The sequence below is a fragment of the Streptomyces sp. NPDC058620 genome, assembly GCF_042717135.1.
Classification (GTDB): Bacteria; Actinomycetota; Actinomycetes; order Streptomycetales; family Streptomycetaceae; genus Streptomyces.
This window is the reverse complement of record NZ_JBHXQO010000001.1, coordinates 462,620-519,626: the sequence shown is the minus strand read 5'-3', so window position 1 is coordinate 519,626 and position 57,007 is coordinate 462,620. Positions and strand designations below refer to the sequence as shown.

The 57,007-nt window shown below is 69.4% G+C and carries 50 protein-coding genes and 4 pseudogenes (1 of these 54 only partly in view); 18 read left to right on the top strand and 36 right to left on the bottom strand.

Going from position 1 to position 57,007, the window contains the following annotated elements; all coding sequences use genetic code 11:
- Positions 1–50 precede the first annotated feature (50 nt).
- The 3 genes from ACFWSK_RS02250 (at position 51) to ACFWSK_RS02240 (ending at position 2,997) form a co-directional block, all read left to right on the top strand.
- The gene (locus tag ACFWSK_RS02250) at positions 51–311 is read left to right on the top strand and encodes a hypothetical protein (RefSeq protein WP_383780736.1); all 261 of its coding nucleotides are present in this window, start codon (positions 51–53) and stop codon (positions 309–311) included.
- Positions 312–385: 74 nt separating this feature from the next.
- Positions 386–1,135, top strand: coding sequence for a TetR/AcrR family transcriptional regulator (locus ACFWSK_RS02245; RefSeq protein ID WP_383780733.1), 750 nt, complete (start codon positions 386–388; stop codon positions 1,133–1,135).
- A 356-nt stretch (positions 1,136–1,491) separates the two neighbouring features.
- Positions 1,492–2,997, top strand: a complete 1,506-nt coding sequence (locus ACFWSK_RS02240) for an FAD-dependent monooxygenase (RefSeq protein WP_383780731.1) — start codon at positions 1,492–1,494, stop codon at positions 2,995–2,997.
- 101 nt (positions 2,998–3,098) lie between these two features.
- Here the strand turns inward: ACFWSK_RS02240 and ACFWSK_RS02235 are convergent.
- Positions 3,099–3,428, bottom strand: a pseudogene (locus ACFWSK_RS02235) (SDR family NAD(P)-dependent oxidoreductase); the annotation flags it as partial.
- Between the two features lie 338 nt (positions 3,429–3,766).
- Between ACFWSK_RS02235 and ACFWSK_RS02230 the strand changes: the two are divergent.
- A complete protein-coding gene (locus tag ACFWSK_RS02230) occupies positions 3,767–4,345 on the top strand; it encodes a Dps family protein (RefSeq protein ID WP_383780728.1) in 579 nt (192 codons plus the stop codon).
- Positions 4,346–4,506: 161 nt separating this feature from the next.
- On the opposite strand, the gene ACFWSK_RS02225 is transcribed toward ACFWSK_RS02230, so the two are convergent.
- From ACFWSK_RS02225 to ACFWSK_RS02210, 4 genes and pseudogenes are all read right to left on the bottom strand, one after another.
- Entirely contained in the window at positions 4,507–6,273 is a 1,767-nt protein-coding gene (locus ACFWSK_RS02225) for a ThuA domain-containing protein (RefSeq protein ID WP_383780725.1), read from the bottom strand.
- A complete protein-coding gene (locus ACFWSK_RS02220) occupies positions 6,270–9,086 on the bottom strand; it encodes a PQQ-dependent sugar dehydrogenase (protein WP_383780723.1) in 2,817 nt (938 codons plus the stop codon). Before ACFWSK_RS02220 ends, ACFWSK_RS02225 begins: the two co-directional genes overlap by 4 nt.
- Positions 9,087–9,325: 239 nt before the next feature.
- A pseudogene (locus ACFWSK_RS02215) lies at positions 9,326–9,806 on the bottom strand (LysE family translocator); the annotation flags it as partial.
- Between the two features lie 55 nt (positions 9,807–9,861).
- Positions 9,862–10,878, bottom strand: a complete 1,017-nt coding sequence (locus tag ACFWSK_RS02210) for a LacI family DNA-binding transcriptional regulator (RefSeq protein WP_383780720.1) — start codon at positions 10,876–10,878, stop codon at positions 9,862–9,864.
- A gap of 329 nt (positions 10,879–11,207) precedes the next feature.
- Between ACFWSK_RS02210 and ACFWSK_RS02205 the strand changes: the two genes are divergently transcribed.
- The 6 genes and pseudogenes from ACFWSK_RS02205 to ACFWSK_RS02180 form a co-directional block, all read left to right on the top strand.
- Complete coding sequence (locus tag ACFWSK_RS02205) at positions 11,208–12,521, top strand: ABC transporter substrate-binding protein (protein WP_383780718.1); 1,314 nt, start codon at positions 11,208–11,210, stop codon at positions 12,519–12,521.
- Between the two features lie 159 nt (positions 12,522–12,680).
- Entirely contained in the window at positions 12,681–13,724 is a 1,044-nt protein-coding gene (locus tag ACFWSK_RS02200; protein WP_383780715.1) for a carbohydrate ABC transporter permease, read from the top strand.
- Positions 13,721–14,650 carry a carbohydrate ABC transporter permease gene (locus tag ACFWSK_RS02195; protein WP_383780712.1) on the top strand — a complete coding sequence of 310 codons (930 nt, stop codon included), beginning with the start codon at positions 13,721–13,723 and terminating at the stop codon, positions 14,648–14,650. The genes ACFWSK_RS02200 and ACFWSK_RS02195 overlap by 4 nt, the downstream gene beginning before the upstream one ends.
- Before the next feature lie 69 nt (positions 14,651–14,719).
- Entirely contained in the window at positions 14,720–16,183 is a 1,464-nt protein-coding gene (locus ACFWSK_RS02190) for a GH1 family beta-glucosidase (protein WP_383780709.1), read from the top strand.
- 179 nt (positions 16,184–16,362) lie between these two features.
- On the top strand, positions 16,363–16,815 hold the full coding sequence (locus tag ACFWSK_RS02185) for a DUF6098 family protein (protein ID WP_383780707.1): 453 nt from the start codon (positions 16,363–16,365) through the stop codon (positions 16,813–16,815).
- A 46-nt stretch (positions 16,816–16,861) separates the two neighbouring features.
- A pseudogene (locus tag ACFWSK_RS02180) lies at positions 16,862–17,467 on the top strand (CocE/NonD family hydrolase C-terminal non-catalytic domain-containing protein); the annotation flags it as partial.
- A 16-nt stretch (positions 17,468–17,483) separates the two neighbouring features.
- Here ACFWSK_RS02180 and ACFWSK_RS02175 read toward each other — a convergent pair.
- The 3 genes from ACFWSK_RS02175 to ACFWSK_RS02165 form a co-directional block, all read right to left on the bottom strand.
- Positions 17,484–18,644 (bottom strand): CaiB/BaiF CoA transferase family protein, encoded by a 1,161-nt coding sequence (locus ACFWSK_RS02175; RefSeq protein WP_383780705.1) that lies wholly within the window; start codon positions 18,642–18,644, stop codon positions 17,484–17,486.
- 45 nt (positions 18,645–18,689) lie between these two features.
- Positions 18,690–19,886, bottom strand: coding sequence for an acyl-CoA dehydrogenase family protein (locus ACFWSK_RS02170; RefSeq protein ID WP_383780701.1), 1,197 nt, complete (start codon positions 19,884–19,886; stop codon positions 18,690–18,692).
- A gap of 85 nt (positions 19,887–19,971) precedes the next feature.
- Positions 19,972–21,537, bottom strand: coding sequence for an AMP-binding protein (locus ACFWSK_RS02165; protein ID WP_383780698.1), 1,566 nt, complete (start codon positions 21,535–21,537; stop codon positions 19,972–19,974).
- A 144-nt stretch (positions 21,538–21,681) separates the two neighbouring features.
- Between ACFWSK_RS02165 and ACFWSK_RS02160 the strand changes: the two genes are divergently transcribed.
- Positions 21,682–22,287: a TetR/AcrR family transcriptional regulator gene (locus ACFWSK_RS02160; protein ID WP_383780696.1), complete on the top strand. Its 606-nt coding sequence runs from the start codon at positions 21,682–21,684 to the stop codon at positions 22,285–22,287.
- Between the two features lie 109 nt (positions 22,288–22,396).
- Here the strand turns inward: ACFWSK_RS02160 and ACFWSK_RS02155 are convergent, their stop codons facing one another.
- Positions 22,397–23,656 carry an MFS transporter gene (locus tag ACFWSK_RS02155; protein WP_383780692.1) on the bottom strand — a complete coding sequence of 420 codons (1,260 nt, stop codon included), beginning with the start codon at positions 23,654–23,656 and terminating at the stop codon, positions 22,397–22,399.
- 478 nt (positions 23,657–24,134) lie between these two features.
- Here ACFWSK_RS02155 and ACFWSK_RS02150 point away from each other — a divergent pair, with 478 nt between their 5' ends.
- A complete protein-coding gene (locus ACFWSK_RS02150; RefSeq protein ID WP_383780690.1) occupies positions 24,135–24,284 on the top strand; it encodes a hypothetical protein in 150 nt (49 codons plus the stop codon).
- Between the two features lie 113 nt (positions 24,285–24,397).
- Here ACFWSK_RS02150 and ACFWSK_RS02145 read toward each other — a convergent pair whose 3' ends face one another.
- The 10 genes from ACFWSK_RS02145 to ACFWSK_RS02100 all read right to left on the bottom strand — a co-directional run bounded on the left by ACFWSK_RS02145 (position 24,398) and on the right by ACFWSK_RS02100 (position 29,341).
- Positions 24,398–24,835 (bottom strand): hypothetical protein, encoded by a 438-nt coding sequence (locus tag ACFWSK_RS02145; protein ID WP_383780688.1) that lies wholly within the window; start codon positions 24,833–24,835, stop codon positions 24,398–24,400.
- Positions 24,836–24,904: 69 nt separating this feature from the next.
- Positions 24,905–25,219, bottom strand: a complete 315-nt coding sequence (locus ACFWSK_RS02140) for a gas vesicle protein K (RefSeq protein ID WP_383780807.1) — start codon at positions 25,217–25,219, stop codon at positions 24,905–24,907.
- A gap of 20 nt (positions 25,220–25,239) precedes the next feature.
- Entirely contained in the window at positions 25,240–25,548 is a 309-nt protein-coding gene (locus ACFWSK_RS02135; protein WP_383780686.1) for a gas vesicle protein, read from the bottom strand.
- The gene (locus ACFWSK_RS02130; protein WP_383780683.1) at positions 25,545–26,438 is read right to left on the bottom strand and encodes a GvpL/GvpF family gas vesicle protein; all 894 of its coding nucleotides are present in this window, start codon (positions 26,436–26,438) and stop codon (positions 25,545–25,547) included. The genes ACFWSK_RS02135 and ACFWSK_RS02130 overlap by 4 nt, the downstream gene beginning before the upstream one ends.
- Positions 26,435–26,872: a gas vesicle protein gene (locus tag ACFWSK_RS02125; protein ID WP_383780680.1), complete on the bottom strand. Its 438-nt coding sequence runs from the start codon at positions 26,870–26,872 to the stop codon at positions 26,435–26,437. Before ACFWSK_RS02125 ends, ACFWSK_RS02130 begins: the two co-directional genes overlap by 4 nt.
- 39 nt (positions 26,873–26,911) lie before the next feature.
- A complete protein-coding gene (locus ACFWSK_RS02120; RefSeq protein WP_383780677.1) occupies positions 26,912–27,481 on the bottom strand; it encodes a hypothetical protein in 570 nt (189 codons plus the stop codon).
- Between the two features lie 41 nt (positions 27,482–27,522).
- Positions 27,523–27,780: a gas vesicle protein GvpG gene (locus ACFWSK_RS02115; protein ID WP_383780674.1), complete on the bottom strand. Its 258-nt coding sequence runs from the start codon at positions 27,778–27,780 to the stop codon at positions 27,523–27,525.
- Between the two features lie 25 nt (positions 27,781–27,805).
- On the bottom strand, positions 27,806–28,519 hold the full coding sequence (locus ACFWSK_RS02110; protein ID WP_383780671.1) for a GvpL/GvpF family gas vesicle protein: 714 nt from the start codon (positions 28,517–28,519) through the stop codon (positions 27,806–27,808).
- Positions 28,520–28,522: 3 nt separating this feature from the next.
- Positions 28,523–28,963 carry a gas vesicle structural protein GvpA gene (locus tag ACFWSK_RS02105; RefSeq protein WP_383780668.1) on the bottom strand — a complete coding sequence of 147 codons (441 nt, stop codon included), beginning with the start codon at positions 28,961–28,963 and terminating at the stop codon, positions 28,523–28,525.
- Between the two features lie 78 nt (positions 28,964–29,041).
- The gene (locus ACFWSK_RS02100) at positions 29,042–29,341 is read right to left on the bottom strand and encodes a gas vesicle protein (RefSeq protein WP_383780666.1); all 300 of its coding nucleotides are present in this window, start codon (positions 29,339–29,341) and stop codon (positions 29,042–29,044) included.
- Between the two features lie 210 nt (positions 29,342–29,551).
- Here ACFWSK_RS02100 and ACFWSK_RS02095 point away from each other — a divergent pair, with 210 nt between their 5' ends.
- Positions 29,552–30,028: a hypothetical protein gene (locus tag ACFWSK_RS02095; protein WP_383780663.1), complete on the top strand. Its 477-nt coding sequence runs from the start codon at positions 29,552–29,554 to the stop codon at positions 30,026–30,028.
- Here the strand turns inward: ACFWSK_RS02095 and ACFWSK_RS02090 are convergent.
- Positions 29,988–30,404 carry a Fur family transcriptional regulator gene (locus tag ACFWSK_RS02090; protein WP_383780660.1) on the bottom strand — a complete coding sequence of 139 codons (417 nt, stop codon included), beginning with the start codon at positions 30,402–30,404 and terminating at the stop codon, positions 29,988–29,990. The genes ACFWSK_RS02095 and ACFWSK_RS02090 overlap by 41 nt on opposite strands.
- A 302-nt stretch (positions 30,405–30,706) precedes the next feature.
- On the opposite strand from ACFWSK_RS02090, the gene katG reads away from it, so the two are divergent.
- A complete protein-coding gene (gene katG / locus ACFWSK_RS02085; protein ID WP_383780656.1) occupies positions 30,707–32,938 on the top strand; it encodes a catalase/peroxidase HPI in 2,232 nt (743 codons plus the stop codon).
- Between the two features lie 192 nt (positions 32,939–33,130).
- Positions 33,131–33,736, top strand: a complete 606-nt coding sequence (locus ACFWSK_RS02080; RefSeq protein WP_383780654.1) for an SMI1/KNR4 family protein — start codon at positions 33,131–33,133, stop codon at positions 33,734–33,736.
- A 34-nt stretch (positions 33,737–33,770) separates the two neighbouring features.
- Here ACFWSK_RS02080 and ACFWSK_RS02075 read toward each other — a convergent pair whose 3' ends face one another.
- From ACFWSK_RS02075 to ACFWSK_RS02010, 14 genes and pseudogenes are all read right to left on the bottom strand, one after another.
- A complete protein-coding gene (locus ACFWSK_RS02075) occupies positions 33,771–34,802 on the bottom strand; it encodes a TolB family protein (protein ID WP_383780651.1) in 1,032 nt (343 codons plus the stop codon).
- Complete coding sequence (locus ACFWSK_RS02070; protein WP_383780649.1) at positions 34,799–36,106, bottom strand: MFS transporter; 1,308 nt, start codon at positions 36,104–36,106, stop codon at positions 34,799–34,801. The genes ACFWSK_RS02075 and ACFWSK_RS02070 overlap by 4 nt, the downstream gene beginning before the upstream one ends.
- Positions 36,107–36,230: 124 nt before the next feature.
- Positions 36,231–37,457: a discoidin domain-containing protein gene (locus ACFWSK_RS02065; RefSeq protein ID WP_383780804.1), complete on the bottom strand. Its 1,227-nt coding sequence runs from the start codon at positions 37,455–37,457 to the stop codon at positions 36,231–36,233.
- Between the two features lie 54 nt (positions 37,458–37,511).
- Positions 37,512–38,372 (bottom strand): annotated as a pseudogene (locus tag ACFWSK_RS02060) (chitosanase); the annotation flags it as partial.
- Positions 38,373–38,747: 375 nt separating this feature from the next.
- Positions 38,748–39,821 (bottom strand): LacI family DNA-binding transcriptional regulator, encoded by a 1,074-nt coding sequence (locus ACFWSK_RS02055; RefSeq protein ID WP_383780646.1) that lies wholly within the window; start codon positions 39,819–39,821, stop codon positions 38,748–38,750.
- 88 nt (positions 39,822–39,909) lie between these two features.
- A complete protein-coding gene (locus ACFWSK_RS02050) occupies positions 39,910–42,297 on the bottom strand; it encodes a beta-galactosidase (protein WP_383780642.1) in 2,388 nt (795 codons plus the stop codon).
- Complete coding sequence (locus tag ACFWSK_RS02045; protein ID WP_383780639.1) at positions 42,297–44,054, bottom strand: glycoside hydrolase family 35 protein; 1,758 nt, start codon at positions 44,052–44,054, stop codon at positions 42,297–42,299. The genes ACFWSK_RS02050 and ACFWSK_RS02045 overlap by 1 nt, the downstream gene beginning before the upstream one ends.
- Entirely contained in the window at positions 44,051–45,286 is a 1,236-nt protein-coding gene (locus ACFWSK_RS02040; protein WP_383780636.1) for an MFS transporter, read from the bottom strand. The genes ACFWSK_RS02045 and ACFWSK_RS02040 overlap by 4 nt, the downstream gene beginning before the upstream one ends.
- A complete protein-coding gene (locus ACFWSK_RS02035) occupies positions 45,283–46,767 on the bottom strand; it encodes a GMC family oxidoreductase N-terminal domain-containing protein (protein ID WP_383780633.1) in 1,485 nt (494 codons plus the stop codon). Before ACFWSK_RS02035 ends, ACFWSK_RS02040 begins: the two co-directional genes overlap by 4 nt.
- Positions 46,764–47,135, bottom strand: coding sequence for a hypothetical protein (locus tag ACFWSK_RS02030; RefSeq protein WP_383780630.1), 372 nt, complete (start codon positions 47,133–47,135; stop codon positions 46,764–46,766). Before ACFWSK_RS02030 ends, ACFWSK_RS02035 begins: the two co-directional genes overlap by 4 nt.
- Positions 47,132–48,550: an aspartate aminotransferase family protein gene (locus ACFWSK_RS02025; RefSeq protein ID WP_383780627.1), complete on the bottom strand. Its 1,419-nt coding sequence runs from the start codon at positions 48,548–48,550 to the stop codon at positions 47,132–47,134. The genes ACFWSK_RS02030 and ACFWSK_RS02025 overlap by 4 nt, the downstream gene beginning before the upstream one ends.
- A complete protein-coding gene (locus ACFWSK_RS02020) occupies positions 48,543–49,916 on the bottom strand; it encodes an NAD(P)/FAD-dependent oxidoreductase (protein ID WP_383780624.1) in 1,374 nt (457 codons plus the stop codon). Before ACFWSK_RS02020 ends, ACFWSK_RS02025 begins: the two co-directional genes overlap by 8 nt.
- Entirely contained in the window at positions 49,913–50,875 is a 963-nt protein-coding gene (locus ACFWSK_RS02015) for a glycosyltransferase family 2 protein (protein WP_383780621.1), read from the bottom strand. Before ACFWSK_RS02015 ends, ACFWSK_RS02020 begins: the two co-directional genes overlap by 4 nt.
- Before the next feature lie 240 nt (positions 50,876–51,115).
- The gene (locus tag ACFWSK_RS02010; protein WP_383780618.1) at positions 51,116–51,823 is read right to left on the bottom strand and encodes a carbon-nitrogen hydrolase family protein; all 708 of its coding nucleotides are present in this window, start codon (positions 51,821–51,823) and stop codon (positions 51,116–51,118) included.
- Positions 51,824–52,349: 526 nt separating this feature from the next.
- Here ACFWSK_RS02010 and ACFWSK_RS02005 point away from each other — a divergent pair.
- Entirely contained in the window at positions 52,350–53,084 is a 735-nt protein-coding gene (locus ACFWSK_RS02005; RefSeq protein WP_383780615.1) for a hypothetical protein, read from the top strand.
- Between the two features lie 230 nt (positions 53,085–53,314).
- On the opposite strand, the gene ACFWSK_RS02000 is transcribed toward ACFWSK_RS02005, so the two are convergent.
- The gene (locus ACFWSK_RS02000) at positions 53,315–54,346 is read right to left on the bottom strand and encodes a saccharopine dehydrogenase NADP-binding domain-containing protein (protein ID WP_383780612.1); all 1,032 of its coding nucleotides are present in this window, start codon (positions 54,344–54,346) and stop codon (positions 53,315–53,317) included.
- Between the two features lie 99 nt (positions 54,347–54,445).
- Between ACFWSK_RS02000 and ACFWSK_RS01995 the strand changes: the two genes are divergently transcribed.
- Positions 54,446–55,393: a GlxA family transcriptional regulator gene (locus ACFWSK_RS01995; protein WP_383780609.1), complete on the top strand. Its 948-nt coding sequence runs from the start codon at positions 54,446–54,448 to the stop codon at positions 55,391–55,393.
- 19 nt (positions 55,394–55,412) lie between these two features.
- Here the strand turns inward: ACFWSK_RS01995 and ACFWSK_RS01990 are convergent, their stop codons facing one another.
- Positions 55,413–55,865, bottom strand: a complete 453-nt coding sequence (locus tag ACFWSK_RS01990; protein WP_383780607.1) for a hypothetical protein — start codon at positions 55,863–55,865, stop codon at positions 55,413–55,415.
- A gap of 209 nt (positions 55,866–56,074) precedes the next feature.
- Between ACFWSK_RS01990 and ACFWSK_RS01985 the strand changes: the two genes are divergently transcribed.
- Positions 56,075–57,007, top strand: the 5' portion of a protein-coding gene (locus ACFWSK_RS01985) for a hypothetical protein (protein WP_383780605.1). Its footprint extends 186 nt past the window's final position; 933 of the gene's 1,119 nt are visible here — the first part of the coding sequence; the start codon lies at positions 56,075–56,077; its stop codon lies off the right edge, out of view.

Sequence of the window (57,007 nt, the reverse complement as noted above, 5' to 3'; positions counted from 1 at the left end):
TGGCCACCGCCGCTGCCGATGCGACCCATCTGGTCCGCAAGGTCCACGCGTTGCGCTGCGTCGCATTGAGCGAACTCTGGCCAGCGGACCTGCGCACGCTGATCTCGCAGGGGGTGGCACTCGCGTACGTCCTGCCCCTCGCGGTTCGCTTGCCGCTTGAGCAGCCGCTGCTGGACGCGTTACTTCTACGGCGACTTCTCGGGCTGACTGATCCTGCCATCCGGTGCCGATGGCTGCGTCCTCCTTGCCGCCTCGGCACTCTCGGGCAGGGCGGTGCCTGGCCGCACTACGCCAGGGTGGCAGACGGATAATGTGGGGCCGAAAGAGTTGGTGTCGAGCGCCCCGATGCGTGCGGGGATCGACCGCTGAAGGGAACGACCGCGTCATGGCTTCGGAGATTCCGCCGGTCCCGGGTAGTCCTGCCTGGTGGGCGAGCCGGGAACCGGCGCCCGCATACCGGCGCGGGCGCCCTCCGATGGACGTCGACCGGATCATCGGGACCGCCCTGAAGCTCATCGACGAAGTCGGGATCCAGGCCCTGACCCTGCGCATGCTCGCCAACGCTCTGGACTCCGGCACGGCAACGCTCTACCGCCACTTCAACGGCAAGGACGAACTCCTCGCCCTCGTCGCCGACAGAATTCTGGGCGAGGTCGGCGTCCCGCCCGGGGAGTTGGACGGCCTGACCTGGCAGGAAGCCGTGATCGCCGCAGCGGAGACGCTCTACGACACCCTGCGCCGACACCCCCATGCGCTGCCCTTGCTGGCTGCCCAGGTCCCCGTGGGCCCCAACTGCCTCCGCGCCAGGGAACGGCTCATCAGCCTGCTCCTGAGCCACGGGTTCCCTGTCGGGCCGGCCGCCCGCACCTTCACCGCCATCGGCCACTACGTGGTCGGCTTCGCCATCCAGCAGCACGGCCCCGGAACACCAGTCCCCGAAGACCAGGCGCAGCTGCTGGACTACTACCAGTCCCTGGACCCCGCGACCTACCCGGCCACGACGGCCGCAGCCGACGAGCTGACATCCGTACCGTTGCACGAGGAATTCCGGTTCGGCCTGGACCTGCTTGTCGGCGGTCTGGAACAGGCCAGACGCAAAGACTCTCAGGCACCGGAAGATTCCAGCGGGCCCTGACTCCGGCAGATCACTGTTCCACGCGCGCCGTGGATCACGGCCACCGGGCGGCCGCAGAACACAGCCTGGCATCGGGTGACTCCCGACCTCCTGATCGCGGCCGCCTCGGCGCCGCCCCTACCTGAGGGCAGCAACAGCTCCGGCGCCAGGCGCATGGACCGCACGCCACACGCAGCCCTCGACCGAACCCGACTCCGGTGCCGCACGCGGCTTGTCCCATCCAACCTTTATGGTTACGCTGTAATCAAAATATTACGGCTACAGCGTACCCAATATGCGGGAGTCGACCGCATGCACACCATGACCGCGCGGCTGCTCGCCACCTCCTTCGAAAAGATCAGTTGAGGCCCATCACCATGCCCGAACACCGCGACATCGACGTACTCATCGCCGGGGCCGGCCCTACGGGCTCCACCCTGGCGGCCGACCTGCTGCGGCGCGGACTGCGTGTCCGCCTCATCGACAAGGCTCCGCACGCCTTCAAGGGCTCCCGCGCCAAGGGTGTGCAGCCACGCACGCAGGAGGTCTTCGAAGACCTCGACGTGCTGCACGAGGCTCACGCGGAGGGCGGCCCGTACCCACTGGCAGGCATCCACTTCGGACCGCTCACCGCGCCGTGGAAGATGCAGCAGCGCAACCGGCCGACTCCGGACGTGCCGTACCCGAACATCCTGCTGCTGCCGCAGCACCGCACCGACGCAATCCTGCACCGTCTGCTCAACCGCCTCGGACTGCCCATCGAGTACGACACCGCACTGGAGGACTTCGAACAGGACGCCGATGGCGTCACGGCGACGCTCGCGTCGGGCGAGAAGGTGCGCAGCAAGTACCTTGTCGGTGCCGACGGCGGCGCCAGCGCAGTCCGCAAGGCCACAGGTCTCGGCTTCGTGGGAGAGACTGACGCCTCCGACCGTACGCTCATCATCGACGGCACGATCGACGGTCTGCCCCGCGACCGGTGGCACATCTGGCCGCGCGCCTCCGCAGGAGCATGTCCCCTGCCGCATTCCGACCAGTTCCAGGTGATGATCAGGCTGAGTCCGGACGACACACCGGACCTCGACGAAGCCGCGCCGGCCGGCCGGTTCCACCGGCTGACCGGCCTGCGGCTGCGTGACATCACCTGGACCTCGGTGTTCCGGCCCAACGTCCGGCTCGTGGAGCACTATCGCGCGGGTCGGGCCCTTCTGGCCGGTGACGCCGCCCATGTGCACACTCCGGCCGGCGCGCAAGGACTCAACACCGGCGTGCAGGACGCGTACAACCTCGGCTGGAAACTCGCCCAGGTCATGGCCGGCGCACCGGACAGCCTCCTGGACACCTACGAGGCCGAGCGGCAGCCGATCGCCGCACGCGTGCTCGGCAAGTCCAGCGAACTGTACGCACACCTCAGCCGGCACCGTGTCTCCGGACTCAAGCGCGGAGACGAGGAACGTCAGCTCAGCCTTTCCTACCACTGCGGACCGCTCGCCCCCGGCCACTCACCAACCACCAAAACGCTGCGCGTGGGCGACCGGGCGCCGGACGCGCCGTGCTCCGGACGGGGGGTCCGGCGCCTCTTCGATGTCTACAAAGGACCACACTTCACGCTCCTGGCCTTCGGCGCCGACGCCATCGAGTCGCTGCCCGAGCTCACGTGGCCCGCCTCGGGAGCCGAACTGCGCCGTTACGCCGTCCGCAGCGGGCGCCACACCGAACACGCCGACGTCCTCACCGACACCACGGGCCAGATGAACAGCATCTACGGCATCACCGGTGAGACGCTCGTCCTCGTCCGGCCCGACGGATACGTCGCAAGCATCGTCACATCGGACTGGACAACTGCCTTCACGGCCGCGGCCAACGCGTTCACGCCGAGGTGACCCGGCACGCCCCCGCGCCAGGGCGCGCGATGGTCAACAACATGAGCCGAGAACTCACCGGAGAGCGTGGTCGTGGTGGTCGGGCCAAGGACCAGGGGTTACGGGAGGACGATGGCGGAGTCGCCGGCGATGTTCAGGACACGCCCCCAGGAACGTTCCACCATGCCCGGCAGGTAGCTGCGGATCATTCGGACCGCGGACAGGACGTTCACGTCGAAGTACCGCCGCCACTCGTCATCGCTGAAATCGAGAGCTCCGCCAGGAACCGGGCCTCGGGGAGCTGCTCGCTCAGGCGCTCCACCGGAGCCCTCCGTACGGCCGTTGACGGCCACGCGCGCCCCCGCCCGGGCCAGTCCCGTCGCGATGGCTGCACCGATGCCCAGGGTCGATCCGGTCACCAGGGCGGTCCTGCCGGTGAGGTCGATCAGCACCGTCACGGTCCTTCCTGAGGAATCGCGCCCGAGGAGAGGCTCGCATCCTCGCAAGATCCGCGTCGTCACCGGTGGACGCCGAGGGTGTCGGCGCGACGACGACGTGCTTCCATCCCTCAATAGGGTGAACAGGCAGGGACTCGTCCCCCGCCCATGCGCCTGCTGCGGCAACCCGGCTGTTCCGCATGCTCCGGGCCCCGGATCGCTCATGCGAACGACACGTCACGGACGTCCGCTCCGGTGAAAGACCACTCCCGCTCGGCTCTCTCGGAAGGTGGAATCCTCCTGCGGCTGGTTGCCTGTAGGCATCAGCCACTGAGTCGGCAAGGAGCACACCTGTGTCATCACAGCGTCCGCAGCCTTCGTACACCGTGCCCGGCTTGACCCCTGAGGTCAGCAGTGAGGTCATCGCCACCCTCCAGATGCGCCTGCATTCCCTGAACGATCTGGCGCTGACTCTCAAGCACATTCACTGGAACGTGATCGGTCCGCACTTCATCGCCGTGCACGAGATGCTCGACCCGCAGGTCGATCAGGTACGCGCCATGGCGGACGACCTCGCCGAGCGCATCTCCACCCTGGGCGGCGAGCCGCACGGCACGCCGGGCGCCGTGGTCGCCGACCGCACGTGGAACGACTACTCGATCGGCAGGGCCGAAGCGATCGAGCACCTCGGTGCCCTCAACCTCGTATATACCGAGCTCATCAAGGACCACCGATCCGCGATGGCGGAAACCGAGGAGTCCGACCCGGTGACCCAGGACATGCTCATCGAGCAGTTGCGCGGGCTGGAACTCTTCCAGTGGTTCGTGCGTGCGCACCTCGAGTCCAGCGGTGGCGAACTCAGCACCGCCGGGGCCTCGACCGAGACGCGCGCCGCTTCCCAGGCCGCCGATCAGGCACGCACTCAGCCCTGATCAGCGGGAGGTGGCGGCGGGGCCGGCTGTACGCAGCGGATGAGCACGCGGGGAAGACGGCGGCGGGTACTCGGCGTAGTACCACGCCGCCGTCGACCGGCCCCTCAGGGGCCGGGCCGTCGTCGGCGCCCTCCGCGCCGACGACGGGGTCGGAAGAGCCGTCAGGCAGGCAGGCTCCACTTCTGGTTGGCGCCGGTGTGGCAGGTCCACAGATGGAGCTTGGTGCCGTCGGCCGATGACACACCCGACGCGTCGAGACACTTGCCCGACTGCGGGTTCCTCAACGTCCCGTCCGCCTGCGGCACCCACCTCTGCGCACCACTGCCGTTGCACGTCCACAACTGCACCCTCGTGCCATCAGCCGTACCACCACCACTGATGTCCATGCACTTGCCGAACGCACGCAGAGTGTCGTCACCAGGCACCGTCCACCTCTGCGCGGCAACACCCGCACACCCCCACAACTGGATCTGCGTACCATCAGCCGTCGCCCCTCCCGCGACATCCACACACTTCCCGCCGATCCCCTTGATCTCGCCGACGCGTGTGCCCGTGCCGCCGCCCAGTTCCTTGATGCGGACGTTGCGGAAGGAGACGTCGTCCCCGGTGCCGTGGTTCTGGAGGCCGATGTGCCCCTGCTGGAGACTGCGGGCGGGGTCGGTGTTGGTGAAGTCGTTGATCTTGCGGCCGTTGAGGAACAGTTGCAGGCGCTCCCCTTCGACGCGCAGTTCGTAGGTGTTCCACTCCCCCGGCGGGTTCAGGGCCGCGTCGCGTACGGCAAGGTCGGCGGAGCCGAAGCCGTAGACCGCACCGGTCGTGCGGTCGGCGGCGTCGGTCGCGTCGATCTGGATCTCGTACCCGTTGTTCACAGCCGACCAGGGGTCGTCGGAGGCGGGGAAGCCGATGAAGACACCGGAGTTGTCGTCGCCGGCCATCCGCCAGTCGAGTTTGAGGGAGTACGCCTTGTACTCCCTCGCCTGGTACCAGTAGAGGCCGAGACCGCCCTGGCTGGTGAGGGTGGCGTCGGAGTTGCTGAAGGAGCCCGGTCCTGCCTGCTTCCAGCCGGTGGTGGAGCCCGTGTTGCCGAAGAGCGTGGTGTACCCGGTCTCGGGCCGGCAGTCAGCCTCGGTCGTCCCGGCCGCCCACCGGATGCCGCCGAGCAGGTGGCGGCGGAATCCGGCCTCGGTGTACGAGCCCTCGGTGTGCCCGCCGCCCGTGTAGAAGGCCCGCCCGCCCTGGTAGTCCTTGCACCAGGCGATGGGGTGGTCACCGGCCATGGTGCCGCCGCTGTAGCTGCTCTCGTCGAGCGAGGCGAGTACATGGGCGTCGGTGCGGGGGTTGGTCCGGTAGTTGTACCACTCGTCGGTGCGCTGCCAGGCGGTCGGCAGGTGAGCGGTGGCGTCGTGGGCCCGGTCCTCGACCTTGACCGTGGCCTGCTGGATCTGGGGGTGCGAGTGGAACAGGGCGCCGGCGAGCCCCCCGTACCAGGTCCAGTCGTACTCGGTGTCCGCGGCCGCGTGGACCCCGACGTACCCGCCGCCGCCTTGTATGTAGCCCTCGAAGGCGGTCTGCTGGGCCGCGTTGAGGACGTCGCCCGTGGTGGAGAGGAAGACGACGGCCTCGTAGGGCGCGAGGCCCGCCGGGGTGAAGGCGGCGGCGTCCTCGGTGGCGGTGACGGTGAAGTTGTTGGCGGCGCCCAGCTCGCGCAGGGCGCTCACCCCCTCGTCGATGGAGGAGTGCCGGAAGCCGGCCGTCCTCGAGAAGACGAGGATGTCGTACGCGGGGTCCGCGGCCTCGGCGACCGCGCGGGACGCGGGCTTCGGCTCGGCTGCGGACGACGCGGTGGCGGGCAGGGCGGCAGCGCAGAGCAGGCCGCCGGCGGTCCAGGTCAGGGCTCTGGTGAGCCTGCTGGTGCGGGCAGGGGTCATGGCAGGTCCCACTTCTGGTTGGCGCCGGTGTGGCAGGTCCACAGATGGAGCTTGGTGCCGTCGGCCGATGACACACCCGACGCGTCGAGACACTTGCCCGACTGCGGGTTCCTCAACGTCCCGTCCGCCTGCGGCACCCACCTCTGCGCACCACTGCCGTTGCACGTCCACAACTGCACCCTCGTGCCATCAGCCGTACCACCACCACTGATGTCCATGCACTTGCCGAACGCACGCAGAGTGTCGTCACCAGGCACCGTCCACCTCTGCGCGGCAACACCCGCACACCCCCACAACTGGATCTGCGTACCATCAGCCGTCGCGCCACCGGCGACATCCACACACTTCCCGCCGATCCCCTTGACCTCGCCCGTCCGCGTGACGGCGCCGGACGTCGTGAAGGAGAACTCGTCGAGGTCGAACAGTGATCCGCTGCCGCCCTTGAACACCAGATGCAGGGTGGTGGTGGCCGAGGGACGGTTGGTCAGATCGGCGCTCACGTCCTGGAAGGTCTCCCAGCCGCCGGTGACGGGGACGGCCGTCGAGCCGAGCAGCGTGCCGGTCGGGGAGCCGGCCCGTACCTCCAGGGTGCCGCCCACGCCTGCGGAGGAGATCCGGGCGGTCAGCTTGGTGGCGTTGTCGAGCAGGTACGGCTTGAAGGAGATCCAGTCGCCGTTCTCTATGTGCCCGACGGTCTTCCCGCCGTGGGCCCCCGCGTGGTCGACGACCTGCACGCCGCCCGATCCCCCGTAGTGCTCGGCCTGGCGGTGGCTCGGCTGGCTGATGTGCTGGGCGTGGGTGGTCAGTGCGGGCTGGCCGTTCGCGCCGTTGTCGGTGTACTCCGCGTCCCAGACTCCGAAGATGTTGGCGTTGGGGTCGTGCTCGCCGTCCGCGATGGTCTGTACGGTGCCGGAGCAGCCGGTCGCGGAGGTCTGCGGGTGGCCGTGGCTGTCGTGGCCGACGACGAAGGTCACCTTGACCTTCGTGCAGTCGATCGTGCCGTCTTCGGGATCGGTCACGGTGACCTTGAAGGGCACTGCCGCCCCCGGGTCGATGATCCGGCCGTCCGCGGGCAGGTCCAGCCTGACGGTCGGCGCGGTGTTGCCGACGGTGATCGTCACCGAGGCCGTACCGGACGTGCCGGTGCCGTCGGAGACGGTGACTTCGGCGGTGTAGCGGCCGTTGGCCGTGTAGGTGTGCGCCGGGTTGGCGGCGGTCGATGTCGAGCCGTCACCGAATTTCCAGGCGTAGCTGAGCGGGTCACCGTCGGGGTCGGAGCTGCCGGCCGAGGAGAACTGCACGGCGAGGGGCGCCTTGCCGGATGTGCGGTCGGCGGCTGCCTGCGCGATGGGGGCGCGGCCTCCGGTGACGGCTTCGATGCGGTAGAGCGCGCTGTTGGCGTCGCCGCTGAAGTAGCCGGTGCCGTAGTCCAGGACGTAGAGGGCGCCGTCGGGGCCGAAGGTCATGTCCATCACCTGGGTCCCCTGCCAGGGAAAGGCGTTGATGGATTGCACCGCGCCGTCGGCGCCCTGGGCGATCCGCTTGATCCACTTGCGGCCGAACTCGCCCGCGAAGAAGTTCCCGTCGTAGCTCTGGGGGAACTTCACCGCCGAGGTGGACGAGGCGTTGTAGCGGTAGACGGGGCCGCCCATGGGCGACTCGGAACCGCTGCCGAACTCGGGCACGGATCCGCCGTCGTACGGGATCCAGGCAGGCTGGGCCGGGGGCAGGTCGGTGAGTCCTGTGTTGCGCGGCGAGGTGTTCTTCGGTGCGGCACAGCTGAAGGCCGCACCGGACGCCTTGGTGGCGAAGTCGTAGTCGATGTAGGCGTCGTTCTTGCCGGTGCAGTAGGGCCAGCCGTAGTTCCCGGCCTTGGTGATCCGGTTGAACTCGACCTGTCCCGCGGGCCCGCGGGTGGCGCTGGCGGTGCCTGCGTCGGGACCGTAGTCGCCGAGGTAGACGATGCCGGTGGGCTTGTCGACGCTCATCCGGTAGGGGTTGCGGAAGCCCATCGCGTAGATCTCGGGGCGGGTCTTCGCGGTGCCGGGGGCGAACAGGTTCCCCGAGGGCACGGAGTAGCCGCCGTCCGCGTTGACCTTGATGCGCAGGACCTTGCCGCGCAGGTCGTTGGTGTTGGCGGAGGACCGCTGGGCGTCGTAGGCGGGGTTGCGGTTCGGACGCTCGTCGATGGGCGTGTAGTTGTCGGAGGCGAACGGGTTGGTGTCGTCGCCGGTCGAGAGGTACAGATTGCCCGCCGCGTCGAAGTCGATGTCGCCGCCGACGTGGCAGCACAGCCCGCGACTGGCGGGGACGTCGAGGACCTTCTTCTCGGTGGCGGTGTCCAGGGTGCCGTCCGCCCTGAGAACGAACCGGGACAGCCGGTTCACCCCGTCGTACGGAGCGAAGTCGGCGGCCGTTCCCTCGGCGGGAGCGTCGCCGCCGGGGGTGGTGAGCTTGGGCGCGTAGTAGAGGTACACGAAGCGGTTGGAGCTGAAGCCTGGATCGACCCCGATGCCCTGCAGCCCTTCCTCGTCGTGGCTGTAGACGTCCAGTTTGCCCGCGACCTTCGTCGTGCCCGCGGCGTCGGTGAGCCGCAGCGTGCCGTCCCGTGAGGTGTGCAGGACGGACCGGTCGGGCAGTACGGCGAGGGTCATCGGTTCGCCGGTTTCGGCCACCCCCTTGGCGAGGGTGACCTGCTGGAACTCGTCGGCGACCGCTGCTTCCGCCGGTCTCTGCTGTGTGGTGAGGGCGCCCGCGGCGGCGAGCAGGGTGCAGGCGAGCGCCGCGAGGGGCCGGGTGATTCTCCTGTGCACGCGCATCCTCCGTATGAGTACGGGGTGGGGGGTCTGGCACAGGCGCGCGCCGTCGCGCCGGTGGACGTCGCGCCCCTGGGAGGAGGGACGGGGCGGTCGGTCCGTGTTGTCCGGTACAGGTCAGGAAGGTAATGGCTTTTTCACCCGGCAGAAAGCCCTTTGACACGAGAGACGTCAACTTTCTCCAGTGATCGGACAAAGCGGCCGCCCGGGCTACGAGGGCGCTTCCGTCCCGGTCCAAGCAGCAGTCCCATGGTGAAGTGGCTCGCACCGTCGGGGATGAACTGGGGCTGGACGGCGACGTAGAAGGCGCCCATCTTCGGGTTGAGGAGGTTGGTGAGCGTTCCCTGCCGCCAGCCGCCGCCCTCGGAGTCCGTACAGGCGAGCAGGACGGAGTCGTTCGCGTCCGAAGCGGGAAGCCCGCGGAAGGTGTCCCGGAGCATGCGGACGCCCATCCAGACCAGGTAGCCGGCACCGACCCAGCGCAATGTCACATAGGCCAGGTGGGAGGCGGTGAGGAGTGCCGTCACTCCGAGGGACGAGGGATGCGAGTACGCCCCACAGCAGGGTGCCGGTCTGGATTCCGAGGACGACGCCCCAGGCCCTCCTGCGTCGGCCGAGGGCCGAGGTGCGCAGGATCAGTGCGGTGTCGAGACCGGGGGTCAGGGTGAGAAGCCCTACGACCAGGGCGAAGGACCAGAGGGCAGTGCTGGTTGCCATGGACGGCCGGCGTACGCGATCTGATCTGCTCCTGCGCTCGCGCACCCCCTTCCGGTCAGGATGACTCGCGGACCACCAGCTCGGTCGGCAACAGCACACACCGCCGGGGCGTCCCGGGAGTGGCGATCTCCTCGAGGAGCATCTGGGCGATCGTGCTGCCGAGCTGCTCGACCGGCTGGCGGACGCTGGTGAGTGGGGGATTGGTGTGCCGTGCGATCAGCGAGTCGTCGAAGCCGACCACCGCGATGTCGTCAGGCACCCGCTTGCCCCGGGCCCGGAGTTCCAGCAGCACTCCGGCCGCCATCACATCAGATGCCACGAACACCGCATCCAGGTCCGGGACTTGGGTGAGCAGCTCGCCCATGGCCCGTCGCCCGCCCTCCTCGGTGAAGTCGGCCACGGCCACGAGCTCCTCCCCCGGCGGACGGCCCGCCTCGGTCAGAGCCTCACGCCACCCCTGGAGGCGGACACGACCGACCTCCATGTCGAGCGGCCCGGTGATCGTCGCGATCCGTTCCCGGCCGCGATCGAGCAGGTGCCGGACCGCAGCCCCGGCCCCGCCGAGGTTGTCGGAGTGGGCGTGACTGAGTGGTTCGGCATCCGAGCGCCGCCCCGCCAGCACGGTGGGCAGGCCGAGAGCCTCCAGCAGGTCCGGCAGCGGATCGTCCCGGTGGACCGAGACGAGGAGCACTCCGTCGACCCGTCGGGCGGCCACGGTCTCGGTCAGGTGGTCGAGTTCGCTCTTGTCCCTGACCAGCACGAGTTGCAACTGCGTCTGGGTCGCTGCCAGTCCGGTGCTCACTCCCCGGATCACGGCGGAGAAGTACGGCTCCGCGCCCAGCCGGCTCTCCGACTCGGGGATCACCAGGGCGATCGAGTTGGTGCGGCGGGTGACGAGCCCGCGCGCCACCGAACTGGGCACGAAGTTGAGCTCGGCGATGGCCGCTTCGACGGCGGCCTTCGCCTTGTCGCTCACCAGGGGCGAGCCATTGAGGACCCGGGACACCGTCGTACGCCCCACACCCGCTCGTGCGGCGACGGTCTTGATGGTCGGCGGCCGACCGGTGCTCATGTGCCCCTCCCCCGTTGTCCCACGATCCCGGCACGTTCGTTCCGCGCCGTCCGGCACGGGCCGGGCGCCCGAACCGGCGCTCGTCAGCGCATTCTGCCAGACGGCGCCCGACGTCCTGTCGACACATCAGTTGAACACAATGACGTCATTTGAAACAGGTTCGATTCAACTTCTTGACACGCGGCAGCGAGTTGACCAGTCTTCACCGGACATCGGTGGGATCGATCCCACCCCGATTGGAATCGTTCCCACTTCACGTTTCGAGCCGCTGCGTGGACCGGACGAACGGGTATCGCCGTGCGCCGGAGCCGCCGCTGGGAGGACCCCTCATGCGCATATCCCGAACGCTGTCACGGTCAAGAGCGACTGTCGCGGTCTCGGCCCTCGCCGCCCTCGGCCTGGTCGCCGGCTGCTCGGAAGGCGGTACGTCCTCCACCGGAGGCGGGAAGAAGGACGGCAAGGTCACCATCACGATGGGCCTGTTCGGCGTCATGGGCTTCAAGGAGACCGGGCTCCTCGAACAGTACGAGCGCGAGAACCCGGGAGTGACGATCAAGGCGGAGGTCGCCGGTGACGAACAGACCTACTACACCGCACTCCAGACCCACCTCGCGGGCGGCAGCGGCCTCAAGGACATCCAGGGCATAGAGGTGGGCCGGGCCAAGGAGATCGTGGACACCCAGGCCGACAAGTTCGCGGACTTCGCCGGCGTCGAGGGCACCGGCCACTTCCAGCCCTGGAAGCTCAACCAGGTCACCACCCCGGACGGCAAGGTCCTCGGCCTCGGCACGGACATCGGCCCGATGGCGGTCTGCTACCGCAAGGACATGTTCGAGCAGGCGGGACTCCCCACGGACCGGGAGAAGGTCGCGGGCCTGTGGGCCGGCGACTGGAGCAAGTACGTCGAGACGGGGCAGAAGTTCAAGGCGGGCTCGAAGGACAGCGAGCTCGCCTTCATGGACAGCTCCACGGGGCTGTTCAACGCCATGATCTACGGCTCGTCCGAGCAGTTCTACGACAAGGACGGGGAGCTCATCTACGCCAAGAACCCCGTGGTGAAGGACGCGTGGGACCTGGCGGCCGAGGCCGGAAGTTCCGGGATGACGGCCAAACTGCGCCAGTTCCAGCCCGGCTGGGACCCCGGCCTGGCCAACTCCACCTTCGCCACCACGGTGTGCCCGGCGTGGATGCTCGCCCACATCAGTGAGAAGGCGGGACCGGCCAACAAGGGCAAGTGGGACGTCGCGAAGGCGCCGAAGGGCGCCAACTGGGGCGGCTCCTTCCTCGGCGTCCTGGAGAAGAGCCCCGTCAAGGCCGAGGCGCAGAAGCTCGTTGCGTGGCTGACCGCACCCGCCCAGCAGGCAGCCCTGTTCAAGGGGATCGGCAACTTCCCCTCCTCGAAGGAGGCGCTGACGCAGACAGAGGTGTCGGGGGCGAAGTCGCCGTACTTCAGCGAGGCGCCGATCGGTGAGATCTTCGGCGCAGCCGCCAACGAGATCCCGGCGGAGCAGGTCCTCGGCCGCAAGGACGGCACGATCAAGGACACCTTCTCGCAGGGTCTGCACCTGATCGAGTCCAAGGGCAGGAAGCCGTCCGAGGCATGGGACACGACGGACGAGCGCATCCGCAAGGCGGTCGGCTGACGGTCGCCCCGGCCGGGCCCCGGCTCACAAGCTCCTGGGCCCGGCCGCCGGTCGGCGTTCAGCGGTCGGCAGTCGGGTCCAGGCGTGGCGACAGCCCCGTCCGTGCCAGCCCTCGCCGTGTCCCATCCCTCGCAGCTCCTCCTCAGGAAGGAGGCCACAGTGGTCACCTCCACCACCCCGGCCGCCGGCCCCGGCGGGCCGGAAGCCGGCGCCCCGCCCGGCCCCGGCCGTACCCCTGGCGGCAAGGACCGCCCCCAGCAGCGACGACGTAACCTGTTGCACCGGCTCGACCTCCGGGGCGCACCCTACGGTTTCGTCGCCCCGTTCTTCCTCGTCTTCGGCGCTTTCAGCTTCTACCCGCTGATCTACACCTCGTGGATCTCGCTGCACAAGGTCGAACTGGCCACCATGGACCTCATGGAGTGGCGCGGTTTCGGCAACTACACCGCCCTGTGGGCCGACGACCGCTTCTGGAACGCGCTCGGCAACACCATCACCATCGGTGTCATCTCCACGGTGCCCCAGTTGCTGATGGCGCTCGGCATCGCCCATCTGCTCAACTACTCGCTGCGCGGCTCGACTTTCTTCCGCGTCGCCGCTCTGACGCCGTACGCCACATCCGTCGGTGCGGCCGCGCTGGTGTTCACCATGCTGTTCGAGCGCGATTTCGGGATGATCAACTGGTTCCTCGGGATGTTCGGCGTGGAGAACATCGACTGGGAGGGCGACAAGTGGCCTGCCCAGATCGCCATTTCCACCATCGTCATCTGGCGGTGGACCGGCTACAACGCCCTCCTGTACCTGGCGGCGATGCAGGCCATACCGCGCGACCGCTACGAGGCGGCGGCGATCGACGGGGCCTCGCGCTGGCAGCAGTTCCTCTCGGTGACCGTGCCCGGGATCCGCGCCACGATCGTGTTCACCATCGTGCTGTCGACGATCGGCGCCACGCAGCTCTTCGGTGAGCCGCTGATCTTCGGGCAGGGGCCGAACGGGATCTCCGGCGGAGCCGACAACCAGTACCAGACCCTCGGGCTGCTGATGTACGAGGAAGGCTGGAAGAACTACCAGATGGGACGGGCCTCGACCATCGCCTGGGCCATGTTCCTGATTCTCGTCCTGGCCTTCGTCCTCCAGCGCCTCATCAAGGGCGCGACCAGCCGGTCCCGTACCGCACAGGGAACCAGGAGCGGAAAGCGATGACCACCGACAGCCTGCGGGGCGCGCCTCCGCACCCCCCGAAGAGCAAGCCGTCCGTCGCCCCGTTCCGCAGCGGCTCGCGGCTCCCGTCCCTGAGGATGAAAGCGGGCCGCCAGCACCACGCGGGCCCGGTGGCGTACGTCCTGCTCGGGCTCGTGGCGCTGATGTCCCTCTTCCCGCTGTACTGGACGATGGTCGCGGCCTCGACCGACAACACGCGGGTGACGCAGACACCGCCGCCGTTCCTGCCGGGTCCGAACCTGTTCACCAATCTGAGCCGGGCCTGGACGGAAGCGGCCCTCGGCAAGGCGATGATCAACAGCCTGATCGTGGCGGGCAGCATCGCCGTGGCGACGGTCCTCTTCGCGACCCTGGCCGGGTTCGCCTTCGCCAAACTGCGGTTCACGGGCCGCAACGCGCTGCTGACCCTTGTCATCGGCACCATGATGATCCCGCCGCAGCTCGGCGTGGTGCCGCTCTTCATGATGATGAGCGACCTGGGCTGGGGGCAGCGGCTGCCGGCCGTCATCTTCCCCACCCTGGTCAGCGCCGTCGGTGTGTTCTTCATGCGGCAGTACCTCATGGAGGCGATGCCGGACGAGCTCATCGAGGCCGCGCGGGTGGACGGCGCGCACTCCCTGCGGATCTTCTGGAGCATCGTGCTCCCTGTCGCCCGGCCCGCGATGGCCGTTCTCTTCATGATCACTTTCGTCCACGCGTGGAACGACTTCTTCTGGCCGTTCATCGCGCTGAACATGGACAACCCGACCGTGCCGGTCGCCCTCACCCAGCTCAGCGCCGGTTACGTGCGCGACCAGTCGCTCATCATGGCGGGCGCCCTGCTCGGCACCCTCCCGCTGCTCGTGATGTTCGTCGTGTTCGGACGCCAGATCGTGGGCGGCATCATGCAGGGCGCCGTCAAGGGCTGAGTCGGCCCCCTCTTTCTTCCTTCCCCTCTCTCCTCTTCCTCCTCCCCTTTCCGCACCGTAAGGATTCACGTGGTCACCGCAACCTCACACGTCACGCACGCCGCTTCCCGGCCCGCCCCGCCCTCCCTCGTCTTCCCGCCGGACTTCCTGTGGGGAACGGCGACCGCCGCGTACCAGATCGAGGGGGCCGCGGCCACCGACGGCCGGACGCCGTCCATCTGGGACACCTACTCCCGTACCCCCGGCAAGGTCCGCAACGGCGACACCGGGGACATCGCGACGGACCACTACCACCGCTGGCCCGAGGACGTGCAGATCATGTCCGATCTGGGCGTGGGCGCCTACCGGTTCTCCGTCTCGTGGCCCCGCGTACAGCCCACCGGTCGCGGACCCGCGGTCCAGAAGGGGCTCGACTTCTACCGCCGTCTGACGGACGGTCTGCTGGAGAAGAACATCCAGCCGGTCGCGACCCTGTACCACTGGGATCTGCCGCAGGAGCTGGAGGACGCCGGCGGCTGGCCCGAGCGCGCCACGGCGGAACGCTTCGCGGAGTACGCCGGCATCGTCGCGGAAGCACTCGGCGACCGGGTGAAGACCTGGACGACGCTCAACGAGCCCTGGTGCAGCGCGTTCCTCGGCTACGGTTCCGGCGTGCACGCCCCCGGGCGCACCGATCCCGTCGACGCCCTGCGGGCGGCCCACCACCTCAATCTGGGCCACGGCCTCGCCGTGCAGGCCATGCGTGCCGTCCTGCCTTCCGACGCCCAGATGTCCGTCACACTCAACATCCATCAGGTGCGGTCGCTCACCGACAGCGCCGAGGACGTCGACGCGGCCCGCCGTATCGACGGCGTCGCCAACCGGGTCTTCACGGGTCCGATGCTCCACGGCGCCTATCCGGCCGACGTACTGGCGGACACCGCGCACCTCACGGACTGGTCGTTCGTCCGGGACGGCGACACGGAGGACATCCGGCAGCGGCTGGACTTCCTCGGCGTCAACTACTACACGCCGACCCTGGTCTCCGCCGCGACGGGTGACGGCGCCCACCACTCCGACGGTCATGGCGTCAGCGAGCACAGCCCGTGGCCCGGCGCCGGCCAGGTCGCCTTCCACCGCCCGCCGGGCAGCACCACGGCGATGGGCTGGGCCGTCGACGCGAGCGGCCTGTACGACCTGCTGCGGGATCTGAAGCGCGAGTTCCCCGCCCTCCCGCTGGTCATCACCGAGAACGGCGCCGCGTTCGACGACTACGTAGACCCGGCAGGCGCCGTCCACGACCCGGACCGCATCGCCTATCTGCACGCCCACCTCGCCGCGGTCCACCGCGCGATCGCCGACGGTGTGGACGTCCGTGGCTACTTCCTGTGGTCGCTGCTCGACAACTTCGAGTGGGGTTACGGCTACAGCAAGCGCTTCGGCGCGGTGTACGTGGACTACCCGACCGGCCGCCGTACGCCCAAGTCCAGCGCCCGCTGGTACGCCGAGGTCGCCCGTACCGGCGCTCTGCCGGCCACCGACCGAGCCCACTGAGCAAGTGAGGTGCGTGCGCCACCGCGGGGGCTCGCACCTCTCGGGCGGACCCGATGGCGGCCGTGAGCCGTGACCCGTGCGGATGCGCCTGTTCGGGTAACCGCTGCCCTTGACAGTTAACGGGGCCCGCTTCGGGGAACTCATGCAACACGGTCGGCACAGGCTGCGGACGAGGGGTCATGAGCAGCTCAGAATCAATGCCCGTGTGGGACACCCTGGATGCTCTGGCCGAGATGGTTGCGAGCCGCCAGGGTCTTTACGTGCGCTGGTCGCGCGGTCCGGAGCCCGATCTCAAAGCCGTGTCCAGCAGGGACGGCCTCACCGGCCTTTCCCTGCCGGGGCTGTCGGCGAACGCACTCGACGTCGAGGACTGGTGGGGCGACCGCTCCGTACGGACGTGGGTGGCGCGGCGCCTGTACGACTACTCCCACCTCCCCCGTCTCAGGGACCCCCGGACCCGGCCGTGGGTCCTGCACGGCGCAGAGGCGGGACGCGGTCCGGACAACGAGCCTCTCGTCCACCAGGTCGAGCCGCTGGGGTGGATCGGCGCGCGCGCCATCGCCGAGGCCGGCGAGGTCATCACGCACCAGCCGGGCCCGTGGGGCCCGATGCTGCGCAACGACACGGCCTGATCAGGACGCCTTGGGCGACGCCTGCGGCGGGCCCGGTCGCACGGCGCGCCGGACTCACGCCACCGTGGAGTTGAACGGTGTGGCGCAGGTCTTTCCGCCCGGCCACCGGATCCGGCTCTCCCTTTCGATGTCGTACTGGCCCCTCGCCTGGCCCCCGCCCCGGCCCGTCCTGCTGAGTGTGCACGAAGGGTCCAGCACCCTGACGCTGCCGGTGCGGCCGGTGGACGAGCCGGACGAGCTGCCGCAGAGCCCCTTCGGCGAACCGGAGGGAGCCCCGCCCGTCTCCACCACCCAGCTGCCCCCCCCTGAGCAGCGCTGGGAGGTCAAGCGGGACCTGATCGGGTACGAGTCGGCGCTGGAGATCGTGAAGGACCGGGGCACGGTGCGCATCGACGGCATCGGGATGGACGTGGGCTGCCGTGCGTACGAGCGCTACACCGCCACCGCCGACGACTTCACCTCCGTCGGTGGTGAATCGGCGTGGACGATGCGCTTCCAGCGGGACGACTGGGACGTGCGGGTCGAGACTCGGACCGAACCCCGGTGCAGCGAGACGGAGTTTTTCATCGATGCCACCCTCGACGGCTACGAGGGCGAGCGGCGCGTCTTCTCCCGTACCTGGAACGAGACACTGCCCCGGGACCTGCTGTGAGCGACCCCCGATCCGGTCAGTGGGTGGCCTCGATCGCGGCCTCGTTCGCGTCGAGTTCGCCGAGGATCTCCTCGGTGTGCTCGCCCAGGCCGGGTGCGGGGGTACGGAAGGCGCTCAGGCCGGCGCCGAAGGTGACGGGGAACCGGGCCTGGGGGGCGCCGCCGCGCAGGGGCGGCGAGGTGAACAGCTCGCGGGCGACGGCCTGCGGGTCGTCGAGAAGTTCGGCGGGGCGGGTGATCACGGGTGCCCACGGTGCGTTGAAGGAGGTGAGCCGCTGCTGCCACCACTGGTAGTCGCGGGCCCTGAAGACCTCGCACAGCAGGTCGTGCACCTCCTGCTTGGCCGCTGTCCGGTGGGCGCGCCGGTCGTAGGCGGGGTTGTCGAGCGCCGGGAAGTCGTCGGCCAGTTCGGTACGGAAGCGGTGCCAGAACTTGTCCTCGAAGGTGGCGAGTGACAGCAGACGGCCGTCGGCGGTTTCGAAGGCGTCGTCGTCGCCCTGGACCAGACCGGCATCCAGGGGGTCCTCGACGGCCATGAGAGGGAGGGCGAAGAGCGAGCACCAGGCGGTCATGGATTCGCTGAGGGACACATCGATGTGCTGGCCCTCGGCATGGCCCGTGAGGGCGGCTGTCAGGGCAAGGGCCGCGTGCATCGCCCCCGCCATGTCACCGATACGGACTCCGGGGCGGGTGATGTGACCGTCGAGGCGCCCCGGAACGGCGAAGAATCCGGAGAGCCCGAGGAAGTTGAGCTCGTGGCCGGGCTTGCCGGCGTACGGTCCTGTCTGCCCGTAGCCGCTGAGCGAGCACAGGACGAGTCGCGGGTTCACTGCCCGCAGCACGTCGTGGCCGAGGCCGAGGCTGTCGAGCACACCGGGCCGGTAGCTTTCCACCACGGCGTCGGCGGTGCGGGCCAGGCGCAGGAACGTGTCCCGGTCGCCCGTGTCGCGCAGGTCGAGCGTCACGGACCGCTTGTTGCGGTTGAGTGCGGCGAACAGGTCGGGTGCGATGCGTACGGGGTCGCCTGCGGACGGGTCCTCGATCTTGATCACATCGGCGCCGAGGTCGGCGAGCATGGACGTTGCGTACGGGCCCGGCAGGAGCCGGGACAGATCGAGGACGCGCTTGCCGGTCAGTGCGGACCACGCGGGGGCCGCCGGCGGCTGAGGGGGGCTCATCGGTTCACCTCTGATCGACGGGTGACGGGGGCGGAAAGGGCCGGATCAGGCGGGGAAGGCAAGGCCCCTGGCGATACCGTTGCGCTGAATCTCTGAGGTCCCCGTGAGAATCCGGAACATGCGGATCTTCCGGAAGAGGAACTCGATCTCGTTGCCCTGCGTGAGGCCCTCCTTGCCGTGGATCTGCACGGCCTCGTCGAGGATGCGGAAGGCGGATTCGGCGACGAAGAGCTTGCACATGAACGCCTCGGTGCGCACGTCGGCACCTTGGTCGAGTGCGGCGAGTGCCGCGTAGGTCATGGAGCGGGCCGCGTAGAGCTCGGTGGCCATGTCGGCGACCTTGTGCTGGATGGCCTGCAGCGTGAGCAGGGGCTGCCCGTCGGCGACCTTGCGGTGCCGGGTGCGCTCCAGGGTGAGGTCGAGGGCCCTGCGGGTCGCGCCGATGACCGTGGGGCAGTGCAGGAGCCGGTTGGTGGTGACCCGGCCCAGCGCGATGCGCATGCCCTTGCCCTCCTCGCCCAGGAGGTTGGCGGCCGGGACGAAGCAGTCCTCCAGGATGATGTCGCTCTCGATGTGCTCCCCCGACATCGGTGTGGCGCCGGCGTCGACACGGCAGCCGGGGCTGTCCAGGTCGACGAGGAACGCGGAGAAGGAGGGCTTGTCCCCCTCGGCCTCGCCGGTGCCCGCCATGCGGGCGACGACGATGGCGAAGTCGGCGAAGGGGCCGGCGGAGCTGAAGACCTTGTGTCCGTTGAGCCGGTATCCCTCGCCGTCCCGCGCGGCCGTGGTGCGCATGGAGCGTACGTCGGAGCCCGCGTCGGTCTCCGTCAGGGAGAAGCAGCATGCGCGCTCCCCGCGGATGAGCGGCAGCAGGTACTTCCGCAGCTGTTGCTCGGTGGCGTACTGGAGGATGTCACCGGCTCGCAGCGGGCCGCCCATGTCGCCGAGGACGCTGTGCCCCAGCACCCGTCCGCTCGCGCCGATCTCCTCCTTGAGTGCGGCGAGAGCGGTGTAGGACAGGTCCTGGCCACCGTGTTCCGCGGGGAGGTGGATGCCGTAGAAGCCCAGTTCGCGGCTGCGGCGCCAGACGGGTTCGAGGTCGGCGCGGGTGAGGCGGCTCTCGTGGGTGAACCCGCGCTCGTTCTCGTAGTCGGCGAGTTCGCCCTCGAGGTAGTCGCGCAGCCTGCCGACGAGGTCGGCCAGGTGGGGGTCGGCGTAGGTGGGGCGGAGGGAAAAGGTCACGGCGGGTGGTTCCTCGTTCCGGCTCAGTTGTGCGGTTCAGGCGATGGTGATCAGTTGTCGCGGAGTTGTTCAGTCGCGGAGCTGCTCAGTTCACGCGGCGGGTGGTGTTCGCCCAGAACGGCTCGCGTACGGCCTTCCGGTCGAGCTTTCCGTTCCGGTTGTGGGGCAGTTCGGCGACGAAGTCCACCGAGCGGGGCTTCTTGAAGCTGTCGAGGCGCTCGGCGCAGAACGCGGCCATCTCGTCGGCGGTGAGGCTGCTGCCGGGGCGGGGCACGATGACGGCCTTGACCGCCTCGCCCCACTTCTCGTCGGGGATGCCGACGACACAGACTTCCTGGACCGCCGGATGCTCGTAGAGGGCGGCCTCGACCTCGGTGCAGTAGATGTTGAATCCACCCGAGATGATCATGTCCTTCTTGCGGTCGACGAGGAAGAGGTAACCGTCCTCACGCATCCATGCCAGGTCGCCGGTGTGCACCCAGCCGTCCCGGAAGGTCTCCGCCGACAGCTCCGGCTCCTGCCAGTACGCGCGCACGCAGTCGGGGCCCCGAACGATGACCTCGCCGACTCCGCGTGGCGGCAGGGCCCGGCCCTCCTCGTCGACCACGCGGATCTCGGTGTCGTACATCGCCCGGCCGCAGGACTGCAACAGCTCCGCATCCGATGCGGCGGCCCGGGCGACTTCCTCGCTGCTGAGCCCCGCGACGACACTGGTCGTCTCGCCGAGTCCGTACCCCGGCGCGACCACCGGACCGAAGAACTCAACGGCGTCCTTGAGTCGTTGGGGTGAGATGGGGGCGCCACCGACACGCACGCTGGTCAGGCTGGACAGGTCCCGATCGGCCGCCCCCGGGTGTGCGAGCACCGTGTTCACCATGGCCGGCACGAGGAACGTCGCCGTGATGCGTTCCTTCTCCACCGTGTCCAGGAACGCCTCGACGTTCCAGGTGGGCAGCACGTACGTGGTCGAGCCGCCGAAGACTCCGGCGAGCAGCCCCATGCCGGTGGCGTGTGTGATCGGGCCACAGGCCAGGTAGCGGGTTCCGGGGCGGGGGCGTGACTCGTCGCTCATCAGCTGCTTACGCATGTTCGCGAGCCGGTTGCCGACGCTCTGCACCGCCGCCTTCAGCGCTCCCGTGGAACCGGAGGTGAAGTTCAGGACGCACGGCGCGTCCTCGTCGACGTCCACCTCCACCGGGGCCTCGTCACCTTCGCCGAGCAGTGCCTCGTACGTGAGGAGTTCGCCTTCCGCGGTGTCCTGATCGTCGAGCAGGACCGGCAAGCAGTCCGTTCCTGCGGCGGCGATGGCCGCGAGCGCGTCCTCGCGGTGCGCTTCGTCGAAGACGAGGACGCGCACAGGTGCGTACTGCAGGATGTGCTCGATCTCGCCGCGCCCGAGACGGGCGTTGACCGGGGCGCGCACGAGCCCGGCCTTGTACAGGGCGAACTCCACCTCCACCAGTTCGCCCCGGTTCCATGCCAGAGAGGCGACCGCGTCCCCCGGCCTGACTCCGCGGGAGATGAGGGCGGACGCCAACCTGCTTGTCGCGATGCCGAGTTGGGAGTAGGTCCAGGAACGGTCACCGCAGACGAGCGCGGTTTCGCCGGGCCAGTACCGGGCGCTTCGGGTGAGGTAAGTACCGAGGTTCATCGATGCCTCCAGAGCTGGGGCCGGTAGCACGTAAGTAAAACTACAGAACGAGCGATAGCGAACAGAGTGTTCGTTATCTTCAAGGCTGTCAAGAGGACCTAGACTGTCGCCCGCAACCGGACGTCGACGTGAGGAGGGGCCGTGATGGCCGAGGACAGGCGCATCAGACGCACACGGCGGGCCCTGGGAGCGGCTCTCGTGGAGCTGGTACTGGAACGGGGTTTCACCGCCCTCACCGTGGAGGACATCACCGAGCGCGCCGACGTGGCCCGGGCCACCTTCTACGCCCACTTCCGGGACAAGGAGGACCTGTTCGCCCGCGTGACCTCGGACCTCCTGGAGGAGCTGGGCGAGAGGCTGCGTCCGACGATCGCGGACAGCGCCGTGGGCTTCACCGGCAAACCGCTGCTGGAGATGCTGCGGCACGCATGGGACGAGCGGGACCTGTACCGGATCGTTCTGCGCGGCGAGGGGGACGGCAAGCCGCTGCAGATGTTCGTGGACACCTGCGCGCAGGCCACCGCGGGCGAGTTCAAGGCGCGCGCCGAACGCAACGACGTCACGCCGCGCATCGACTCGGAACTCCTCGCCCGTGTCTGGGTCGGCGAGCAGGTCGCCGTCCTGCGGTGGTGGGCGGAGCACGAAACACCGCCCATGCCCGCCGAGGAGGTGGTGCGCATGCTTCTCGATCTGGCACTGCACGGCCGTTACTGGGCCAGCGGATTCAGCACCCCTGCCCCCTCCCCGTAATCCCGCGGGGCCAGAGCCGGCAGAGGGCCCCGGCGGGAGCACACGCCGGGCCCTCACTCCAGTCCGTCCACATCAGGACCTTCCCGCCGGGGCCGTTGCCCCAGACCCGTCAGGCCAGGGTCTTCGCGCCGGCCGACGACCGGCCGTCCAGCCCGATGCCGAGCCGCCGGGCATCCCGTTCGGGGCGAATGCACACCAGTGCCACCAGGCCGGCCGTCAGCATGATCGCAGCGGCGATGAGGAAGGTACTGGTGTAACCGGCGCTCCTCGAAGCCGCGTTGTCGAGAAGGTGCCCGGTGAGATACGGCGCCACGAGACCCGGCAACGTCCCCGTCGCGGCGACGACGCCGAAGAGCGCCCCCCGCTGAGCGGTCGGAACGACCGCCGCCGCCGTCATGTAGTGCAGGGGAAAGGCAATGGCGTGGGCCCCGAACGCCACACCGATGAGCACGAAGCGGGGCGCCGTCGCGTGCACGAAGGGAATCGCGGCCATGGCCAGGCTCGCGACCGCGACGACGATGCCCTGCGGGGCCCCGCTCGACCAGCGCAGGGACACACCCCGCCTCGTCAGCGCGTCGACCAGCGGCGATATCGCCAGCAACAGGACGAGACTGAAGGCCGACACAGCACTGATGAGCGTCGCGGCGGAGGCCGGGCTCATGCCGAGCTCCGTCCTGAGATAGGGAGGCAGCCAGGCGTGGCTCAGGCCCATCGCCCATGAGGCGCCGAACGCGCTGGCCACACTCCCCACCACCGTGCCGTTCAGCAGCAGCTTGCGATAGGGCACCCTGATGCCACGCCGCTCCCCCGTCGCGACACCGCCGCGGGGTGTCTGACCGTACGGGCCGTCATGCCCCACGCGCCACCAGACGGCGCTCCACACCAGGCTGGCGCCCGCGAGGCCGGCGAATGCCGAGCGCCACCCGAAATCCGTGATCAGCCAGGTGACCACCGGGGCCGCGATCAGGGTGCCGAGCGCGGCACCGCTGATCTGCAGGGCCGAGGGCAGACCGCGCCGGTCGGCCGGGAACCACTTGTACAGGGCGTGCATCGACATGGACGTCGCCGGACCTTCGGCCGCGCCGAGCAGCACCCGCCCCGCGATCAGAGTGGGCACGGCCGCGAAGACCAGCACCGGCAGCTGGGCGAACGCCCAGACCATGCACATGGTGAACAGCAGGACCCGGCTGGAGATCCGGGACGAGAAGAAGCCGACGACCAGCCCCGACACGCTGAACAGGATCGAGAACGAACTCGAGATCAAGCCGTAGGTGCTGTTGCTGATGTCCAGCTCTTCCATGATCGGGACTGCCGCGAGCCCGAGAACGGACTTGTCCGCGAAGTTGATGATCATGAACACAACGATCACCGCAGCGCTCACTCACGGGCGGGACCGAGGATTCGTACCTCGGCAGCCGTAGATCAAATTGAACAGAGCGTCTGTTAACGCTTCGTTCGTCCGGCAACGTAGCCGCGTGAAACCTTGCGGTCAATGGTTACAGCGGCGCAACACAGGGCCGATGCGCACGTGCAGGGCAGGAAGGGTGCACAGCACGTGGGACGCGACCGACAGGGCTCTGGCTCAAGCCTCAGACAACATGTACGTTAACGATCGACTCGACCAACACCCATTCGGGAGTTACTCATGCCTGAGACAGCCCCTGTGCGCGATCTGAACTGGTCCCGCGGTTACACGAACCCCGTCTGGGTCCGCCGCTTTACCGCCTCGGGCCGCGAGCTGCTGCCCAGCCGGCGCGCATGGCGGGGCGCGTCCGCTTCCCGTGAACTGCACCCGGCCCCACACGGCACACTTCAACGCTCCGGCGGCCAAGTCCTACCTCGGCCTCGTGGCAGCGACGCCGGCGCATCAAGGGCTGCTCGACCAGCGCCACGGCCTCCAGCTACATTGCCGGACACTGGCGGGAACCGCGTTCGGCGGCGCCCAGGTCAACCATCCGCCCCACACGGGCGCCCTCACAGGTCATGTCGCCTTCTGAACTTCTCCGCCTGAACCGGCCCACACGCACTCCGCCCCCGCCCCGTGGATACGGGGCGGGGGCGGACGACGAGTGACGTGCGGGGGAGAGAGAAACGGGATCCGTGTCCCTTCTCAGATCCGTCCGCGCGCGAGCCGGGTCAGCGGTCCGACCGGCGGCTTCGCCGTCGAACGGCCGATGGCGAAGGCGGCACCGGCCACGCCGGCGACGCCCGCGGCCGCTCCGGTCACGACCGCCTTCCTGTGCTTGACGACCGTCCAGGCCGTGGTGGCCACGGAGACCGCCTTGGCGGCGTTCGCCGTCACGGCCTGCTGCCCGCTCTGCAGACCGTTCGCCGCCGCGCGGCCGACCCGCTTGGTGGCACCACCGGCGGACCGTACCCCGTTCGACGCGGCCTTCTCCGTGTCCTGTGACGCGCGCTCGGCGCCGTTCGCCGCCGTCGTCGTGGCCTTCGCCCCGGCCGACTTGGTTGTGGTTGCCGCGCGCTTGGCCGTCGTCTTCTTGGCGTTCGTGGCGCTGGAATTCCTGGCGTTTCCGCTTTCTGCAGTCATGACATTCCTCCTTGCCTCTCCCTCTCGGGTGAAACAGCAATTGTTTGCCGAGTCCTCTCAGATGCCGCTTCACTCACGGGGAAGCAGCGACCCCAAGGGGCCCAGATCGAGATTCAGGTCGTCCATCGAAAGGTCGTACCTCCGGCACAGCTCTTCCATGCGTTCGTGGAGGATCATCAGCGTCATACCGATGCGCTCCTCCTCGTCCTCACGGAGGTCTCCCTGGTCGACCCGGTGAACGGCCGTGCGTTCCATCAGCTGACGCAGCAACTCCACGATGGTGAGGACGAGTTTCATCAGGTCGCGCTCCACCGTCTCGGGGTCCGTGGCCAGCCTTCGGGCCAGACCACCGCCCGCCGTGACGCGCTCGTCGAAATCCTGCATACCCGTGAGGGCCGACTCCTTCATCGTGGGAACCTCCCTGCGCCGTGGTTCGCGTGCAGTTCGTCGCCCGTGGCCGGCACGGCCCGTGGCACGGCCCCGTCGCCGCCGGGCGTCGTCGCCCAGGGCGCGGGTTCGTCCCCGGTGATCGACCGGATGACTGCGCGCAGATTGATGTGGACGAGGTCGACGTCCGCGATGGACAGGACCAGGTCCCCGGTCAGGACCGCTCCCCCGGTCAGCAGGCGGTCCAGCAGGTCGATGAGAGCTACCGGCGGTCCGGGGAGACGATCGGGATCGTGGAAGCCGTCGTCCGGCAGGGGTGTACTCATCCCGGTGTGCCCTCGTCCCTGCCCACATCCGGGGCCGCGAAGGAGTAGGGAGCCCACGGACCGGTCACCTCGACGTGCACCCCCGGGACGTTCCGCCCCACGGCGCCGACGTGTTCGCGGAACCGGTCCACCTCCCCCGCGGGCACCAGGTACGCCTGGTTGGTGAGGTTGACCCCGGGCCGGTCGGACAGCTCGCCCTGTTGAGGACGGTGCGTAACCCCCGCCCTCGCGAGCCCCTGGGCCACCTTCGTCGCATCGACGGCGATGTCCCCGGCGGTCCGGTAGAGGTCCTCGGTGCTGCGCCTCCGTTGTCTGCGCTGTTGCAGATAGGCCCGCCCCGGGCTCACCGGAGAGCTCGGTGCGGCCGACCGCACCGGACCGGCGGGGTCCGCTGTCATCGCATCGGGGTCGGCATAGACCTTCACTCCCAGTTCGACGTGTCCGTCGAGCCACGCCAGCAGTTCCGTGAAGCGGGCGCGGTGTTCGGTCAGCATGGCGGTCACCCGGCTCTCGTCGAGGTAGACCGTTGCCAGCCGCAGGGGAAGCACGACCGTCTCGGTGAACGCGGTGTCGACCACGGTGTGGTGGGCGCGGGCGATCGCTTCGAGCCGGGTCAGGTCCTCCATCTGGGTGCGCAGTGCTGCCTCGTCGAAGACGTCCGACGGTACGGACGACACCAGCGCGAGGAGCCCGCCGGCGCCGACCGGCCGCACGCTGTGGCCATCCACTCCGGTCAAGGTGCTGAGGGAACGGCGGAACGTGGGGTCGTCCCGACCGACGGCGTACACGTACATCGTCTGTGCCCCGGCCGACGCCTTCGCCAACCCGTCGGAATCCGGCACCGGGCCATCCATGTCCACCACGCCGCCCGTGCGGTCTTGTGTGCTCACCTCTCGTGCTCCTTCCGCTCACCGGCGATCCCGACCTGGTCCGGCGTCTCCCCGGCGGGCACGGCCGCGGACCGCAGGCGGTCGAGCTCACCGCGCAGACGCTCGTTCTCCTCGGCCAGGAGCTCCTCCCGGCCGGCAGGCGGGTTGTCGTCGACCGGCCGGGAGGGGCTGGCCCGGGAGGAGAGCGACGGATCGTGTTCCCACCAGTCGATGCCCATCTCCTTCGCCTTGTCGACCGAAGCGACCAGCAGACGGAGCTTGATGGTCAACAGCTCGATGTCGAGGAGGTTGATCTTGATGTCGCCGGCGATCACGATGCCGCTGTCGAGCACGCGCTCCAGGATGTCCGCGAGGTTCGCGGAGGAGCCCTGGCCGTCGTGCGACAGGGCGGCGTGTGGCGATGCCGGCAGGCGTCCTGCGAATGAATCGGACACGTTGGGGCCCCTGTTCTGTGTGCTTGCTCGTTCTCTCGGTCAGCTGCCGCCGGAGGTGCTGCGGCGCCGGGAACGGGCGGCGGGCCTGTGCTCCACCTCGTCGTCGTCGTCGGCGTCGTCGTCGTCGTCGCCGAGGTCCGATACGTCGTCGGCGGACTCGTCATCCGCCTCGTCGGCCATCTCGCCGCCCGGCTCCTCCTCCTCGTCGACGTATTCGTCGACGGGTTCGTCGGCACGTTCGCCGACGTACTCGTCGGCGTATTCATCGATGTACTCGTCGTCGGCACCGTCCCCGGCCTCATCGAATTCCTCCGCTCGGCCGCGGCCCTCCATCCGCCGGTGCAGGGAGCCTGCGAGGCCGATCGCGCGCTGCGTGAGCGCATGGGCCGCGGCCGACTTGGTGGCCTCCACCAGCTCCTTGATCACCTGGCCGTCCGGGGAACCGGTCACCGATGAGGCGGCCGACAGCGTCCCGGTCCGCAGGGGGGTGAGGTCCAGCCTGCGGCCGGCGAGGATGATCCCCACGCCGAGGGCCAGCTTGGCCTTCTTCGTCCGTCCCAGCAGATAGCCCCCGGCCAACGCGGCGGCCGTCGTGGCGTTCCTCGACATCACCGGTGCACCTCGTTCCCCTTCGGTCGATCACTGGTTGGTCATGAACCGTCGCTCAGTCGCCGCTGGTATGCCTCGATCTCGTCGAGACGGTCCAGCAACTCGTCCTCCCGCCGGTCGAACTCCTCCGCGTCCACACGGCCGTTCGCCAGATCGTCCACGAGCGCCGCCAGCGCTCTGCGTACGGGCTCGGGATCGTAGTGCTCGCGTTCCGCGGCGAGCAGCACCTGGTCGAGAACCCAGGTGGTGCCGCGGAGCGGAGCCAACGGGAGGGTCAGAATGCCGGTGACGAGCCCCATGGCCCGCACCTCCCTTCCGTGCTGGTCAAACGAAGCTGTACGGCGGCAGAGGCCCGGTCAGCGTGAAGGTGTAGGCGTCGCCCCGCCGGTCCGCCTCGTCCTGCACGGCGCGGACGAAGGCGTCCGCGGACTCCGCGGGGACGAGGAAGGACACGTTGAGGAAGTGGCTCCCACCGGGCTCGCTGCGGGAGACACGCGCGGCGACGGGAAGCAGGGCCTGCATGGTCTCCTCGGCCTGCTCGCTGCCGCGTTCGGCCACGCTGCGCGCGACCAGTTCTCCCAGCGCGATCAGCTCGTCGTGGCCGCCCGGCCCCGAGCGCGCCCGCTCGTTCAGCTGCCTGACCTGCTCGGACCGCGCCATGATCTCGCGCAACAGGTCCTGTTCTTCGCGGGCGGCCTTGAGGTTGTACTCGACGTGTCCGTCCAGTTCCGCCAGACGCGCGCGGTACGCGTCTCCTTCCCGCTCCAGCACCTCGGCCACCCGGACGTCGTCCGGGCCGAGCAGACCGAAGCGCATCGGCAGCGTGGCCCCGTCCGCCATCAACGCCTCGAGGACGCCTTCGTGGGCCATCACGTCACGGCGCTTGGCCCTCAGTCCGTCGGGGGCGTCGCTGACGACCGCGGCGACGCCGTCGGCCGTGACCGTCCGCAGAGGCGACGGGGGTTCGCCCACGCCGTGGAGGTCGTCCAGGCGCAGGGGGTGGTCGGCGCCGGTAATGGCGTATACGTAGGTCGACACCTTCTACTCCTCGCGTCGCTGGGATGACGTGCGGCTGGACGTGGCGGACTTGCGCGCCGGTCGCTTCCGGGGCTCTTCCCCGGACTCCTCGCGCTTGCTCTGCAGGGAATCCGTGAATGCCTCGACGGCTCCGGTCAGGGCGCCTTTCGACTTCCCCTTGGCTCCGCTTTCGGTCACCTCGCCGACGATGTCGGTGAGCTGACTCGGCGCCTTACGCCCGGATTCCAGGTCGAGCCGGTTGCACGCCTCGGCAAAGCGCAGATACGTGTCCACGCTGGCGACGACCACACGGACGTCGATCTTGAGTATTTCGATCCCGACGAGGGAGACGCGCACGAACGCGTCGATCACGAGACCTCGGTCGAGAATGAGTTCCAGCACATCGTAGAGATTTCCCGAGCCGCCTCCGCTCGAGGTGGCGCTGCTCTGTTGAACGAGTGTCATGGTGAAACTCCTTCCGGTGACGCATCCGTTGATGCATACGCGCGGTGTTCCCGGAGTGGGCCGATGGCGGCAGAGCCGTCACCGGCGGTCGATCTGGCCCCGGGCGTAGCGCCGTGTCTTTTCGTAGGCGAGGAGCCGGCCCTCGGCATCGAGAGCGACGTGGTACGTGGCCATCACGCTCATCGTGTCCGGAACCTTCTCCATCTCGACGACTTCCACGTCGGCCGACCAGCCGTCCTCGGAAGCCTTCACCGCCGAAACAGAGTCCGGTTCGCAGCGCAGAAGCTCCGAGAGCTGAGCGGATGCCCGGCGCATTGCCGTGGCGATGTCGATACGCTTTCCGGATTCCTTGCCCTGTTCGTCGTCAGTCGCGTTCATGTTCCCGCCTGTATAGCTCGCAGATCGGTTGCGCTCCGGCCGCTGTTCCTGGCTGACATTCGCGTGCCCGACACTTCCGAACGTATGCATGACTCTCGTGAATTCGGTCAGGCACAGGCACCTGGTTCGGCGTCGGCGCCTTCTCGTACAGGGCTCCTGGGGCACTGCCCCCATTACTGCCCCGCCGGACCGGCGGGGCAGACTGCGCCCATGAAGTTCCCCGTCGAAGCCGTGGCCGACACCGCACTGATCGAGGTCGTAAGGATTTCCGCCCTGCCGGCCGAGCAGGGCGCCCCGTATCCGGGCAGGACGGTCGCCCACTGGACCGGGAACGAGATCACCGGTGCCATGAACCTCATCGAGAGCCTGCCGGACGGCCGGCGGCACCGCTGCGGCTTCTCGCCGGGCTGGAGCATCCGGGCGTACGAACTCTCCCTGGACCTGGTCCTGTTCGAGGCGGCGTTCTGCTTCAGCTGTCACGAGATCCGCATGCAGGGATCGGCTGTGCCACCCGCACTGGCCACGCAGTTCTTCGACGCCCACAGCGCGCCGGCCCAGGAACTGCTGGCCCTCTTCCGAGCGGGGGGGCCGGTGACCGGCCGGGGCGACGAGCGCAGCCCCGGCCGTCAGCTCTCCCGGGGCGCCGTTACCGAGGGCCGCACGACGGGCACAGCCCGCGATAGGTGACATCGGCCTTGGAGACCGTGAAGCCGAACCGCTCTTCCGTCGGGAGGCCCGCCAGCGGGTCGCCGGCCGGATGGACATCGCGGATGATGCCGCAGCCGGAGCACACCAAGTGCTGGTGCGGCTGGTGCGCGTTGGGGTCGTAACGCTTCGCGCGACCGTCGGTGGAGAACTCCACCACCTCGCCGAGGGCGACCAGCTCGCCCAGGGCGTTGTAGACAGTCGCCCGGGAGATCTCCGGCAGCCGCCGCACGGCACGGGCGTGCACCTCGTCCGCGGTGAGATGCACATGGTCGCCGTCGAGTACCTCCGCAACGACACGCCGCTGAGAGGTCATACGCCAGCCACGCCCTCGCAGTCGCTCCAGCAGGCCGCTCATATCGGTTCACCTATTCTGGTTTGGTGTGATACGCCCGAGTTGACGGGCACGCATCCGCACATCCAGCGTCCAAGGGGGAAAGGCTTGGTTCACTTCTTGACTTGGATTCTGTCCATCGTAGGATCGGTTATGGCAATAGCCAAGGGACAGGAAGAGGACAGTGGCCACCACGACGTCGGGGCGATCGCTTCCGGGGCGCGTGATCGCGTGGGTCACCTCTCCCTCCACCGGGGCCCGTCCTCGGCTGTGCCACCGCCCGCAGTTCCTGAGCAATGTGATCCGCCCCGTCCGGAAGGATTCCCATGTCTGAGAACCACGATGCAATCGTCACCGACGCGAAAACGGAGGGCGAGGGCGGCTGCCCGGTCGCGCACGGGCGTGCCCCGCACCCGACCCAGGGCGGCGGAAACCGTCAGTGGTGGCCGGAGCGGCTCAATCTGAAGATCCTGGCCAAGAACCCCGCCGTGGCCAACCCCCTCGGTGAGGACTTCGACTACGCCGAGGCGTTCAAGTCCCTCGACCTCCCGGCCGTGAAGCGGGACATCGCGGAGGTGCTGACGACCTCGCAGGACTGGTGGCCCGCCGACTTCGGCCACTACGGCCCGCTCATGATCCGGATGGCGTGGCACAGCGCGGGTACGTACCGCATCAGCGACGGCCGCGGCGGTGCCGGTGCCGGGCAGCAGCGCTTCGCGCCCCTCAACAGCTGGCCGGACAACGGAAACCTCGACAAGGCCCGCCGTCTGCTGTGGCCGGTCAAGAAGAAGTACGGCAAGAACATCTCGTGGGCCGACCTCATGATCCTCACCGGCAACGTCGCCCTGGAGTCGATGGGCTTCGAGACGTTCGGCTTCGCCGGTGGCCGCGCCGACGTGTGGGAGCCCGACGAGGACGTGTACTGGGGTCCCGAGACCACCTGGCTCGGCGACGAGCGCTACACCGGCGACCGCGAGCTGGAGAACCCTCTCGGCGCGGTCCAGATGGGCCTCATCTACGTCAACCCGGAAGGCCCGAACGGCAACCCGGACCCGCTGGCCGCGGCCCGCGACATCCGCGAGACCTTCCGCCGGATGGCGATGAACGACGAGGAGACCGTCGCCCTCATCGCGGGCGGCCACACCTTCGGCAAGACGCACGGTGCCGGACCGGCGGAGAGCGTCGGCGCCGACCCCGAGGCCGCCACGATCGAGGAGCAGGGCCTCGGCTGGCGCAATTCCTTCGGCACCGGCAAGGGCGGTGACGCGATCACCAGTGGCCTCGAAGGCATCTGGACGAACACCCCCATCACGTGGGACAACAGCTTCTTCGAGATCCTGTTCGGCTACGAGTGGGAGCTCTACAAGAGCCCTGCCGGTGCGCACCAGTGGCGGCCGAAGGACGGCGGCGGAGCGGGTACGGTGCCCGACGCCCACGACGCCTCGAAGAGTCACGTCCCGACGATGCTGACCACGGACCTCTCGCTCCGCGTCGACCCGGCGTACGAGCAGATCTCGCGACGCTTCCTGGAGAACCCGGACGCGTTCGCGGACGCGTTCGCACGGGCGTGGTTCAAGCTGACCCACCGCGACATGGGCCCAGTAGCGCGCTACCTCGGCCCGGAGGTTCCCAGTGAGACGCTGCTGTGGCAGGACCCCCTGCCGGCGGTGACGCACGAACTGGTCGGCGCCGAGGACATCGCCTCCCTCAAGAGCGAGATCCTCGCATCGGACCTGTCGGTCTCCCAGCTGGTGTCGACCGCGTGGGCTTCGGCCTCGTCCTTCCGCGGCAGCGACAAGCGCGGTGGCGCCAACGGTGCGCGCATCCGTCTCCAGCCGCAGAGCGGGTGGGAGGTCAACAACCCCGACGAGCTGGCAACGGTGCTGCGCACCCTGGAGGGAATCCGGGAGACGTTCAACAGCGCCCGGACCGGTAGCAAGCAGATCTCGCTCGCCGACCTGATCGTGCTCGCCGGCGCTGCCGGCGTCGAGCAGGCCGCCAGGGACGCCGGCTTCGATGTCGAGGTCCCCTTCACACCGGGCCGAGTGGACGCGTCCCAGGAGCAGACCGACGTGGAGTCGTTCGCCGCGCTCGAGCCGACCGCCGACGGGTTCCGCAACTACCTCGGCAAGGGCAACCGCCTGCCTGCCGAGTATCTGCTGATCGACAAGGCGAATCTGCTCAACCTGAGCGCTCCCGAACTGACGGTCCTCGTCGGTGGCCTCCGCGTCCTGGGCGCGAACTACGCGGGCTCGCCGCTCGGCGTCCTCACCACGACCCCCGGGCACCTGACCAACGACTTCTTCGTCAACCTGCTGGACCTGGGCACGGCGTGGCAGGCGACGTCGGAGGACGCGAACACCTTCGAGGCCCGCGACTCCGCCACGGGCGAGGTCAAGTGGACCGGCAGCCGTGCCGACCTGGTGTTCGGCTCGAACTCCGAGCTGCGCGCGGTCGCGGAGGTCTACGCGAGCGATGACGCCAGGGAGAAGTTCGTGAAGGACTTCGTGTCCGCGTGGGACAAGGTCATGAACCTCGACCGGTTCGACCTGAGCTGACGGTGGCGTCCGGGCCAGCCCGTCGGCCGGCCCGGACCGGCCCCGCAACGCCGTACACCGCGCGCCCCCCTGTCGAGCGCACGTGCGTCTCAGCAAGTCGCCGGGGATGCCGGAGTCGCCCGGGTAGCGTTCGCCCGGGGCCGACGGCTCCTGCGCACGCGCACGGCCCGGGACGAGGAAGCAGTCGATGAGATGACGGCACGGGACACACTGCTGCGGCTCATGCCGCCCACGGCCGCAAGCGACACGTCGGTCGACTGGGAACGGATGCGCGAGTCATGGGGGAAGCAGTTCCCCTCCGACTTCCGGCACTTCATCACGGTGTACGGCGCCGGGACGATCGACAACTGCCTGAGCGTCCTCGAACCCGAACCCCGAGGGGTCGAGCCGGGCCCTGACAACATGCTCATGGAGACGGTGAACGCCGAGAACGCCTGGGCCCGGGAACCGAAGTCGGCCGATCTCGTGAACACGCGCCCCGAGCTGATCGCGTGGGGACTGGACTGCAGCTCCGACATCCTGTGCTGGGACGCCTCGGGGGACGATCCCGAGGCATGGCCCGTCCTGGTGCGCAGCAGGGACGGCAACCTGTGGAGCCGCTACGAGTGCGGGATGGTTGAGTTCCTCGTACGCGTGCTGCGAGCGGACTTCCCCGACTGTCCCCTGAGCGACGTGTCCCTCTGGGGCAGGCACCCGGCGGTCTTCCTGAACCAGCGGGAGTATCAGCGCCTGCTGAAGGCCGGCCTGGACCCGCGGACCGGCGAGCCGGACCCGTACGCCGGGATGTTCGGCGACTGACCGGCGGGGAGGATTCCCGCTCGCACCACCCTGGTCACATGGTTCCCGGGACCAGGGAAGGCGACGAGGCATCGCTCATCAGGAGGGCCGGTTCCGTGGGTGAGGCGTCCGCGGGGACGGTCCAGATGTCCGAGGTGCCCTTCGTCCGGCCGGGGAGGGCGTACGCGAGGGTCGAGTCGTCCAGCCACGCCGCCTGGTCGTCGACGCTTCGGGTCTCCGCCAGTGGGGTCTCCCTCATCGTTCTCAGGTCCAGGACGTGGAGCCGCCACGGGTCCTGGGTGCCCTTGCGGACGCGCTTCTTGAAGGCGATGCGGGTGCCGTCCGGCGACAGGGAGGGGCACTCGGCGTTCTGGCGGAGCGTGCGGGCCTTCCACGACTTCATGTCGCCCTCGACGAGGTAGGTCTTCCCCTTGGTGGCCACCGTCGCGTAGAAGCGGTTGTCGTCGTCCGCGAAGGTGATGCCCCAGTAGTTCACGTCCGGGGCGTGGTATCGCCGGCCCTCGATGTACAGCTGGAGGGTCTCCACGTTCTTGATCAGGTAGCCGGTCCGGGTGTCGAGGATGCCGCTGCGCGTCGAGAACGACGACGAGGCGTACGAGTCTCCGCTGACGAACAGCGTCCACGCGACCATCCGGCCCGACGGGGAGACCCGTGCGCGGTTGGGAATGCCACCGACCACGACGGACTCGCGGGTTTCCAGCCTGCGGTCGAGGACCGTCACCTTCGTCTTCTGTGAGAGACCCGGATGGTTCGCGATGCAGACGGCCGTCCGCCCGCTCGCGTAGAAACGGTGGCAGGACAGACCGGTCTTCTTGCTCTGCGCCCTGTGGGCCGCCTGTGTTGCGGAGGGGCTGTACGGCGTCGACAGCACGCCGTCCTTCCGCGAACCGTGGTACAGGCCGGGCGCGTTGTCGAGTGTGAGGCCCTGAGCACCGGAGGACGCCGACGTCCGGCCTTCGCCGTCGGCCGCCTGCACCGTGTAGCCGACGGCGACGGCCGCCAGTACGGCGGTGGCCGCCATGAGCGCGGTGATCCGCGCGCGCAGGGAGAGAGGGGGCAGGGTCATGAGGGCTCCGGGGCGGTGACGGGTGTGGAGCCGGCGGGCGAGGGCGCGGCCGGCAGCAGTACGCGGGCGAGGATCAGGAGGATGCCGAGAGCCGCGGCGGCCAGGACGAGGGCGGTATCCATGCCCCACACCGTCCAGACGGCTCCGAACAGGACGGACGCCAGCAGCCTGCCCACTCCCTGGCCGGTCTGCAGGAGCGCCATCCCGCCCGCGCGCCGGTCCGCGGGCACGACCGGTCCGCCGAGAGCCATCAGGACTCCGTCGGTCGCCGCGTAGAACGCGCCGTGCAGTACGAGCACCAGGACGGTGAGCGGCCATCCCGCCACCGGCGAGAAGAGGGCGAGGTACACGCCGAGCAGCGCGACGTGTCCCAGCAGGTACGGGACGCGGCGCCCGATCCGGTCGGCGGCCCGGCCCAGGGGTACGGCGAGCAGGAGGTAGACGCCGGCGCTGCCGAGCGGCAGCAACGGGAAGTACTCCACGTCGAGTCCGAGGCGCTTCTGCAGGACCAGGTACAGGAATCCGTCACCCACGCCGGCCAGGCCGAGCATGGTGGCCGTGATGAGGATCCGGCGGAAGGCGGGGACGTGGAACAGCCGCAGGGTCTCCCTGAGCGGGGCCGCGGCCGCGCCCGGGGCGCGCGCCGGTGCGGCCGCGCGGCCGGGGACGCACGCGAACAGGATCAGCACGCCCAGCAGACCGAAGCAGAAGCTGACGACGAACACGGCGTCGTAGGCGTCGACGGTCGCCCACAGGATGGCGAAGGCGACGAGCGGTCCGAGCATGGCGCCCGTGGTGTCCATCGCCCGGTGCACACCGAAGGCCCGGCCGAGGTCCCGCTCGTCGCAGTTCAACGAGATCAGGGCGTCGCGCGGCGCGGTTCGCACACCTTTGCCGACCCGGTCGGCCGCGAGGGCGGCGGACAGGGCGGGGGTGGAGCTGCCCGCCAGCAGCAGGCCGAGCTTGCAGACGGTGGAGAGCGCGTAGCCGGTTCCGGCGACGAGCCTGTGCCGCTGCCAGCGGTCGGCGGCGTGGCCGCCGGCGAGTCGGACGAATGCGGTGACGCCATTGTACAGGCCGTCCAGGAAGCCGAACTGGAGGGGGCTGAGCCCCAGGCCCAGGACGAGGTAGAGGGGCAGTACGGCGGTGACCATCTCGGACGAGATGTCGGTGACGAGGCTGACGGCGCCGAGCGCGACGACCGTTCCGGTGAGGCGCCTTCGGCCGGCGGGCCGTGCGGGTGGTGGGATCCGGGTGGGGGCTGGGCCGTCCGGTGGACGGCCTCTGCCGACGGCGAGGTACATACACGCTCCTGGTACGCGGTGCCCGGAGCTCCGGCTGCACGACCGGCGCTCCGGGCTGCTTCGTTCGCCGGACGTGGCCGGCCGCCGGAGCACGGCAGCCGGACCACGAGGGACGGTGTGGGGGTCAGTGACAGCTGTACGTCGGACCGGTGTCCAGGACCGTTCCGTCGGTACCGACGAACTTCGAGGTGAAGCTCGTGTCGGTGAAGTCGAGCCGCATCACACCGAACTTGTCCCAGATCCGCTTCTGGCTGTTCTTCTGCACGGTGTCGCCCTGGCCGTACAGGTCCTTGCCGCCCATGCCGCCGAGGACCTCGACGATGCCGTTGGGGTCCGCCTGGCCGTCCGCATTCTGCGGGGCGAACCGCTCGTAGTGGTGGTCGTGGCCGCTCAGCACCAGCTCGGTGCCCGCTGCCCGCAGCATGGACCAGACCGGCTTGGCGACGGGGTCGTTGCCGTGGCTCCCAGAGCTGAACAGCGGGTGGTGGAAGTACGCGGCGACGCACTTCTTGGTGTTCTTGGCGAGGTCGGCCTTCAGCCAGTCGAGCTGCTCGCGCTCGTCGAACCGGTTGGAGTTGAGGGCGACGAAGTGCCAGTTGCCGTAGTCGTAGCTGTACCACATCTTGCCCTGGGGAGTGGCGCGGTCACCGAAGTACTCCCGGTAGGCGACCTCGTCCTGGTTGTCCCAGTCGTCGTACGCCTCGTGGTTGCCGGGCACGGGGTGGGTCTTGTCCTTGAACCGGCCCCATGACTTGTCGTAGTAGTTGCGGAAGTCCTCGATGTGGGCGTCGTCGTACTGGTTGTCGCCCATGGTGATGTAGAACGCCGGGTTGATCGCCATCGCACGCGCGGCGGTCTTGAAGTGCTGGCATCCGGGGTCGCTCTGGTTGCACTGGTCGGCGATGTCACCGGCCCCGACCACGGTGAACGCGCCGTTGGCGGGCGGGTCGGTGGGGGTGGTGGTGCCGACGCTGCCGTACACCTCGATCTCCCACAGCGAGTAGCCCCACGCGGTGCCGCGAGCGGTGCCGTACACGCGCAGGTAGCGGCCCTTCCCTGACAGGCCCGTCCAGCTGTCGGTGCCGCCGTTGCCCGCGGTCTCCGCGGCCAGGCGGGTCCAGTCGGTCCCGTTGGCCGAGATCTCCAGCCGGTACTGCTTCGCGTAGGCGGCCTCCCACGTCAGGTTGACGCGGGAGACGGCCGCCCCTTCGCCCAGGTCGATGCGGAGCCACTGGGGGTCCACTCCCTCGGCACTGGCCCAGCGGGTGGTCGCGACACCGTCGACCGCCTTGCCGGGGGTCAGCGTCGAAGTCTCCGAGGACGAGGCGGTGGCCGGCTTGCCCCGCGATATCAGTGCCTCGGCGCCGGGCGGGTTCGTCGGTCCCGGGCCGGGCTGCGGATCGGTGTCGATACGGAAGTCCTCGCCGTAGACGGCCCAGGCCAGCGGGGTGTTGAGGTCGAGGTTGCCGTTCCGCAGGAAGACCCGCTGGGCGGTGTCGACACGACTGGTGTCCTCGTGGGCCGCCTCCTTCTTCATCTCGACCACACGGGCGTCGAGGAAGGCGTCGAGGTACCGGGTCTCGTCTCCGCCCTCGGCGGGCGTGCCGGCGTCGTTCATGGCCTCGGCCCGGATGCTCTCGAAGCCCGACTGACCGTGCATGACGATGGCGTCGTAGTAGGCGAACTGGCCGAGCACCCGCAGTCCGTCGCTCTTGGCCCGGGAGACCGAAGGGCCGAAGTAGACCCGGTCGCGCTCGTGTTCCTGAGCCGCCCGGAACTCCTCGGTGGCCGCGGCTTGTTCCCAGGCGGTCGTGAAGCCGGGGTCGAGGCCCTCGTGGGAGTCGCTCCCGTCGACCGCGCGGAGCGCGGGGAGGTACTTGGCCAGCGGGTTGCCGGGCACCTGATCCGTGTAGTACTCGACGAGTTCGAGCATGTCGTGCGTGCCTGAGCAGAAGCCGATGATGCCGGCGGTGTAGCCGCGGCCGTCACCGATGTCCTCGATGTAGTCGAACTGCTCACGCCACTTGAGCGAGGAGTTCTCGGCGGTGGAGACGATCTGCATGGCGATCTCCTTCTTCACCGGATCATCCAGGCCGGTCGCCACGGCCGCCTGTCCGGTGCCGAGTGCGACCACGGCGGGAATCGCGGCCAGCGCCGTGGCCAGGCCGATCCGCGCGCCCGTCCGCCGACGGCGGTGCGCGGGGCGGGGTGGCCGTTCCGAACGGGGCCTGCGACGGAAAAGACGGTGGGGCACGCGTAGACGCATGTGGTTCTCCGATCTCTTGCGACGTGCCGGACGCCGAACGCGCGGGGCGTCGTGGAGGGGCGTACGGACACAGCTCAGCCGGGGAAGGTGTGGCTCTGTTAGGAAAGTTTCCTTTCCATTGGCCGCGTCTATTGGAGCGTGCCGGACCACGCGCCGCAAGGGTCCCGACAGCAGCAATCCGGAGCGGAGCAGCGGTGGTTGGCCGACTCCGCACCCATGAGCGAGCGCGTGACGCCGACGCGGGGCAGTACGTCCGGATTCAGTGCGCACACCGGTACGGCGGGAACCTCACGCACGTACGCGGACACGCTGATCGACCGGTGGAGCGGCTCAGCCGCCCGTCCCGTGGCCGGTGGCCGGGGAGTGCGGAGAGCCTCAGCCGTCCGCTCGCCGGGGCGCCGGCCCCGTACTGGCGCGCACGATCAGTTCGACCGGGACGATCGAGCGGACACCGCTCTCCCCGTCTCCGCTGAGCCGTTGCAGCAGGAGGTGGAGCGCGCGTCGGCCCGTCTCCGCGAAGTCGTTGTGGACGGTGGTCAACGGAGGCAGGAGGTACGGGGCCTCGGGGATGTCGTCGTAGCCGATGACGCTGACGTCGTCGGGCACCCGGCGACCCGCCTCGTGCAGGGCTCGCAGAACTCCCAGTGCCATGTGGTCGTTGGAGGCGAACACGGCGGTGACGTCCGGCTGGGAGGCCAGTTGCCGGCCGAGGGAGTAGCCGGAGCTCGCGCTCCAGTCGCCGATCAGGGGCTCGGGGACGAACGCGCCCGCTGCCTCCAGCGCCCGGCGCCAGCCGAGTACGCGCTGTTCGGCGGCGAGCCAGCCGCTCGGTCCGGCGATGTGCCGGACGGTGGGGTGACCGAGGGACAGGAGGTGCTCGACGGCCAGGCGGGCTCCGGTGGCGGAGTCCGAGGTGACGACGGGGGTGTCCGAGCCGAGATGGCTCTCCAGCGTGACCAGGGGTATGGCGGGCGCGACGTGGGCCAGTGCCTTGTCCGTGTGCTGCTGCGGAGCGATGGCGATGACACCGTCCGCTCCCTCCGCGGCCAGCCGTTCCACGGCCTGCATCACGGTGTCCGCCTCGGACAGGGGCAGAGCGATGGAACTGATCAGGTATCCGGCCTCACGTGCCGCGAGGTTGATCGCGGTGAGGATGGAGGCGGGGCCGTGCCTTGCCGCGTCGAACGAGATCACGCCGAGGATCCGGGTGCGTCCGCTCGCCAGGGAGCGCGCGCTCGAACTGGGCCTGTAGCCCAGTTCGTTCATCGCGGCCAGAACCCTCGTACGCGTCTCGGGACGCACGGAAGGGTTCTCGTTGAGAACCCGGGAGACGGTCTGCTTCGAGACACCGGCCAGCCGGGCGACATCGTCCATCACCGGCTTGATTCCGGCGAAGCTGCGGCGGCTGCGCCCGGTCGAAGCCGGTTTGCCGGTAGCGGCTGCGGACATCGTGGTCTCCTCGGGAGCACCGGTTTTCGGTCATGGCCGTCCGGCCGGATCAAGGATATGCCGGACGGCCACGCGATCACCCCCGGGCTCAGCTCCGGCGGACCGGCCAGACCCTCCGTGCGGTCCACGTGGCACCGCTGACGTGGGCCTCCTGGTGCGACGCGGTGCCGGACGGAAGGTGCACCCCGTGCTGCCCGGCGTGCATGGGGAGGAGCCGCAGGGTGATCCCATGGGCCCGTACCGCGCTCGCGTCCAGCCGGTCCAGGCCGATCTCCCAGGGCTGCCCGGCCTGGAACTGATCGGCGACGAGCGTCTCGCCGGTGTAGGCGCGCGCCACGTCGCCCGTCCAGTCGATACGCAGGAGCACTCCGTCGGGCCGGGCGAGGAGCACGTCCGGCACGTCGATGCGGTACTCGGCGGCCGAGGTCTCGAAGTCCTTGTCCACCGGAGCGCTGGACCGGCCCATGGCATTGGCCGTCGGCGCGGGGGCGGGTCCTGCGGGGCGGGTGAGCCGCACGGCGAGGGGCCCGGAGGTCTCCCCCGCCGACTCATCGGCGGCCAGGCGGTAGCGGGTGAAGACACCGTCGGGCGCGGTGCGCACCTGGGCGCCGCCCGCGCTCAGCGGCTGGCGCGGGGCCGGGAAGACCGCGAAGGACGGTTCCGCGGCGGTGCTGTGGACGCGCACCTCGTCGTGGTCGAAGACGACCCCTTCCTGACACAGCACCAGGCGTTCGGCGTCCCACGCACGGCCCCGGTAGACACTCGGAGCCGTGGTGGCGTCCAGGACGAGCAGGCCGACGCGTCCTCCGTCAGGGGTTTCGATCTCCACGAGGGCGTCGGTTCCCGCTGTCAGGCCGGTGATCAGGATGCGCCCGTCGACATGGGTGATGTCACCGCTCGGGGCGCTCACCGAGGACACCGTGGAGGCGCTCAGGGCGAGTTCGGGGTCGATGCCGTCGATGGCGGCGAGCACGAGGATGGTCTGCCCGTCGCTGTCGACCCCGCACACCGGCCGGGCGGTCGCCCACTCCAGCAGCGCCCCGGCCACCCGCATGCGAAGGGGCCAGCAGAAGGAGGCGCCCGACGGGATCGTGACGGGCGTGCTGGGCAGCGAGACCTCGGTGCCGTCGGGCCAGTCGATACCGAAGGTGGTGTCCGGGTGGGAGGGCAGCGGCTCGTGCGGCTGATGGTTGTTGACGAAGAGGAATCCCGCATCGGCGTCGCAGCGCACCGCCCAGCGCAGGGTGGAGCGGTCCCCCTGCCCGCTGGGCTGTTCCTGGGGCAGGACGGAGGTCATGGGTGCGATGCGGTGCCCGAAGTCGGCCAGCAGCAGGTGCTGGAGGCGCAGCTCGTGGTACGAGGGCCGGTACTGGCCGTACTCGCCGAGCGGGGCCTGGAAGTCGTACGTGAGGACGGGCAGGTCGTTGGGGTAGCCGGTGGCGTGTGATTCCTGCAGGGTGCTGAGCTCGCCCGCCGGGTTCGTACCGCCGTGGAACATGTAGTAGCCCTGCCAGGTCGATCCGCAGCCGATCTTGGTGAGTCCCAGTGCGGCCACGTCGGCGGCGTCGACCCGCGGCCGACGGTGGTAGGAGTGGGCCATTCCTCCGCCGAGTTCACAGGTGGCCCAGGGGAACCGGTCGGTGGGCACGCCCTCGCCGCCCCGCACGGTCGTCGGCCGCAGGTCGGCGCCGATGCCTTCGTCGTCGCGCTGATGGGTGAAGAAGAAGTGTTTGCGGCAGGTGTCGGGCCAGCCGCCGTGGGCCTCGGTCCAGAAGGTCTCGGGGTAGCCGCCGTACAGTGGCAGCAGCTCGTCGGTGGGTAGTTGGACGCCGCCCCAGGCGGTGGCCGTCCACAGCGGCGCGCTCAGGCCGCTGCGCTGGGCGAGCCGTTTGAGGGTGAGCAGATGGCCCGGCTGGTCGTAGAGCTCGTTCTCGATCTGGACAGCGACGACGGGGCCGCCGTGGGCCCGGTCGAGGCCCCGCAGTTGCTCGCCGATGGCCGCGAACCACCGTTGTACGGGCTCCAGATAGGCGGGGTCGTCGGTGCGCGGTGCGCAGTCGAGGCCGAGCACCCAGTCGGGCAGGCCGCCGTTGCGGACCTCGGCGTGGCACCAGGGCCCGATCCGTGGAATGAAGTCGAGACCGTGGCGGGCGCACAGCTCGGCGAAGTGCCGCAGATCGCGGTCGCCGTCGAAGCGGATACGGCCCTCGGTCTCCTCGTGGTGTATCCAGATCACGTACGCGGCGACGACGGTGATGCCGCCCGCCTTCATCTTCAGGAGTTCCTCCTCCCACTGCCCCGCGGGGTAGCGAGTGAAGTGGAACTCGCCGGAGACGGGGAACCAGGGGCGGCCGCCCCTGGTGAGGTAGCGGCTGGTCACCTCGATGGGGTCGGTGGCCCCGGGCGCGTCACTGAACGGCAGGTGACCCGTGAGCGGAGGGCCGCCAGGAGCCGGCAGCCGCAGGTGGTTTCGCATCAGGATTTCTCCACTCCGAGGTCAGGGGTATCGGTCAGCAGGGCTCGTGAGGTGACCGTGGCGTCGAGTTCGAGAAGCACCAGCTCGTTGGTTCCGGCGCGCAGGACGGACGCGGGGACGTAGAGGGTGCGCTGCGGACCGCGGCTCCAGTAGCGGCCGAGGTTGAAGCCGTTGATCCACGCCTGCCCCTTCGTCCATCCCGGCAGCGCGAGGAAGGTGTCGGCGGGTGTGCCGACGTGGAAGGTGCCGTGGTGGAAGGCCGGTCCGGCCTGCGCCGCGTCATGCGGGGCCTGGGCGAGGGGGGCGAGGTCGTTCAGGGCCAGGGGGTAGCCGTCCCACTCCCGCAGTACGACGCCGTCGAAGGACACCGGGCCCCGGAGTCCCTTGTCGTCGCCGATGCGAGGCCCGTAGTTGACCCCGCCCATGTTCTCCACGAGCACGTCGAGCCGGGCACCCGCGCGCGGCACACGCACGGTCAGGCTCTCCTGGTGGTGCTCGTGTTCGAGGACGCCGGCCGGGGCGCCGTCCACGAAGACCTGGGCGCGGTCGCCCACACCGTGGGCGAAGTGCAGGACCCCGTCGCCCGCGGCGGGCAGCGTGGTGCGGTAGAGCACGAAGCCGGCGCGCAGCCCCATCGCTTCCATCGTCAGGGGTTCAGGGGAGTGCACCGGGACGCCGAGTTCGCCGACCCGTTCCAGGAGGGGTGTACGGCGGTCCAGAGTCACCGTGGTGGGGGGCAGCTTCGGCGCCGGAGCGGGAAGCGGCTCATGGGGCACGGGCGCGTGGCGTGCGATGACCTCCCGGAAGGCGTGGTACTTGGGGCCGGGGTCCCCGGACTCGGCCAACGGTGCGTCGTAGTCGTACGAGGTCACGACGGGGTTGTACGCGTGGTCATGGTTGGCGCCGTTGGTGAAAGCGAAGTTGGTGCCGCCGTGGAACATGTAGATGTTCACGGAGGCTCCTGAGGCGAGCAGGGTCTCCAGCGAGGCGGCGGCATCGTCCGCGCCGCGCACGTGGTGCGGCTCGCCCCAGTGGTCGAACCAACCGATCCAGAACTCGGTGCACATCAGCGGCCCCCGCTCCTGGTGTGCGCGCAGCCGCTCCAGGGACTGTTCGATCCTTCCGCCGAAGGTGCCGGTGGCGAGCACGCCCGGGATGCTTCCGGCCTCCAGATGTGCTGGGTCGGCCTGGTCACAGGTGAAGAGGAGTTCCTCGACGCCTCGTTCGCGAAGGCCCTGTTCGAGGTGTTTCAGGTAGGCGGCGTCCTTGCCGTACGCCCCGTACTCGTTCTCCACCTGCACAGCGATGACGGGGCCGCCCGCCGTCGCCATGAAGGGCGCGAGCGCGGGAAGGAGCAGGTCGAAGTAGCCGTCGATCGCGTCGGTGAAGCGAGGGTCGCTGCTGCGCAGCCTGATGTCACGGTCCGATGTGAGCCAGCCGGGCAGCCCGCCGCCGTCCCATTCCGCGCAGATGTACGGTCCGGGCCGCAGCAGGACGTTCAGGCCCTCCTCCCGGGCCAGCCGAAGGTAGCGCGGGAGGTCCAGCAGTCCGTCGAGGTCGAGCGTGCCGGGGGTCGGCTGGTGGAGGTTCCAGGGGACGTACGTCTCGACCGTGTTCAGTCCCATCAGCCGGGCCTTGCGCAGCCGGTCCGCCCATTGGCCCGGGTGAATGCGGAAGTAGTGCATGGCACCGGAGATGATCCGGAAGGGTTCGCCGCGCAGCAGGAAGCCGTCGGCGGTGGTGGTGAGCGAACTCATTTCTTGGTGGGTCCTTCTGCGGTGAGATCCGGTGAGATGCGGGTGGCGCCGATCAGCCAGAGAGTGGCCGCGAGGCACATGAGCGAGACGACGGCCAGGAGCAGGGGGACCGCCCGGATGCCCGCCCACTCGATGACCTTGCCGAGCGCCGGTCCTGCGGCCACTCCTCCGACCATGGAGGCCGCGATGACGAGGGCGCCTGCCCGGCGTGCCTGGGGGGCGGCCTCCATCAGCCACGGCAGCGCGGTCGGGAAGATGGGTGCGATGAACAGGCCGACGCCCGCGTACGCGTAGGGAGCGAGTGCGGGTACGGCGGCGGCGCACAGGCAGAGCGTCATGCCCGCGCAGGAGACGGTGATGATGGACTGCGGAGAGAAGCGCAGCGCGATGGGCGCGACCAGGAAGCGGCCCACGGTCATCATCAGCCAGTACACGGACGTGGCGGTCGCCGCGACTCCCGCTCCGTATCCGACCGTGACGAGGTGCGTGGGCTCCCAGCCGCCGACTCCCGCCTCGATGCCGACGTGCAGGACGTACAGCACGACGAAGACGGCCAGTACGGTGGCGAGGCTGCGGCCGAGGACCCGGGGTGCGGCCGGGGCCGCGTCGCCTTCGACGGACTGGTGCACTGCCTGGTCACGGACACCGCGCAGACAGAGCAGCAGGGGCAGGGTGAGGACGGCGAAGCCGAGGAAGACCGCCGGATAGTGCTCGGAGCCGACGAGTCCGATCAGCGCGGGGCCCAGGATGGCACCCACCCCGAAGTGGGCGTTGAGGATGTTGAGCATCGCCGTGGAGCGGTGGCCGAATCCGGTGGCGAAGAGCTGGTTGAGGCCGTAGTCGATTCCGCCGAAGCCGAGCCCTGCGAGGAGCGCCGCGAGCAGCCCCACCGGCCAGTTCGGTGCCACGGCGAACCCCGCGGCACCGACGGCCATCAGCAGGTAGGAGCCTCCCAGGAGGCGGCGGTTCCCGATGCGTCCGTACAGACGGTCGAAGATCAGTACGCCGGCGACGCCGCCGACGAAGTGTGCGCTGAGCCCCAGACCGGCCCCGGAGGGCGAGAGCCCGAACTCCGTACGGAACGCCGGGATGGCCGGACCGTACAGTGCCTGGAGCGCCCCGATCAGCACGAAGCCGATACACGATGCCACCACGGCGGCCCCGTTGAAGGCGGGCACGCTCTGCGTCGCTGGGGTCCCGGGAGCGGGGTGCGGTGCGGTTTTCTCTCTCATACGGACTCCAGGTGGCGGCCCACGATCTCGTGGGCGAAAGACATGATCGTTCCCTGCGGGCTGATCCCGGGGGCCCCGGGCAGCACGCTGGCATCGCAGAGGTGCACGTTGGCGAAGCCGTGCGGTCTGCCCTGTTCGTCGCAGACCCCGCCGCGCTCGGGCAGGGCCATGGGACAGCTGGCCATCCCGTGCACGGAGACCAGTTCCCAGTCCCCCGGGCGCACCCGGGCGCAGTACGCCTCCACATCCGCAGCACTGCGCAACGGCGCGGCCGCGCTCGTCGGCGGCAGTACCTCGGTGGCCCCGGCCGCGAAGAGCAGCTGGGCGGTACGGCGGAAGGCCAGCGTCAGGGCGTGATGGTCGGACCGGCTCATGCCGTGCCGCAGGACGGGCGTGCGGCCGACGACCGCGGCGATGCCCGCCGGCCCCTGCATCCGTACCTGGGTGGTGAACATGCCCAGGTGCGCCCGCTCGCCGAGTAGCCGGTTGACCACGTGTGGGTCCCGCCCCGCCAGGGCCGCGCCCAGTCCTCCCGGTGTCAGGTTGGACGGCATGACGAGCATGCCGAGGTCGGAGTGCTCCTGGACCTGGGCGGTGAACATGGTGCCGCGCACCGCGTCGACGACCCGGGGGAACCGGGCGATCGTCCTCAGATTGAGGTGGAGGGCCAGCCGTCGCCCGGCCGTCCGGGCGTGGATGCCGCTGCGCCGCAGGAGTACGGGGGTGCCGATCGGCCCCGCGGCCACGAACAGCGTGCGCGGCCGGTAGCGGATCGCGCGCCCTTCGTCGTCCGTGGCCTCCACGGCACGCGCGTGACCTCGCTCGTGCACGATCCGGTCCACGCGCACACCCGCGCTGATGCGGGCGCCCAGCTCCTCGGCCCGGGGCAGGTAGGTGAGCGCCATGCTCTGCTTCGCCCCGCTGGGGCAGCCGGTCGCACACTGGTTGCGGTGCTCGCACCCGCGGACCACCCGCTGGGGGCGCTGCCAGCGCCAGCCGAGGGATTCGGCGGCGCGTGCCAGCAACCGTGAGTCCTCGTTGCCGTTCCCGTGGTCCTGGACGATCATGCCCAGGCGCCGCTGGATCTCGGCGAAGTGCGCTGCCAGCGCGGGTGCTCGGTAGCCGCCGTACCCGCTCAGCGAGGACCACCGGTCCAGGAGCGCACCGGAGGGCTCCCACAGCAGACCGCCGTTGACGACGGTGGTGCCTCCCACCGCCCGTGCCTCGCCGTAGGCGATGGTGGGTGTGCCGAAGACCGCGGTGGCCCCGCCGTTGCGGTACAGACGCCGCATCGACTCGGCCGGGGTGCTGGTCTCGAAGTCCTTGGTGGCGACCCGGGGACCTTCCTCCAGTACGGTCACGTCCCGCCCCGCGCGGGCCAGTTCCAGGGCGGCGACACCGCCGCCCGCCCCGGAGCCGACGACCAGCGCGTCGCACTCGACCTCGCGCACGGGTCCCGCGCGCCGTGCCAGGAGCCTCATCGGGAGCCCCCTGCCGTGTTCCGGTCCTCGGGCCGGGCCCCGTCCAGCGCCCCGTACAGGGCGAGGGCGGTGGTGGCGCGCAGCACCTCGCTGTACCCCGGAAGGCCGCGCAACCGTGCCATGCCGTGGCGTATCTGCTGGGGTGTGGCGGTCTCGGGCCGGTGCCCCGTCGCGACGCGGAAGGCGACCGGGAACAGCCGGAGGGCGGCCGCTATGCCGTACCGGTACGCGGCCGGCATGCGGTCCACACTCGCCACGGTGTGCTCGACCGCCAGGGCACGGGCCTGCGACGAGCGCAGGGCCTCGAACTCGGAGGACCAGCAGACCGGCAGCGAGGAGGCGCCCAGGGCGCGGGCGGTCGTCGTCATCCGGTCACCTTTTCGCGCACCAGGGCGGAGATCAGCCGGATCGCGCCCTGGTCGAAGACCTCGTCCAGGGCGTTGAGGAACAGGTCCACTTCGTCGTCCTGGGCCACCAGGGGCGGAGAGGCGATCAGGGCGATGGCTCGGTTGGACCCGAAGAAGGTCAGCACACCGTGGTCGCGGTACAGGGCGGCGACCACGGCCCCGGTCAGGATCTTCGCCAGGGCCTGCGGGTCCTTGGCCAACGAGGTCGGCAGAGCGGCCCGCAACCGGGCGGGGACCTCGGGGCCCGGGTTGAGGAAGACCCCGTGCAGCGCCCCGCGTCCTCTGACCTCGCGCACCAGGCGGGGGTGCCGGGCGGCGATGCGGGCCAGTCCGTCTCCGAGCCGCTCGCCCAACGCACGGGCCCGGCCCGGGAAATCGTCCTCCACGGCGATCGCGACGGCTTCCAGCGCGGTGGCGGTCTCCTCGCCGAACCCGTAGTAGGTCGTGCTGTGGAGTGTGGCGTCCGCGAGGTTGTCGTAGGCGGCCCGGAAGAGGGGCTCGCGTGTGATGTAGCCGGAGATCGAGGATTTTCCGCCGCCGAACGACTTCGACGTCGTGACGATGTCGGGGACGAGCCCGGGGTGGTGCATGAAGTGGAACAGGGCGCCGGTCTTGCCCCAGCCGGTGTACACCTCGTCGAAGATCAGCACGATGTCGCGTTCGGTGCAGACCCGCCGGACCTCGTGGAGGAACGCGGCGGAGCACTCGCGCAGGCTGGAGGCGCTGAAGGGCTCCAGCACCACGGCGTAGACGTCGCTGTCGCCCGCGGAGTCGGTGTGCCGGTCGAGGGCGAGGAGGAACGAGTCGACGTCGTCGTATCCGAAGGTGTCCGTACCGGGAATGCCCGGGTAGGGGAAGTGGACCTCCGGGGAGGCGGTCAGGCTGCCCGCGCCCAGGAGCTTCCCGTGGAAGGCGATGTCCGTGTGCAGCACGGTGCCGCGACGGCCCCGGTGGTACTTGTACGCGAGTTTGACCGCGCCCTCCACCGCCTCCGCGCCCGAGTTGGGGAAGTAGCTGATGTTGAGGTCACCGGGGAGCAGCGCTGCCAGGTTGTGGCTCAGCGCGGCCACGTACGGGGAGAAGTAGTTCTTGTGCACCTCCATCCGGCGGGCTTCCTGGAACCGGCGCCGCGCCGTCAGGAGCCGCGGGTGGTTGTGGCCGTGGTTGAGAACGCCGACGCCGCCGGTGAAGTCCAGGATGCGACGGCCGTCGCGCAGGTGTATCCACGCCCCCTGGGCGTGATCGACCAGGTCACGGCCGAAGCCGAAGGAACCGATGAGGGAGACCTGACTGCGGCTGACGAACTTCTGGTACAGGTCATGGACCTGCTCGGTGGTCAGGTTCTCCGCGTCGTCCAGGGTGAGCAGCTCAGACATGGTCGCTCCCGGTGGACACGTGCCGGTCGGCGATGAGGCGGCCGGCCCGGCGCCCGCCGCGTACCGCGTAGTTGGTCCCCCGGTCCTCGGGGAACACCTGGGCCATCCCGGACAGGTAGAGCCCCCTGATCCCGGATTCGACCGGCGGCATCACGCGGGTGTAGTGCGGGGTGATCACCGGCTGCGCGTGCTCCGCGTGCCAGACGTGGTAGCGCTCCACCCAGCTGCGGTCGAAGTCGGGGAACATGCGCTTGATGTGGGGCAGGCTGTACTCGAAGACCTCGTCGTCGGACATCTGGTACAGCGGGGCGTCCGTCGGCAGGTACTTGGAGAGGTAGACGACGTGCCTGCCCTCGTAACGCTCGGGGCTGTCCAGGTTGGTGTGTTCGATGACGCCGACGTACGGGAAGTCGGGGTCGTTGACGTTCAGCCAGTAGGTGTCGGAGAGCTTGCGGTTGTTCTCCAGCACGAGACACACGTTGCCGAGGTACTCCACTCCCCGCCAGCGGCGGAGCAGCTCGGGTACCGCCGGATGGTCGACGCTCTTGTGGTCCAGCAACTGGGCTGCCAGCTGGGGCGCGGTGGTGATCAGGACCTGCCGGGCGGGATGGAACTCACCGTTCGCCTCCACGCCCGTCACCCCTGATCCGTCGATCCGCACGCTCTCGGCCGGTGTGCTGGTGCGGATGTCCACCCCCATCGACTCGAGGTGCTCCTGGAGGGCTGTCAGCAGGGCCTGGCAGCCTCCCTTGATGTAGTAGAGCGTCTCGCGCCCCGAGCGGGTGCGGCTGCCGCCCCGCAGGTGGAGCTTGGTCCACATCCATGTGGCGCCGACCTGGTCGGCGTACTTGCCGAACTTCCCTTCGAGCAGGGGGCGCCAGACCACCTCGTACACGCGCCGTCCGCCAAGGGACACCAGCCATTCCTCGGCGGTGAGCGGTTCCAGCTCCCGCCAGTGCTTCACCTTCCGGGCGCGCAGGGCGAGGATCCCCAGCCGGATGCGGTCCTTCAGCGCCAGGGGCGCGAAACGCAGGACGTCCAGGGGCGCCGACAGGCGGTAGACGGAGTTGGCGTAGAAGAGCCCGGTGCGGGTCTCATGGGCCTCCAGCAGATGCGAGATGCCGAGGGTCTCGCACAGCGCGATCATCTCGTTGTCCGAGGAGAACCAGTGGTGGTAGAAGCGCTCCAGCCGCTGACTGCCCACGTCGAAACTCGCGGCGAGTCCCCCGACCGCGGGGTCCCGCTCGATGACGCGGACACTGCGCCCCTGACCGGCGAGTTCGAGAGCGGCGGCGAGGCCGGTGAAGCCGGCGCCCACGACGACGACGTCCACGGGGTCGAGCTGTACTTCGTTATCGGGGTTCACGAGGCTATGCGCTCCTTTGCGACGAGAGTGCGTGACGGCGTGCCGAGCTGTTCCTTGACGATGTAGTCGGGATGTCCCTGGACCTGGCGGAACACCGCGTGCAGGTATTCGCCGACGATGCCGATGGCGAGGGTCTGGGCGCCGAAGGTCCCCGGGCGTATCAGGAGCTTCGGGTCACGCCTGAGCGCGGCGGCTCCCAGGCCGCCCAGCAGCGCGGCAGCGCCCACACAGGTGGACATCCGCAGCGGTGTCACCGAACCGGCCAGCAGTCCGCGCCGCGAGAGGGCGAACATCTTGCGCAGGGTGTATTTCGATTCCCCGGCCAGCCGGGGGTTCCGGTCGTACTCGACGCTGGCCTCCGGGAATCCGAACCAGCTGATCGCACCGCGGAGATAGAGGTTCTTGTCGCTGGTGTCGTTCAGGTGCGCGACCAACTCGCGGTCCAGCAGCCGGAAGTCGCCCGTGTCGAGCGCGAGCGAGTGATCCGACATGGCGTTGAGCACGCGGTAGAACGCATAGGCGCTGGCCTTCTTGAACAGCGTCTCCCCGTCGCGCCTGCGCCGTCGCGCGGACACCACCGACCAGCCGTCGAGCCAGAGTTGAGCCATCTCCGGTATGAGCTCCGGAGGGTCCTGCAGGTCCGCGTCGATCACGACGACCGCGTCACCGGCCGCCTCTCGAAGGCCGGCCATACACGCTGCCTGGTGGCCGAAGTTCCGGCTGAACCGGATGGCCCGGACGCTCGGGTCACGGCGGGACAGCGACTCGATGGCCTCCCACGTACCGTCCACGCTGCCGTCGTCCACGTAGATCTGCTCGTACTCGAAGCCGGACAGCCTGCGCAGCGTTCCGGTCAGGCGGGCGTGAGTGTGCCGGACGACGTCGATCTCGTTGTAACAGGGGACGACGACGCTGATCTTCGGTTTCTTGGTGCCGGGCGTCTGCCTCTTCTGCGGCACAGCATGAACTCCTTGCACTTGGTCGCCGGAGCAACGATGTGGCACCGGTCGGACACGAAGGGTCACTCGAAGCGAGATCGATGTTACCGGTAACTTTGATGGCGTCAAGGAGGCCGAGTGCCGGGCCGGGAGCGGGGGTTGGGGCTTTGCGCACGTTTCCGGAGAGAACGGTCACGCCTCGGGAAAATGCCGCGATCACCCCTGGTTGCAGGGGCTTTCACACAGGGACGGCGCCCGGCCCTAGCCGATCTCGGCGGTGACCACCATGGCCGTTCGGGCATCCGCCTCCACGAGCAGGGAGCCGCCCGGCGCCCACAGCGCGGAGCCGCCACAGCCGGTCCAGGGGCCTGCCTGCCCCACGTGGTTGGCCAGCACGACGTACACGTTCGCGTCCCTGGCGATGCCGGGATAGACCGCCGCACGCTCCTGGACTCCACCGCCGGTCCCGTACAGCGAGCTGGCCAGGTGCACCTGGCAGCCGTCGGCGGTGCCACGGGAGATCAGCTCGGAGAAGTGGTTGTCGTAGCACGTGGCCAGAGCGAAACGCAGGCCGCCGAGCTCGAATCGCCCGTCCTGCCGCCCCGCCACGAACACGCTCCGCTCGTGCTCGTAGAGGTGTTGTTTGCGGTAGGTGGCGATCAGCTCGCCGCCGGCCCCGTAGACCAGCGTTTCGATGGCGGGCAGCTCACCGTCCGTCGCCGCGGCGCAGTTGACGACGGCGGCGATCCCACTCGCCCTGATCGCGTCGAGGCGCGGATCGTCCGCGCCCACCAGGAGACCGGGATCGGCGACCAGGGCTTCGAGCTCGTAACCGGTCAGCGCCAGCTCGGGGAACACGACCAGCTGGGCGTCCTGCGCCCGGGCCTCTCCGGCGAGGTCGGTCATCTGCCTGACGTTGGCACGGATGTCACCCGGTACGCAGGTGAACTGGGCGGTCGCGATCTTCATACGCCCCAGGATGCCAGGCCGAAGATCCGTCGGGGTCTCAGCCCACGTCGTCGAAATGCCACACGGCACGGGCACCCAGGCCGACGAGGAGGCCGAACGGCCCGTCCGTCCCCTCGTGCCGACCGGTGGCCGGCCCGCGTGACGCGTGTTCTAGTCGGGGTGAGCCTGATCGGGGCGAGGGGGTGTTCAAGGTCGCAAGGGTGACTGCGCGCAGGGCTGTATGGCTTCGCCGGGGGGGCGCGAAGTCGGCTGTTGATCGCGCACCCACAGTGCCGCACCGTATCAGCATCGATACGAAGAGTAACAACTGTGGCCCGCATGACGGTTGTGCACCGAGGTTTTCACAGGGTCTGTCGAGCAAACCCGTATGACCTCGCAAACGGAGTCGCACAACCGTGAGTTGAGGAGCCGGGCCGGGTCACTATGGCGCCCGTACGGGTGCTGGATGTGCGTGACGGTAAGCACGGGGCGTTCAACATGGGTAGCATCCGGCAGCAATCCCCATATACAAGGAGTGTGAACTACCGTGGCCGACAGGCTGGAAGACACCGACCTGAAGAGCGTGCAAAGCACGTATGCAGAGCGTTTCGCCGCAGACCTCGTGGCCAATCGCTCGGAGCAGGGCGAAATCACCGCGCAGCTCACGCAGTTGCAGACGCGACTGGAGCAGCTGAAGAAGGACGAGGGCTGGCTGTCCGGCATGCAGGGCACGCTGCCGACCACAGCACCCTCCGCCGAGGCCCTCCCCGCCGAAGCCACCGGCACCGCGCCCGTCACCGACACGGCTCAGGACGCCAAGGCCGTCCCGCAGCCGCGTTCGGCCAAGGGCACCCGCACGAAGGCCGCGGCGTCCAAGGCCACGCAGCCGAAGGCAGCTGCCAAGAAGCCGGCCGCCACCGCGAAGAGCACCTCGCGCAAGACGGTCAAGAAGGCATCCGGCGGGGACGCCGTCGCGAAGGAGGCCACGGAGGCCGCAGCCCCGAAGAGCACCGACACCCCGCTGCACCAGCTCCTCCGTGCGTTCCTGCCCGCCGGGGAGCCGCGCCTGGTGCGCGAGGTGCACGCAGATCTGGAGAAGGTGCACCCGGACCGCAAGACGTCCGCCCAGGTGGTGCGCAACAGCCTGGAGACCCTGGTCAAGAGGGGCATCATCAGCAAGGAGATCCAGAAGGGATCGGCCATGTACACCGCGCCCAAGCCGACCGCCGGATCCGAGGCGGCCGACAAGGCGGTTGACGCTCGGGTGCCCGTGGAAGCCTGACGGCCGAAGGCCACACCACCGCCTTCGTCGCTGAGGCGGGCAGCGCGGAGGACGGCGCACATACGTCAATGTGCCGGGAAGCACCTGGTGTTTGACGTGCGGCGTCCTTCGCGGCCACGTCGGGCGATGGCCCGTTCCACCTCGTGCCCGGTCGCACCTCGGGCCCAGTACGGCCGCCTGCCGCCAGCTCCCCGGCGACGATCCCGGTGCCGGGGAGGCGGCCGCCCGGCTCAGTGCGGGAGCTCCACCGACACGTACGGCGCCAGGGACCGGAGGAAGTCCGCCGCGTCGAACATCGCGCCGGCCGACGCGACGCCCGCCGTCCGCGTGTGCCCGGCCAGGATGCGCTGGACGGCCTCCACCGCCAGGGGTGCGGTGACCGCGTAGATGTCCTGCCCGTGAGCCGTGGCGCGTCGCTCGACACCCCCGGCACGGACCAGGACGTCGACGACGAACATCTGGTCCGACCGTCCGAGGGCGTCGACCGCCTCCGGCGCCGGTGTGTCCTGCTCGGCCAGGTCCCTCGCCGCCTCGACGGCCATGTGGTTGCGGACTTCGGACACATCCAAGTGGCTCGGAATGGTGACGACATCGGCCATGGTGAACTCGGAGATCACCGTGCGACGGCCCAGCGGCTCAGGGAACAGCCAGTCCTGCTCCGATGCCTTGTCGTCGTGGTACCGCAGCGCGCCGTCCACGAACCGCACCCGACGGCCCCCGCGGCGCTCGTGGGACACCTGACCGGCCGCCCGGGTGCCCGCCGTGGGACGCCAGCTCGTCAGCCCGTACGCGACGTGGGCCACCTCCGCCGCCGTCCACTCCCCCATCGCCGCGGTCACCAGCAGGTCGCCCAGCCCACCGAAGAAGGCCATCGCCGGCACCACGGGGACTTCGGCCTTCCGTGCCGCTTCCGCGTAGTCGGCGAACATCGCGGCATTCGCCTCGATCTCTGCCGCGACGTCGACGTACGGGATACCCGCGCGCAGAGCCGCCTCGACGACCGGGCCCCCGGTCACCGCGAAGGGTCCGGCGCAGTTGATGACGGCCGCCGCGCCGTCGAGGGCCCGGTCCAGTGAGCTCGCGTCGTCCACGGCCGCCGGGCGTACGACCACGTCCGGCCACTCGGCCGCCAGCGCCTCCAACTGGGCCGCGTTGCGGCCGGAGATGACGGTGGCGATGCCACGCCTGTGGAGTTCGGCGACGACGAAGCGACCCGTGTGACCTGTCGCCCCGTACACCACCACTGCGGCCGTCGTACTCATTGTTGCTCCCAGTTCGCGTTGTTCCGATGAGTCCAGTCTCAACTCAGTTGGCATCAGGGCGTGATGGTCCGGAAGGACATCACACGTACACTTTCGGACATGGCAACTGTCGCGCTGCTGACCGCCGGTCACCTGCTGCACTTCGAGCTGGCGGTGGCCTACGAGATCTTCGGCAACCCGCCGCGCGAAGCCGCGCAGGGCTGGTACGACGTACTGCTCTGCGGGCCGGGACCTGTGCGGGTCGGCCCGTTCATGGTCGAACCCGACCACGGGCTCGAGCACGCGGTCGGTGCCGACACCGTGATCGTGCCCGCCTGCGCCGACGTCGATGATCCGCCCCCGGTGGAGCTGATCGATGCCGTGCGTGCGGCTCACGCCGCGGGCGCTCGGGTGGCCTCTCTCTGCACGGGAGCGTTCGTGCTCGGCGCCGCCGGCCTGCTGGACGGGCGGCGGGCAACCACCCACTGGGCCCACGCCGCGGAGTTGAGTGCACGCCATCCACGGGCCCTCGTCGACCCGGACGTGCTGTACACGGACAACGGCAGCGTGCTCACGGCTGCGGGCAAGGCCGCCGCCGTGGACCTCTGTCTCCACCTGATCCACCTCGACCACGGCGCCGCCATCGCCAACTCCGTCGCCCGCCGCCTCGTCATGCCGCCCCATCGGCCCGGCGGCCAGGCCCAGTTCGTGGCCACGCCGGTCCAGGTGTCCGGCGAACACACGCTCACCCAGCTGCTCGCCTGGGTCCAGCAACGGCTGGACCAGCCGCTGACGGTGACCGACATGGCGCGGAAGGCGAACACGAGCCCGCGCAATCTCGGTCGGCAGTTCCGGTCGGTGATCGGGCAGTCGCCGATTCAGTGGCTCCTGATCCAGCGCGTACGCCGCGCGCAGGAGCTGCTGGAGGCCACGGACAAGAGCATCGAGGCGGTTGCCGTGGCCACGGGGATGGGCACCGCCACGACACTCCGGCGCCAGTTCAAACGGATCGTCGGGGTCCCGCCCGACAGCTACCGACGCTCGTTCCGCAGCACGGGGCCCGCCTGACCGGTGCGGGTCTTCGCGGTCACACGGTGGGAGGCGTGGCCGGCGGCGGGGGCGCCGCGGGTGGCACAGGGTGGACCGATGAGGGGCCCTGGGGGGCGGGCTGCTGCTGCGCAGGCGGGTAGGGGTGTTGGCCATACGGCGGTGGGTACGGGGCGTAGTGCTGCGGTGGGAGGTACTGGACGACAGGCGGAGCCGGTTCCGGTCTCGACACCACGAGCCGGATCAGGACGAGCAGCAATCCCGGCCCCACGCCTGCCGCCGCCATGATGAGCGGCAGGTACTGCTCCTGAACGTTGTCGGCCGACAAGGCGCGCCGCCCGTCCGCGCAGTAGATGAACGCGCCCAGGAGGATGAGCAGGGACGCACCGGCGTATATCCCGATCCACAGTCGCCGCGCGGACGCGTTCCGAACAGGTATGACGGCTAACAAGAGCCAGACGAGCACCACCGGCAGACCGAACGAGATGATCATTTCCCACTCCCCGTCCAAGCCGACGGTCATCCATCGGCGCACGTATCATGCCTCGCCCCCGCAACCGGCGTAAGACCCCCCTTGGCCATCTATTTCCTCAGCACCGTGCGTGGCGACCCGCCCAGGCCGCCTTCCACTGGAGAAAATGGCCCGCAGAGCCGTGCCGGGACGGAACGCACAGCTTTCACGCGCAGGCAGAAGGACAGGAATTGGCCACACGCAGAGGGTTTCTCGGCGGCGTTTCCGCGGCGGGTGCGGCGACGCTCCTCGGCAACTCCCCCGCTGCCACCGCGCAGGCGCGCGCAGCCGCGCCGGACACCGAGTTGGCGGCGCGCGACGCGATCCGCGCCGCCAACGCCGGGATGCGCGGCGCCTACGCCGCACTCAAGTCCGAACTGATCGGTCGGCTGAGCCCCGTCGTCGTCGTCCAGAACGACGCCAGGGGCGGCAGGTTCACCCTCGTTCACGACGGACGCCTGGAAACCGTCAGCCCTGTGCCCGAGGTGTTCGAGCTGGCCAAGTCGATCAGCCATGTGCCCCAGGGGATCTTCTCGACCATCGCCGCGTACATGAGCGACACGGCCCCGCACCTCCCCAACGCCGACCGTGTCGATCCGCACGACCTGTCCGTGGTCGCGTTCGAGGGGCCTCGGGCGGACGGCTGGATCAGCCCGCTTCAGGACTACGCCGTTACGCTCACGACTGCCCGCCAAGGGCTGGGGGAAGCGAACCTGCCGCAGGAGCTGGAGACTTCCTGCCGACGGATTCTCGACGAAGCGCTCACGTTCATCAGTGATTCCGTCGGGCGCGGAAGATTCGACATGGTGTCGTTCCAGGAATTCTCCGGCCGGGTGTACCCCAGCATTCGCACGAATATGACGTACGCGGCCGAAGCGCAGATTCTCGGGGTGGAAGGTCTCATGCGGCGGTGGCGGGACCGGATCGGACATGTGGCCTGGCAGGACCTGTATGCGGTCGTGATGTCGATCTGGACGACTTCCGAGCTGAATCAGGCGTCGGTCATCATCAAGCAATGCATGAATCCCGCGAAGGTCGCCACCCATCTGATCGACCTGCCGACCGTCGAAGTTCCCCGGGACCCCGTGTTCGTCGCCCTGGACAATCTCGCCCGGATCGTGCAG

Bases quoted from the DNA above. Each gene is read 5' to 3' on its own strand.
- ACFWSK_RS02245 (WP_383780733.1), top strand. From the start codon at position 386: ATGGCTTCGGAGATTCCGCCGGTCCCGGGTAGTCCTGCCTGGTGGGCG.
- ACFWSK_RS02240 (WP_383780731.1), top strand. From the start codon at position 1,492: ATGCCCGAACACCGCGACATCGACGTACTCATCGCCGGGGCCGGCCCT.
- ACFWSK_RS02225 (WP_383780725.1), bottom strand. From the start codon at position 6,273: ATGACCCCTGCCCGCACCAGCAGGCTCACCAGAGCCCTGACCTGGACC.
- ACFWSK_RS02210 (WP_383780720.1), bottom strand. From the start codon at position 10,878: ATGAGCACCGGTCGGCCGCCGACCATCAAGACCGTCGCCGCACGAGCG.
- ACFWSK_RS02205 (WP_383780718.1), top strand. From the start codon at position 11,208: ATGCGCATATCCCGAACGCTGTCACGGTCAAGAGCGACTGTCGCGGTC.
- ACFWSK_RS02195 (WP_383780712.1), top strand. From the start codon at position 13,721: ATGACCACCGACAGCCTGCGGGGCGCGCCTCCGCACCCCCCGAAGAGC.
- ACFWSK_RS02185 (WP_383780707.1), top strand. From the start codon at position 16,363: ATGAGCAGCTCAGAATCAATGCCCGTGTGGGACACCCTGGATGCTCTG.
- ACFWSK_RS02175 (WP_383780705.1), bottom strand. From the start codon at position 18,644: ATGAGCCCCCCTCAGCCGCCGGCGGCCCCCGCGTGGTCCGCACTGACC.
- ACFWSK_RS02165 (WP_383780698.1), bottom strand. From the start codon at position 21,537: ATGAACCTCGGTACTTACCTCACCCGAAGCGCCCGGTACTGGCCCGGC.
- ACFWSK_RS02160 (WP_383780696.1), top strand. From the start codon at position 21,682: ATGGCCGAGGACAGGCGCATCAGACGCACACGGCGGGCCCTGGGAGCG.
- ACFWSK_RS02145 (WP_383780688.1), bottom strand. From the start codon at position 24,835: ATGACTGCAGAAAGCGGAAACGCCAGGAATTCCAGCGCCACGAACGCC.
- ACFWSK_RS02140 (WP_383780807.1), bottom strand. From the start codon at position 25,219: ATGCAGGATTTCGACGAGCGCGTCACGGCGGGCGGTGGTCTGGCCCGA.
- ACFWSK_RS02135 (WP_383780686.1), bottom strand. From the start codon at position 25,548: ATGAGTACACCCCTGCCGGACGACGGCTTCCACGATCCCGATCGTCTC.
- ACFWSK_RS02120 (WP_383780677.1), bottom strand. From the start codon at position 27,481: ATGTCGAGGAACGCCACGACGGCCGCCGCGTTGGCCGGGGGCTATCTG.
- ACFWSK_RS02115 (WP_383780674.1), bottom strand. From the start codon at position 27,780: ATGGGGCTCGTCACCGGCATTCTGACCCTCCCGTTGGCTCCGCTCCGC.
- ACFWSK_RS02105 (WP_383780668.1), bottom strand. From the start codon at position 28,963: ATGACACTCGTTCAACAGAGCAGCGCCACCTCGAGCGGAGGCGGCTCG.
- ACFWSK_RS02100 (WP_383780666.1), bottom strand. From the start codon at position 29,341: ATGAACGCGACTGACGACGAACAGGGCAAGGAATCCGGAAAGCGTATC.
- ACFWSK_RS02095 (WP_383780663.1), top strand. From the start codon at position 29,552: ATGAAGTTCCCCGTCGAAGCCGTGGCCGACACCGCACTGATCGAGGTC.
- ACFWSK_RS02090 (WP_383780660.1), bottom strand. From the start codon at position 30,404: ATGAGCGGCCTGCTGGAGCGACTGCGAGGGCGTGGCTGGCGTATGACC.
- katG (WP_383780656.1), top strand. From the start codon at position 30,707: ATGTCTGAGAACCACGATGCAATCGTCACCGACGCGAAAACGGAGGGC.
- ACFWSK_RS02080 (WP_383780654.1), top strand. From the start codon at position 33,131: ATGACGGCACGGGACACACTGCTGCGGCTCATGCCGCCCACGGCCGCA.
- ACFWSK_RS02075 (WP_383780651.1), bottom strand. From the start codon at position 34,802: ATGACCCTGCCCCCTCTCTCCCTGCGCGCGCGGATCACCGCGCTCATG.
- ACFWSK_RS02070 (WP_383780649.1), bottom strand. From the start codon at position 36,106: ATGTACCTCGCCGTCGGCAGAGGCCGTCCACCGGACGGCCCAGCCCCC.
- ACFWSK_RS02055 (WP_383780646.1), bottom strand. From the start codon at position 39,821: ATGTCCGCAGCCGCTACCGGCAAACCGGCTTCGACCGGGCGCAGCCGC.
- ACFWSK_RS02050 (WP_383780642.1), bottom strand. From the start codon at position 42,297: ATGCGAAACCACCTGCGGCTGCCGGCTCCTGGCGGCCCTCCGCTCACG.
- ACFWSK_RS02045 (WP_383780639.1), bottom strand. From the start codon at position 44,054: ATGAGTTCGCTCACCACCACCGCCGACGGCTTCCTGCTGCGCGGCGAA.
- ACFWSK_RS02040 (WP_383780636.1), bottom strand. From the start codon at position 45,286: ATGAGAGAGAAAACCGCACCGCACCCCGCTCCCGGGACCCCAGCGACG.
- ACFWSK_RS02035 (WP_383780633.1), bottom strand. From the start codon at position 46,767: ATGAGGCTCCTGGCACGGCGCGCGGGACCCGTGCGCGAGGTCGAGTGC.
- ACFWSK_RS02030 (WP_383780630.1), bottom strand. From the start codon at position 47,135: ATGACGACGACCGCCCGCGCCCTGGGCGCCTCCTCGCTGCCGGTCTGC.
- ACFWSK_RS02025 (WP_383780627.1), bottom strand. From the start codon at position 48,550: ATGTCTGAGCTGCTCACCCTGGACGACGCGGAGAACCTGACCACCGAG.
- ACFWSK_RS02010 (WP_383780618.1), bottom strand. From the start codon at position 51,823: ATGAAGATCGCGACCGCCCAGTTCACCTGCGTACCGGGTGACATCCGT.
- ACFWSK_RS02000 (WP_383780612.1), bottom strand. From the start codon at position 54,346: ATGAGTACGACGGCCGCAGTGGTGGTGTACGGGGCGACAGGTCACACG.
- ACFWSK_RS01995 (WP_383780609.1), top strand. From the start codon at position 54,446: ATGGCAACTGTCGCGCTGCTGACCGCCGGTCACCTGCTGCACTTCGAG.
- ACFWSK_RS01990 (WP_383780607.1), bottom strand. From the start codon at position 55,865: ATGATCATCTCGTTCGGTCTGCCGGTGGTGCTCGTCTGGCTCTTGTTA.